This window comes from Mycolicibacterium novocastrense (assembly GCF_001570485.1).
Taxonomy (GTDB): Bacteria; Actinomycetota; Actinomycetes; order Mycobacteriales; family Mycobacteriaceae; genus Mycobacterium; species Mycobacterium novocastrense.
On record NZ_BCTA01000004.1, the window covers coordinates 1 to 50,329 of the forward strand.

Annotated in this window: 46 protein-coding genes; 24 read left to right on the forward strand and 22 right to left on the reverse strand. The window is 67.7% G+C overall.

What is annotated here, in order from left to right:
- The first annotated feature begins 233 nt into the window (after positions 1–233).
- From RMCN_RS02355 to RMCN_RS02365, 3 genes are all read left to right on the forward strand, one after another.
- Entirely contained in the window at positions 234–593 is a 360-nt protein-coding gene (locus RMCN_RS02355) for a DivIVA domain-containing protein (protein ID WP_064411862.1), read from the forward strand.
- Complete coding sequence (locus tag RMCN_RS02360; protein ID WP_067387004.1) at positions 590–1,225, forward strand: DNA-3-methyladenine glycosylase I; 636 nt, start codon at positions 590–592, stop codon at positions 1,223–1,225. The genes RMCN_RS02355 and RMCN_RS02360 overlap by 4 nt, the downstream gene beginning before the upstream one ends.
- Positions 1,226–1,370: 145 nt before the next feature.
- A complete protein-coding gene (locus RMCN_RS02365) occupies positions 1,371–1,538 on the forward strand; it encodes a DUF3117 domain-containing protein (protein WP_005059648.1) in 168 nt (55 codons plus the stop codon).
- 18 nt (positions 1,539–1,556) lie between these two features.
- Here the strand turns inward: RMCN_RS02365 and glgA are convergent, their stop codons facing one another.
- Positions 1,557–2,726, reverse strand: coding sequence for a glycogen synthase (glgA, locus tag RMCN_RS02370; protein WP_067387006.1), 1,170 nt, complete (start codon positions 2,724–2,726; stop codon positions 1,557–1,559).
- Between the two features lie 133 nt (positions 2,727–2,859).
- Between glgA and glgC the strand changes: the two genes are divergently transcribed.
- A complete protein-coding gene (glgC, locus tag RMCN_RS02375; protein WP_064411859.1) occupies positions 2,860–4,074 on the forward strand; it encodes a glucose-1-phosphate adenylyltransferase in 1,215 nt (404 codons plus the stop codon).
- 148 nt (positions 4,075–4,222) lie between these two features.
- Positions 4,223–4,471, forward strand: coding sequence for a hypothetical protein (locus RMCN_RS02380; protein ID WP_064411858.1), 249 nt, complete (start codon positions 4,223–4,225; stop codon positions 4,469–4,471).
- 11 nt (positions 4,472–4,482) lie between these two features.
- Here RMCN_RS02380 and RMCN_RS02385 read toward each other — a convergent pair whose 3' ends face one another.
- From RMCN_RS02385 to RMCN_RS02410, 6 genes are all read right to left on the reverse strand, one after another.
- Positions 4,483–5,067: a DUF4126 domain-containing protein gene (locus tag RMCN_RS02385; protein WP_067387008.1), complete on the reverse strand. Its 585-nt coding sequence runs from the start codon at positions 5,065–5,067 to the stop codon at positions 4,483–4,485.
- 41 nt (positions 5,068–5,108) lie between these two features.
- The gene (locus tag RMCN_RS02390) at positions 5,109–5,783 is read right to left on the reverse strand and encodes a methyltransferase family protein (RefSeq protein ID WP_067387010.1); all 675 of its coding nucleotides are present in this window, start codon (positions 5,781–5,783) and stop codon (positions 5,109–5,111) included.
- Between the two features lie 9 nt (positions 5,784–5,792).
- On the reverse strand, positions 5,793–7,409 hold the full coding sequence (locus RMCN_RS02395) for an ABC transporter permease (RefSeq protein ID WP_067387012.1): 1,617 nt from the start codon (positions 7,407–7,409) through the stop codon (positions 5,793–5,795).
- Complete coding sequence (locus RMCN_RS02400) at positions 7,406–8,341, reverse strand: ABC transporter ATP-binding protein (RefSeq protein ID WP_067387053.1); 936 nt, start codon at positions 8,339–8,341, stop codon at positions 7,406–7,408. The genes RMCN_RS02395 and RMCN_RS02400 overlap by 4 nt, the downstream gene beginning before the upstream one ends.
- Positions 8,304–8,999, reverse strand: a complete 696-nt coding sequence (locus tag RMCN_RS02405) for a TetR/AcrR family transcriptional regulator (protein ID WP_064411854.1) — start codon at positions 8,997–8,999, stop codon at positions 8,304–8,306. Before RMCN_RS02405 ends, RMCN_RS02400 begins: the two co-directional genes overlap by 38 nt.
- 105 nt (positions 9,000–9,104) lie before the next feature.
- Positions 9,105–9,764 (reverse strand): O-methyltransferase, encoded by a 660-nt coding sequence (locus RMCN_RS02410; RefSeq protein WP_064411853.1) that lies wholly within the window; start codon positions 9,762–9,764, stop codon positions 9,105–9,107.
- Between the two features lie 176 nt (positions 9,765–9,940).
- Here RMCN_RS02410 and sigE point away from each other — a divergent pair, with 176 nt between their 5' ends.
- The 4 genes from sigE to tatB all read left to right on the forward strand — a co-directional run bounded on the left by sigE (position 9,941) and on the right by tatB (position 13,159).
- Positions 9,941–10,726 (forward strand): RNA polymerase sigma factor SigE, encoded by a 786-nt coding sequence (sigE, locus tag RMCN_RS02415; RefSeq protein ID WP_067387014.1) that lies wholly within the window; start codon positions 9,941–9,943, stop codon positions 10,724–10,726.
- A 75-nt stretch (positions 10,727–10,801) separates the two neighbouring features.
- Positions 10,802–11,197: an anti-sigma E factor RseA gene (gene rseA, locus RMCN_RS02420; RefSeq protein WP_067387055.1), complete on the forward strand. Its 396-nt coding sequence runs from the start codon at positions 10,802–10,804 to the stop codon at positions 11,195–11,197.
- A 69-nt stretch (positions 11,198–11,266) separates the two neighbouring features.
- Positions 11,267–12,751, forward strand: a complete 1,485-nt coding sequence (gene htrA, locus RMCN_RS02425; RefSeq protein WP_067387016.1) for a serine protease HtrA — start codon at positions 11,267–11,269, stop codon at positions 12,749–12,751.
- Positions 12,752–12,754: 3 nt separating this feature from the next.
- A complete protein-coding gene (gene tatB / locus RMCN_RS02430; protein ID WP_064411850.1) occupies positions 12,755–13,159 on the forward strand; it encodes a Sec-independent protein translocase protein TatB in 405 nt (134 codons plus the stop codon).
- 11 nt (positions 13,160–13,170) lie between these two features.
- Here the strand turns inward: tatB and RMCN_RS02435 are convergent, their stop codons facing one another.
- From RMCN_RS02435 to RMCN_RS02455, 5 genes are all read right to left on the reverse strand, one after another.
- Positions 13,171–13,815, reverse strand: a complete 645-nt coding sequence (locus RMCN_RS02435) for a VldE C-terminal domain-containing protein (RefSeq protein WP_067387018.1) — start codon at positions 13,813–13,815, stop codon at positions 13,171–13,173.
- 54 nt (positions 13,816–13,869) lie between these two features.
- Positions 13,870–15,012, reverse strand: a complete 1,143-nt coding sequence (locus RMCN_RS02440) for an Mrp/NBP35 family ATP-binding protein (protein WP_067387020.1) — start codon at positions 15,010–15,012, stop codon at positions 13,870–13,872.
- A gap of 34 nt (positions 15,013–15,046) precedes the next feature.
- Positions 15,047–16,429: a lytic transglycosylase domain-containing protein gene (locus RMCN_RS02445; RefSeq protein WP_165604397.1), complete on the reverse strand. Its 1,383-nt coding sequence runs from the start codon at positions 16,427–16,429 to the stop codon at positions 15,047–15,049.
- A gap of 186 nt (positions 16,430–16,615) precedes the next feature.
- Positions 16,616–17,167, reverse strand: a complete 552-nt coding sequence (locus RMCN_RS02450) for a DUF1003 domain-containing protein (RefSeq protein WP_064411848.1) — start codon at positions 17,165–17,167, stop codon at positions 16,616–16,618.
- Positions 17,164–18,456 (reverse strand): magnesium transporter MgtE N-terminal domain-containing protein, encoded by a 1,293-nt coding sequence (locus RMCN_RS02455; RefSeq protein ID WP_064411847.1) that lies wholly within the window; start codon positions 18,454–18,456, stop codon positions 17,164–17,166. The genes RMCN_RS02450 and RMCN_RS02455 overlap by 4 nt, the downstream gene beginning before the upstream one ends.
- 25 nt (positions 18,457–18,481) lie before the next feature.
- Between RMCN_RS02455 and RMCN_RS02460 the strand changes: the two genes are divergently transcribed.
- Positions 18,482–19,438, forward strand: a complete 957-nt coding sequence (locus RMCN_RS02460; protein ID WP_110765731.1) for an HpcH/HpaI aldolase/citrate lyase family protein — start codon at positions 18,482–18,484, stop codon at positions 19,436–19,438.
- 3 nt (positions 19,439–19,441) lie between these two features.
- On the opposite strand, the gene RMCN_RS02465 is transcribed toward RMCN_RS02460, so the two are convergent.
- Positions 19,442–19,915 (reverse strand): DUF4190 domain-containing protein, encoded by a 474-nt coding sequence (locus tag RMCN_RS02465; RefSeq protein ID WP_110765732.1) that lies wholly within the window; start codon positions 19,913–19,915, stop codon positions 19,442–19,444.
- Positions 19,916–19,919: 4 nt separating this feature from the next.
- Complete coding sequence (locus RMCN_RS02470) at positions 19,920–20,636, reverse strand: DUF4190 domain-containing protein (protein WP_067387024.1); 717 nt, start codon at positions 20,634–20,636, stop codon at positions 19,920–19,922.
- A gap of 106 nt (positions 20,637–20,742) precedes the next feature.
- On the opposite strand from RMCN_RS02470, the gene RMCN_RS02475 reads away from it, so the two are divergent.
- From RMCN_RS02475 to RMCN_RS02500, 6 genes are all read left to right on the forward strand, one after another.
- Positions 20,743–21,267 carry a general stress protein gene (locus tag RMCN_RS02475; protein ID WP_064413503.1) on the forward strand — a complete coding sequence of 175 codons (525 nt, stop codon included), beginning with the start codon at positions 20,743–20,745 and terminating at the stop codon, positions 21,265–21,267.
- 204 nt (positions 21,268–21,471) lie between these two features.
- Positions 21,472–22,872: an ABC transporter substrate-binding protein gene (locus RMCN_RS02480; protein WP_067387061.1), complete on the forward strand. Its 1,401-nt coding sequence runs from the start codon at positions 21,472–21,474 to the stop codon at positions 22,870–22,872.
- Positions 22,869–23,798 (forward strand): carbohydrate ABC transporter permease, encoded by a 930-nt coding sequence (locus tag RMCN_RS02485; protein ID WP_064413504.1) that lies wholly within the window; start codon positions 22,869–22,871, stop codon positions 23,796–23,798. Before RMCN_RS02480 ends, RMCN_RS02485 begins: the two co-directional genes overlap by 4 nt.
- Positions 23,798–24,634: a carbohydrate ABC transporter permease gene (locus tag RMCN_RS02490; protein ID WP_067387026.1), complete on the forward strand. Its 837-nt coding sequence runs from the start codon at positions 23,798–23,800 to the stop codon at positions 24,632–24,634. The genes RMCN_RS02485 and RMCN_RS02490 overlap by 1 nt, the downstream gene beginning before the upstream one ends.
- A gap of 4 nt (positions 24,635–24,638) precedes the next feature.
- A complete protein-coding gene (locus RMCN_RS02495) occupies positions 24,639–25,841 on the forward strand; it encodes an ABC transporter ATP-binding protein (RefSeq protein ID WP_067387028.1) in 1,203 nt (400 codons plus the stop codon).
- Positions 25,838–26,431 (forward strand): suppressor of fused domain protein, encoded by a 594-nt coding sequence (locus RMCN_RS02500; protein WP_067387030.1) that lies wholly within the window; start codon positions 25,838–25,840, stop codon positions 26,429–26,431. The genes RMCN_RS02495 and RMCN_RS02500 overlap by 4 nt, the downstream gene beginning before the upstream one ends.
- Before the next feature lie 70 nt (positions 26,432–26,501).
- Here the strand turns inward: RMCN_RS02500 and corA are convergent, their stop codons facing one another.
- Complete coding sequence (corA, locus tag RMCN_RS02505; RefSeq protein ID WP_067387032.1) at positions 26,502–27,605, reverse strand: magnesium/cobalt transporter CorA; 1,104 nt, start codon at positions 27,603–27,605, stop codon at positions 26,502–26,504.
- Between the two features lie 147 nt (positions 27,606–27,752).
- Between corA and RMCN_RS02510 the strand changes: the two genes are divergently transcribed.
- From RMCN_RS02510 to RMCN_RS02520, 3 genes are read left to right on the forward strand one after another with little or no spacing between them, the layout of a single operon-like run.
- Positions 27,753–28,742 carry a malate dehydrogenase gene (locus RMCN_RS02510; protein ID WP_064413509.1) on the forward strand — a complete coding sequence of 330 codons (990 nt, stop codon included), beginning with the start codon at positions 27,753–27,755 and terminating at the stop codon, positions 28,740–28,742.
- A gap of 49 nt (positions 28,743–28,791) precedes the next feature.
- A complete protein-coding gene (locus RMCN_RS02515) occupies positions 28,792–29,988 on the forward strand; it encodes an NAD(P)-dependent malic enzyme (RefSeq protein WP_084377049.1) in 1,197 nt (398 codons plus the stop codon).
- 6 nt (positions 29,989–29,994) lie between these two features.
- Entirely contained in the window at positions 29,995–30,837 is an 843-nt protein-coding gene (locus tag RMCN_RS02520; RefSeq protein ID WP_067387036.1) for a glycine betaine ABC transporter substrate-binding protein, read from the forward strand.
- Between the two features lie 76 nt (positions 30,838–30,913).
- On the opposite strand, the gene RMCN_RS02525 is transcribed toward RMCN_RS02520, so the two are convergent.
- The 3 genes from RMCN_RS02525 to RMCN_RS02535 all read right to left on the reverse strand — a co-directional run bounded on the left by RMCN_RS02525 (position 30,914) and on the right by RMCN_RS02535 (position 36,672).
- On the reverse strand, positions 30,914–31,744 hold the full coding sequence (locus tag RMCN_RS02525) for an SDR family NAD(P)-dependent oxidoreductase (RefSeq protein WP_067387038.1): 831 nt from the start codon (positions 31,742–31,744) through the stop codon (positions 30,914–30,916).
- Positions 31,745–31,944: 200 nt separating this feature from the next.
- Positions 31,945–35,724, reverse strand: a complete 3,780-nt coding sequence (locus tag RMCN_RS02530) for a multifunctional oxoglutarate decarboxylase/oxoglutarate dehydrogenase thiamine pyrophosphate-binding subunit/dihydrolipoyllysine-residue succinyltransferase subunit (protein ID WP_234787539.1) — start codon at positions 35,722–35,724, stop codon at positions 31,945–31,947.
- A 195-nt stretch (positions 35,725–35,919) separates the two neighbouring features.
- Complete coding sequence (locus RMCN_RS02535; RefSeq protein WP_064413514.1) at positions 35,920–36,672, reverse strand: hypothetical protein; 753 nt, start codon at positions 36,670–36,672, stop codon at positions 35,920–35,922.
- Positions 36,673–36,813: 141 nt separating this feature from the next.
- On the opposite strand from RMCN_RS02535, the gene RMCN_RS02540 reads away from it, so the two are divergent.
- Together RMCN_RS02540 and RMCN_RS02545 are read left to right on the forward strand one after the other, a co-directional pair.
- On the forward strand, positions 36,814–38,103 hold the full coding sequence (locus RMCN_RS02540) for a multidrug effflux MFS transporter (protein ID WP_067387042.1): 1,290 nt from the start codon (positions 36,814–36,816) through the stop codon (positions 38,101–38,103).
- Positions 38,104–38,188: 85 nt separating this feature from the next.
- Positions 38,189–40,111, forward strand: coding sequence for an MFS transporter (locus tag RMCN_RS02545; RefSeq protein ID WP_084377051.1), 1,923 nt, complete (start codon positions 38,189–38,191; stop codon positions 40,109–40,111).
- A 9-nt stretch (positions 40,112–40,120) separates the two neighbouring features.
- Here RMCN_RS02545 and RMCN_RS02550 read toward each other — a convergent pair whose 3' ends face one another.
- Positions 40,121–41,467, reverse strand: a complete 1,347-nt coding sequence (locus tag RMCN_RS02550) for an FAD-binding oxidoreductase (protein ID WP_201028786.1) — start codon at positions 41,465–41,467, stop codon at positions 40,121–40,123.
- A 5-nt stretch (positions 41,468–41,472) separates the two neighbouring features.
- Entirely contained in the window at positions 41,473–44,895 is a 3,423-nt protein-coding gene (locus tag RMCN_RS02555; RefSeq protein ID WP_067387046.1) for a TM0106 family RecB-like putative nuclease, read from the reverse strand.
- A gap of 246 nt (positions 44,896–45,141) precedes the next feature.
- On the opposite strand from RMCN_RS02555, the gene RMCN_RS02560 reads away from it, so the two are divergent.
- Positions 45,142–46,047, forward strand: coding sequence for a type IV toxin-antitoxin system AbiEi family antitoxin (locus RMCN_RS02560; protein ID WP_067387048.1), 906 nt, complete (start codon positions 45,142–45,144; stop codon positions 46,045–46,047).
- 72 nt (positions 46,048–46,119) lie between these two features.
- Here RMCN_RS02560 and RMCN_RS02565 read toward each other — a convergent pair whose 3' ends face one another.
- Positions 46,120–46,695: an LppP/LprE family lipoprotein gene (locus tag RMCN_RS02565; protein WP_067387063.1), complete on the reverse strand. Its 576-nt coding sequence runs from the start codon at positions 46,693–46,695 to the stop codon at positions 46,120–46,122.
- Between the two features lie 93 nt (positions 46,696–46,788).
- On the opposite strand from RMCN_RS02565, the gene RMCN_RS02570 reads away from it, so the two are divergent.
- A complete protein-coding gene (locus RMCN_RS02570) occupies positions 46,789–48,474 on the forward strand; it encodes a DEAD/DEAH box helicase (protein ID WP_064413520.1) in 1,686 nt (561 codons plus the stop codon).
- Positions 48,471–49,610, forward strand: a complete 1,140-nt coding sequence (locus tag RMCN_RS02575) for an acyltransferase family protein (protein WP_067387049.1) — start codon at positions 48,471–48,473, stop codon at positions 49,608–49,610. Before RMCN_RS02570 ends, RMCN_RS02575 begins: the two co-directional genes overlap by 4 nt.
- 112 nt (positions 49,611–49,722) lie before the next feature.
- On the opposite strand, the gene RMCN_RS02580 is transcribed toward RMCN_RS02575, so the two are convergent.
- Complete coding sequence (locus RMCN_RS02580) at positions 49,723–50,247, reverse strand: transposase (RefSeq protein WP_067387051.1); 525 nt, start codon at positions 50,245–50,247, stop codon at positions 49,723–49,725.
- Positions 50,248–50,329 lie beyond the last annotated feature (82 nt).

The following is a 50,329-nucleotide window of genomic DNA, read 5'->3' on the forward strand; positions in this document are numbered from 1 at the left end:
TTGACACACCCATCTCCTGGGCTGCTCGCTCGACTCCCACGCCCTGACACACCCGATCAAACAACTCCCGACGCGTCGACCGCGGATGCGGATAACCACTTGGCATGTGCAACCTCCAAATCCAGGGATGTTGCACTGACCGTATGAATCTGCGCCGAGGAAGGCGTGTCGGTAACCCACGTTCGGCGCGAACTACGAAGCGACCTGTCGGCGCGTTGAGGCAGTATCGAACCGTGACCCTTGTCCTGTTGTATCTGGTGGTTCTGGTCCTGATCGCGGTGGTGCTGTTCGCCGTAGGCAGCGTGGTGTTCGGCCGCGGTGAACCGCTGCCCCCGCTACCTCGGGAGACCACCGCGACGGTCCTACCCGCCTCCGGTGTGACGAGCGCCGACGTCGACGCCGTCAAGTTCGCCCAGACGCTGCGCGGTTACAAGACCAGCGAGGTCGACTGGGTGCTCGACCGGCTGGGCCAGGAACTCGACCAGTTGCGTGGTCAGCTGGCCACCCTGCGGGCAACGCACGGCATCGAGGACGACGAGCCCGTCGAGGGTGGCGCGCATGCACTGCAGTCGGAGGGCGGTGACGAGTCATGACCGCCACCGTCGAAGAACCCTCCGTCGAATCCGACGGCCGTGTCCGCTGCGCCTGGATCGACGAATCACGTTTGGCTCCAGCTGATTTCGTTCTCTACCGCGACTATCACGACACCGAGTGGGGGCGGCCGCTGCGCGATTCGGTCGCGCTGTTCGAGCGGGTGAGCCTCGAAGCGTTCCAGAGCGGGCTGTCGTGGCTGGTGATCCTGCGCAAACGGGAGAACTTCCGCCGCGCGTTCCACGGTTTCGACATCGATCGGATCGCGCGCTACACCGAACGCGACGTCACGCGGTTGATGGGCGATGCCGGAATCGTGCGCAACCGCGCCAAGATCGAGGCCACCATCGCCAACGCGCGAGCGGCGGCCGACCTGCGCGACACGGGGGCCGACCTCGCCGAGCTGCTGTGGTCGTTCGCACCCCCGCCCCGGCCGCGGCCGGCCAGCTTCGCCGACGTTCCGGCCGTCACCCCGGAGTCGACCGCGATGGCCAAGGAACTGAAACGTCGGGGCTTCCGCTTCGTGGGGCCAACCACCGCCTACGCATTGATGCAGGCAACCGGAATGGTCGACGATCACACCGCCGACTGCTGGGTCCCGGCGACGTGCGCGGCCTCCGAGAAGCGTTCTTAGCCGGGTCTTTGCACACCGAACGGCGCCGATAGGGAACAATAGAGGCGTTCAGTAGCAGTTTCAGTGCCGGGAATGTCAAACGAGTGGGCAGTCTCGGCCCCGACCGAGCCCGCGGGCGGGCCGGCTCATCTGGAGGGAGCACTCGATGGCGGCGATGAAGCCCCGGACCGGCGACGGTCCTCTGGAAGCAACCAAGGAGGGGCGCGGCATCGTGATGCGGGTACCACTGGAAGGCGGCGGGAGACTCGTCGTCGAGCTGACCCCTGATGAGGCCGCCGCACTCGGGGACGAACTGAAGAACGTCACGAGCTGACGGTTCAGGAGTGACCGGCTACGCCGGATTGCCCACTTTCTGGTAGATCTCCAGGGTCTGCTCGGCGATATGGGCCCAGGAGAACTCCTGAATGCACCGCTGCCGCCCGGCCTCGCCGTATCGGCGGGCGGTCTCGGGGTCGGCGATCAACTCGTTGACCGTCGCGGCCAACCGGCTCTCGTAAGCCGCCGCATTCTGCGGGTCGTAATGCACCAACCGCCCGGTGTGCCCGTCGGCCACGACCTCCGGAATGCCGCCGACGTCGGAGCCCACGACCGCTGTCGCACACGCCATTGCCTCCAGGTTCACTATTCCCAGTGGTTCGTACACCGACGGACATACGAATACCGTTGCAGCGGATAGGATTTCGCGAATTTTGACGATGGGTAGCATCTCGCGCACCCAGAAGACCCCGGCGCGCGCATGCGACAGACGCTGAACCGCCTCGGTCACTTCGGCAGCGATCTCGGGCGTGTCGGGTGCCCCAGCGCACAGCACGATCTGCACATCGGGGGCGAAGTCGTGCGCCGCGGCGATCAGATGTGCGACGCCCTTCTGCCGGGTGATCCGGCCGACGAAGGCCACCATGGGCCGCGACAAGTCGACGCCGAGTTCGGCCAGCACCGATTCGCCCGGCTCCGGTTCTGCCGGATACCAGACCTCGGTGTCGATCCCGTTGCGCACCACGTGCACCCGATTCGGGTCCAACGCGGGATAGGTGCGCAGGACGTCCTCGCGCATACCGGAGCTGACCGCGATCACCGCGTCGGCCCCTTCCACCGCCGTCTTCTCCACCCATGACGACACCCGGTAACCCCCGCCGAGCTGTTCGGCCTTCCACGGGCGCATCGGCTCCAGCGAATGCGCGGTCAGCACGTGCGGAACCCCGTAGAGCAGCGCGGCGAGGTGGCCGGCCAGCCCGGTGTACCAGGTGTGCGAGTGCACCACGTCGGCATGTGCTGCGGCGTTGACCATGTTGAGGTCGGCCGAGAGCATCGAGAGCGCGGCGTTGGCGCCCCGCAGCGCCGGGTCGGGTTGCGCGACGATCGCGTCCGCGCGCGGGGAGCCCATGCAGTGCACGTCGACCTCGCAGAGGCGGCGCAGCTGAGCGACCAACTCGGTGACGTGCACCCCCGCCCCGCCGTAAACCTCGGGTGGATATTCCCGAGTCATCATCGCCACCCGCATGGTTTCGACCCTAGTTACGGGTGCAAGCCACCGCAGGAGGGCCGTGGCGTCGGGGGTCGCCGGATCGCGTCGGACACGTTGACTCGAAGTGGAATGGGTAGCCCAGGACAGAAGCGGCCGATAGGTTTGAGGCATGAGGGAACTGCCACACGTGCTGGGCATCGTCCTGGCCGGCGGGGAGGGCAAGCGGCTCTACCCGTTGACCGCGGATCGAGCCAAGCCCGCCGTTCCCTTCGGCGGCGCCTACCGCCTGATCGACTTCGTGCTGTCGAATCTGGTCAACGCGCGGTATCTGCGCATTTGCGTGCTGACGCAATACAAGTCGCACTCGCTTGACCGTCACATCTCTCAGAACTGGCGGTTGTCGGGTCTGGCGGGCGAGTACATCACGCCCGTCCCGGCCCAGCAGCGGCTCGGCCCACGGTGGTACACGGGCTCTGCGGATGCGATCTACCAGTCGCTGAACCTCATCTACGACGAGGACCCGGACTACATCGTCGTGTTCGGCGCCGACCACGTCTATCGCATGGACCCCGAGCAGATGGTCCAGTTCCACATCGAGAGCGGCGCGGGCGCGACGGTTGCGGGTATCCGGGTGCCGCGCGCGGAGGCCACCGCGTTCGGGGTCATCGACGCCGACGAGTCCGGCCGCATCCGCAGCTTCGTCGAGAAGCCCGCCGATCCGCCGGGCACGCCGGACAATCCCGACGAGGCGTTCGTGTCGATGGGCAACTACATCTTCACCACCAAGGTGCTGATCGACGCGATCCGTGCCGACGCCGACGACGACCACTCCGACCACGACATGGGCGGCGACATCATCCCGCGTCTGGTCGACGACGGCATGGCTGCGGTCTACGACTTCAGCAACAACGAAGTGCCGGGTGCGACCGAACGCGATCACGGCTACTGGCGCGACGTGGGAACCCTCGACGCGTTCTACGACGCGCACATGGACCTGGTGTCGGTGCACCCGGTGTTCAACCTCTACAACAAGCGCTGGCCGATCCGCGGGGAGTCGGAGATGCTGGCGCCGGCGAAGTTCGTCAACGGCGGCTCGGCGCAGGAGTCGGTCGTCGGCGCCGGCAGCATCATCTCGGCTGCCTCCGTGCGGAATTCGGTGTTGTCGTCCAACGTCGTCGTCGACGACGGGGCGATCGTCGAGGGCAGCGTGATCATGCCCGGTGCCCGGATCGGCCGCGGCGCGGTGGTGCGCCACGCGATCCTGGACAAGAACGTGGTCGTCGGGCCGGGCGAGATGGTCGGGGTCGACCTCGACAAGGATCGCGAGCGGTTCGCGATCAGCGCCGGGGGAGTGGTCGCGGTCGGCAAGGGCGTCTGGATCTAACCCCCAACCCCCTAATCGCGAACCGCCCGCCGGTCCCGACCACGGTTCGAACGGTGTGGGTGGTCGCCCCGTTTTGCCGCAACCCCGTGTGTCTCATGGTGGTTCAACCAGCACCGGCCAGCGAGGCCACAACCACAGGAGGCACACGATGAGACGCAACAGCATCACCGCCGCCATCGCCGCGGGCGCCGTCGCGGTCGGCGCGCTGATAACCACGACCGCTCCGGCCGCACACGCGGAGAAGCTGTCGGACCAGACGATCAAGAGCGAATGCAAGGCCGCCGGAGGGACGTACAACAAGAAGGGAACGGTGTCCACCTGTGGCTACAAGGATGCCAGCGGCAAGCTGAACATCGACTACTACTCCGGCGGGCATTACGTCACCACCCTCACGTAACGCGCCCCGGGTCAGCCCGGTGCGGCGTTGCGGCGTCGTCGCCGCAGGATCCTGACCGTCAGCCACGCCAAGACGATGACGGCCACCAGCACCAGCACCGGAACCAGGATCGCGGCGAAGACCAGCCCGACGCTGACGCCGTCCTCGACCGTGCTCAGCACCGGTGCAGCGACCCCGGCGGTGGCGACGTTGGCCGCCGGCCGCACCGTCGACTTGGTCAGCGACACCACCAACGCGACGACGACACCCAGCACGACCGGGATCCACTGCCCGGACTGGGCGAAAGCACCGGGGTCGCTGACCGCCGACGTTTGCGCCGCGGTGCCCGAACCGAAGACGATGCCGCCCGCGGTCGGGCGGACGAAGGTCTGGACGGCGTCGTTGACACTGTCCAGAGCCGGGACCTTGTCGGCGATGATCTCGACGGCCAGAAGTATCGCGACGATAGCCATCACCCAGCCGTTCTCCAGCCAGGCCCAGCCGGCGGGCAGGGCAACCAGGTCGGTGAACCGCGACAGCAGGCCGAGCGCCAGCAGCGGGATGTATGCGTTGAGTCCTGCCGCCGTCGCCAGGCCGAGCCCGGTGAGCAGTTCCACCTCCGCATTATCGGCCGATCGGGCCGCCGTAGAGGCGACTCTCACCAGACGTGGGGCACCAACCGGAATCGGACTTGCTGCATGTACTCCCGATAGCCCGCCAGTTGCTGCCGCAGCATCTGTTCCTCGTCGGCGATGCGCACCGCGAGCAGCAGCACCGCGGGTGGAATCGCGACCAGCCCCCAGTAGGAACCCAGCGCGAGCGGGGTTCCGAGCATCATGACCAGCGTGCCGGCGTACATCGGGTGGCGGACCACGCCGTACAGACCCGTGGAGACCAGCGACTGACCCGACTCCACGGTGATGGTGGCTGCGGCATAGTCGTTTTGGATGATGACGAACTGCGACACCGTCAGACCGGTCCACACCAGCACATCGCCGAGCACCACCACCGCCGTCGGCACCGCCGACCATCCGAAGCGATGGTCGAGGGCGCTGATCACCAGCACCACGACCACCATCAGCACGGTCGCGGTGATCACGACCCTTTGCACCGGTCTCGTTTCGGCGAACGGTCCCGCTCTCATCCGGCGGCGCAGGGCGTCGGGGCGCTTGACCATGAGGTAAATGCTGGGCCCCATCGTGCCGATGATGAACACGCCGATGAAAACCCACGCCTGCCAATAGTCGAATGTCCCGGCCGGCCAGAACAGCGCTGTGGCGAAGAAGACGAATCCGAAGACGGCCGAAGCCAACGACTGCAGCGCGATTTTCACGACAACTCCTCAGACGGCGTCGCGCCTGCGGTACAGGAGGCCGGCCACCCAGGTCAGGGCGGCGGCGACGACAGCAAGGACGGCGATCGTGGTCACCGGGTAGTCGATCGGCGCCGTGGTGCGGCCGATCGGCGACAGGTCGATGAGCCACTGCGGCAACCGCAGCAGCGGCCCGAGATACAGCGCGGTGACGACGAACGCCACCGCCACCCAACCCAGCACGGGCCGCCGCACGGCGACGGCGAGCGCCGCGACACCCGCCATGACCGCCAGCGCGGGAACGAAGGCCACCCCGGCGAGCGTCAGACGAAGTACGGTCGCCGGTTCGCCGACGGTGACGCCCGCGCCCAACCCGTTTCCCAGACCGGCGAACAACATCAGCACCACCGAACCGAGCACCGCCGCCACCACGGCCGTCGTCAGCCAGCGCCACCGCGACACCGATCCGGCCAACACGGCTTCCCCGAGACCGTTGCCCTCGTCGGTGTGAACGCGCAGCACGGCGGCGACGACGTACGCACTCGCCGCGGCCGCGAGGAACTGCGTCATCGTGGTGTACACACCGTCGGCGCCCTGCTGGGCCATCATCAGCCGGATCACCTCGTTGGACTCCGCCGCGTCGAGCAGGGATTTGGTCATGGATCCGAAAGCCAGGCCGGCGAGGAACAATCCGATGGTCCAGCCGACGGTCTGACCCCGCTGCAGCATCAGGTGCAGACCCAGCACACCCCTGATCGGTCGGGCGTCGGGATGCTCACCGGTGGACGGGATGACGCCGTCGTCGTACTGACGCCTGCCCTCCAGCACCGCGGCCAGCGCGATGAGGGCGACGGTGAGCGAGATCAGCAGCGCCAACGGCCACCACCGCAGATCGACGAACGCGCGCATCTGCTGGGCCCACGCGATCGGGGAGAACCAACTCAGCGCACTGCCGGAGTTGTCGATCACATCGCCGATTCCACGGACCACCGCGGCGATTGCCAGCACGGCCATGGCCGCGCCCGATGCCGTGCGTGCTTGGCGCCACAACTGCGCGGTCACCGCGGCCACCGAGCCGAAAAGCATTGCCACGCCGGTCACGCCGAGACACATCGCCGCGGTGTCGATGAGTGAGAAGCCGCTCGCGGCCATCGCCAGCGTCATCGTCACAGCGAGGACGGCGTTGACCCCGCCGACCAGAATCAGTGCCGCTGCGGTCCGCGCATGGCGGCCGACGACCGACGACAGCACCAACTCGGCTGCGCCGCTCTCCTCTTCGGCCCGGGTATGACGAATCACGGTGAGAATGGCGAGAATCGACGCGGCGACGATCAGCGTCAGCATCATCTCGTTCGCGATCATCGCGCCGAGGTCGGTCTCGTTGCGGCCGAACATCGGCCCGCCCATCATCATTCCCGCGGGCGTCTTCAGTAGATCCACCCGTGTGAGCCGTTGCGCCTCTTGGGGATAGGCCAGTTCCATGGCGGCGGGCGCGTAGGCCATCAGCATCGTCAGGACGCCGACCCAGACGCCGAGCCGCACCCGGTCGCGGCGCAGAGCCAGCCACAGCAGGTCGGCGGTGCCTGTCCATGCGTGCGCAAGACGATGCCGCTGGCTGCGGGGCGCACGCGTCGTCACCGCCGTCATCGCTCGGCCCCCCGGTATTCGCGCAGGAACATGTCTTCCAGCGATGCCGGGGTGACGGTCAGGTCGAGAATCCCGAGCCCGGTCAGCAGGCCCATCGCGCGGTCGAGGTCGTTGCGGTCGACCGAGAAGACGTAGTGCCCGTCGGTGACCGCGAAATCGTGGACGAAGGGCTCATCCCGAAGGCGCTGCCCGTCGTTGCGGGTGCGCGCGGTCACGGTCGTGCGCATCAGGTGTCGCAGTTCGGCGAGGGTGCCGGCCCGCACAGTGCGACCGGCGCGGATGATGGTGACGCTGTCACACAGCTTTTCGACTTCGGCCAGGATATGGCTCGACAACAGCACCCCAGCGCCGCGCCCAACGACTTCGCCCACACACTCCTGAAACGCCTTCTCCATCAACGGATCCAGGCCGGACGTCGGCTCATCGAGGATGTAGAGCTCGGCGGCGGTGGAGAACGCGGCGATGATGGCGACCTTCTGCCTGTTGCCCTTGGAGTAGGTGCGGGCCTTCTTGTGTGGGTCGAGGTCGAACCGCTCGATCAGCTGATCGCGGCGGGTCGTGTCGACACCGTTGCCGCGCAGCCGGGCCAGAAAGTCGATTGCCTGCAGCCCGGTCAGGTTGGGCCACAACGCCACATCTCCCGGCACATAGGCGATCCGGCGGTGCAGTGCCACCGCGTCATGCCAGGGGTCGCCGCCGAGCAGTCGCACGGTGCCGCTGTCTGCCCGCAAAAGTCCGAGCAGCACGCGGATCGTCGTCGACTTACCCGCACCGTTCGGTCCGAGGAAGCCGGTGATCTGGCCCGGTGCGACCCTCAAGTCCAAGCCGTCGAGCGCCCGGGTGCGCCCGAAAGTCTTCGTCAGCCCGCGGATCTCGACAGCAGGCTTGTTGAAGTCAGCCTGCCGCGGACGCTGTGCTGTCTGAGCCGTCATCGCCATCTCCTTGTCGGGGCGTGCTGAACGGGATGCCCTTCTTGCGTTGCTCGAGGAACGCGTCGTACATCGCCGAGTCGGCCATCAGCCCCTCGGTGTACAACTCGAGCGCGGGCAGCACCATCTCCTCGCCGTAATCGCGAAGCGCCACACGAAGATCGGAGGAGGGATGCAATTGCAGATACAGCAGGAAGCCCCCGCCGCTGGCCATCGACAGGAACCGAGCCCTGGCCCGGGGATCGCGGCTCGGCTTGAGCAGGCCGGAGCGCACGCCCTCGTCGAGATACTGCTCGGCGTTGTCCATCATCTGCTGCCAGAACGCCTTGGCCAGTTCGCTGCCCGACTGCAAGCTGCGCACCAGATAGGCCATCAGCGGCGCGTACGACTCGATCTCGGCCATCTGTGCAAGCCACGTGGCGGGGTCGTGCGTCTGCAGCGATTCGGTCTTGCTCTCGCGGATCACGTCGGCGACGTGCGAGTCACACGCCTTGCGCAGCCCGTCCTTCGAGCCGAAGTGGTGGATGACCAGCGCCGCGGACACCCCTGCCGCCTCGGCGATGGTCCGCAGGCCGACGGCGAAGCCGTGCTGGCCCCACTGCTCGATCGCAGCGTCGCGGATCCGCGCGATAGCGGTGAGGTCGTTCGGGGCTGAACGCATGTTCAGTAGATTAAACGTGTGTTCAGCCAGCGGTCAAGAGGCCACCGCGAGCAGCCGCAAAAATGCACATGCCGCATTACGGCATGGGTCCGAGCTGGGGGAGATTCAGTCGCGCGCGGCGGCCAGTAGGCCGTCGCCCAGCGGGATCAACACCGGGGTGAGCCGTTCGTCCTCGGCGATCAGCCGTGCGGCTTCGCGCACCGCCGCCACCTCGGCGTCGTTGGCGCCGGCGTCGCCGGCACGGCCTCCCAGCGCCGCGCGGTGCAGGACGATCGCGCCGCCTGGACGCAGCAACCGGACACCTTCGGCGACGAACTGGGGCTGGTCCAACGGATCGGCGTCGACGAACACCAGGTCGTAGGACTCGTCGGCGAGGCGGGTCAGCACTTCTTGGGCGCGGCCGCTGATCAGCCGGCTTCGCCCCGGCCCGATCCCGGCCTCGCTGAACGCCTGCTTGGCGATGCGCTGGTGCTCGGGTTCGACGTCGATGGTGGTCAACACGCCGTCTTCGCGCATCCCTGAGAGCAGCCACAGGCCGCTGACCCCGGCGCCCGTGCCGACTTCGACGACGGCCTTGGCGGAGGTCAGCTTCGCGAACACGCACAGCAGCGCGCCCACCGCGGGAGTGACGGCGCCGGCGCCGATGTCAACGGCGCGTTCACGGGCCGCCGCGACGATCGCGTCCTCGGAGATGGACTGCTCGGCATGCGACACGATGGCTTCGGCACGGCTGTGCCCTCCGATGACGTCGTCGGTGCCGGCCATGCCCGCAGCGTAGCCAACCGGTGGGGGCCAGCATCGCGACACGCCCGTTCCCGATCGCCGGATCACACGAATCGTCGGCGGGTTCGCGCAGGTCATAAATGGGTAGAAGAGCTTTCTCAGGAAATGTTCAGTTTGCTCATATGCCAGGCACGGAACGGTCGGAGACGGTATGTCCCATGGAAAACGGCGGACGCTGGCATCCAGGGGACCAACCAGGGAATACCTACACGGATCTCCGCGTTGCGGGCAGTAGCGAACCGCCGCACCATGATGGCGGCTTGGACCAGGAGGATCTGACGACCATCAAGATGGCACCGACGTCGATGTCCCACCTCGAACAGTTCGTGGACACCGAATGGGTCGAGCCTTCCGACGAAATGACCGGCACCGCCGTGTTCGACGCCACGGGCGACAAGTCGACCATGCCTTCATGGGATGAGCTGGTACGCCAGCACGCCGACCGGGTGTACCGACTGGCCTACCGCCTGTCGGGTAATCAGCACGACGCCGAGGACCTCACCCAGGAGACGTTCATCCGGGTGTTCCGCTCGCTGCAGAACTACCAGCCCGGCACGTTCGAGGGCTGGCTGCACCGCATCACCACCAACTTGTTCCTCGACATGGTGCGCAGGCGCGGGCGCATCCGCATGGAGGCGCTGCCCGAGGACTACGACCGGGTTCCGGCCGACGACCCCAACCCCGAGCAGATCTACCACGACGCGCGGCTCGGCCCCGACCTGCAGGCCGCACTGGATTCGTTGCCTCCCGAGTTCCGCGCCGCCGTCGTGCTGTGCGACATCGAGGGGCTGTCCTATGAGGAGATCGGCGCGACGCTCGACGTCAAGCTGGGCACCGTGCGCAGCCGCATCCACCGCGGGCGGCAGGCCCTTCGCGACTACCTGGCCAACCACAGCGAGACCGCCACATCGGCTCGCCCCGGCGGCGCGGCCAAAACGGCCTGACGTTCGCGGGCTTGGCACGGCGCTCCGCGCTACATTCGAATGGACGCCGTGACACGCAGCGAGAGGAGCTGGGCGATGGTCGACCGGGGACACGTGTTCCGCCGGGCCTTCTCGTGGTTGCCCGCTCAGTTCGCATCCCAGAGCGACGCGCCCGTGGGGCCGCGCGAGTTCGGTTCCACCGAACACCTCTCGACGGAGGCCATCGCCGCCTTCGTCGACGGTGAACTGCGGCTGACCGCACATCTACGCGCCGCCCACCACTTATCGCTGTGTCCGCAGTGCGCCGCCGAGGTCGAAGCCCAGCGGCAGGCGCGCGCGGCGTTGCGGGAGTCCCGGCCAGTCGCCATGCCCAGCTCACTTCTGGGCCTGTTATCCGAGATCCCGCACCATGCTCCGCCGGAGCCGCCCGTCGATACGCAGCGGTCAGAGTTTGCTGACAGCACACAGCGCTCTCGGCGCAGGCGCCGGTAGGGTAAATGCGAAGACGAGCAGCGATCCGCCCCGGCATTCGAGGGCGCTTTCACAGAGGGTGATGACCGGGTGACCAATCTCGACCAGACCGGGCGCGAGCGCCTGGAACCCCGCCCTGTCTCGCGGCCGCCCGTCGATCCGGCGGCGCAGCGCGCGTTCGGCAGGCCCGACGGTGTCGAGGGTTCGTTCGTGGGACTCGACAAATATCGCGACCAAGGCGAGTTCACGCCGACCAACCAGCCGCCCGATCCGGTGCTGGCCGAGGCGTTCGGCAAGCCCTACCCCGGCGGCGACTCGCTACAGCGCCATCCCGCCGACGCGGGCGCGCTCGAAGCCGAGCGGGATCAGGACACCGACCTGGCCGCAGACCCGTGGCGCGATCCCTCGGCGCCGGCCGCCCTGGGCGCCCCCGCCGTCCACGAGCCGCCGCGAATCCCGGCCAATGTCCCGACCGGCAAGTTGGGTGTGCGCGACGTGCTGTTCGGCGGCCGGGTCTCCTACGTCGCGCTGGCGATGTTGGCCATCATCGCGTTGGTGATCGGGTTCGCAGGCGGGTGGGTAGGCCGCAAGACCGCCGAGGTGGTCGAGGCGTTCACCACGTCCAAGGTCACGCTGGACACCACCGACGCCGGCCCGCCGCCGGAGGGGCATATCGCCAAAGTCGCTGCCGCCGTTGCCGATTCGGTGGTGACGGTGGAGGCCACCAGTGATCAGGAGGGTTCGCAGGGCTCCGGCGTGGTCATCGACGGTCGCGGTTACATCGTGACGAACAACCACGTCATCTCCGAGGCCGCGAACAACCCCAGCAAGTACAAGATGAAGATCGTCTTCAACGACGGCAAAGAGGTGCCCGCCAACCTTGTGGGCCGTGACCCGAAGACCGATCTGGCCGTGCTGAAGGTCGACAACGTCGACAACCTGACCGTCGCGCAGATGGGCGACTCGGACAAGTTGCGGGTCGGCGACGAGGTGATCGCCGCGGGTGCTCCGCTGGGCCTGCGCAGCACCGTCACCGCCGGAATCATCAGCGCGCTGCACCGCCCGGTGCCGCTCTCGGGAGACGGCTCCGACACCGACACCGTCATCGACGGTCTGCAGACCGATGCGCCGATCAACCACGGCAACTCCGGCGGGCCCCTGATCGACATGGACGGCAACGTGATCGGCATCAACACCGCCGGTAAGTCGCTGTCCGACAGCGCCAGCGGGCTCGGATTCGCGATCCCGATCAACGAGGTCAAGACGGTGGTCGACTCGCTGATCCGCGACGGCAAGATCGCCCATCCGACGCTGGGCCTGACCGCCCGCTCGGTGAGCAACGACATCGCCTCGGGCGCCCAGGTGGCCAACGTCAAGGCCGGCAGCCCGGCGGAGAAGGCGGGAATTCTGGAGAACGACGTCGTGGTCAAGGTCGGGGACCGGACCGTGGCCGACGCCGACGAGTTCGTGGTCGCCGTCCGTCAGCTCAAGATCGGCCAAGACGCGCCGATCGAGGTGATGCGCGACGGACGGCGGGTGACGCTGACCGTCAACCCGGGTCCCGACACCACGTAGCCGATGTTCGCCAACGTCGGCTGGGGCGAGATGCTGATCCTGGTGATCGCCGGTCTGGTGATCCTGGGCCCCGAACGGCTGCCCGGTGCGATCCGGTGGACGACGGGCGCGCTGCGTCAGGCCCGTGACTACATCAGCGGGGCCACCAGCCAACTGCGTGAAGACCTCGGGCCGGAGTTCGACGACCTGCGCGAGCCGCTCAGCGAGCTCAACAAATTGCGCGGTATGACGCCGCGCGCCGCGCTCACCAAGCACCTGCTCGACGGCGACGACTCGATCTTCACCGGAAATTTCGACCGTAAGCAGCCCGACAAACCGGTCAGCTCACCCGAGCCCCCTGCGCAGTCGGCGCCGCCCGCATCCCCGCAAGCGCCTGCGACGACACCGTTCGACACCGACGCCACGTAGACCCCGCGGGCTCAGATGAAGTATTCCTCGTCCCCGGTCGGGTATCCGCCGCCGTTGGTGGCGATGTGCACATGGTCGAAGTGGTTGGCGGTTTCGTTGCCGTAGTCCGCGGTCCAACTGGGAGCGCCGACGCCGGGATAGAAGCCCTGCCGCCAGATCACATGGATCACACCCCAACGCTCCGCATTGGCCAGCGCGATCCCGGCGATCTGGTTGCCGAGCGCGATGCCCTCTTCGCTGCCGTGATTCGGGATCATCACGTCGATCGCCAAGCCGTTCGGATGCCACCTCAGCGGGTCTTGGCGGTATCCGCCGATCGTCTTGACTTCGGGGAACAACACGCTGATCGCGCGGGCCACCCGAATCGTGTTGACCTGTAACCCGTTTTCGGGCGTGATACCGGCGGGCAACGCGAACGGGGTGGCCGCCGTGGCAACGGGAGCACTGGCCGCGAGCAACTCCGCTTCGGTGGGTGTGTTGACCTTGGGGGCGGCCGCGGGGACATCCTGCTGCCCGACCGGTGGCGGGCCGGGATGCTGGGTGGGCGGTTCGGCGCTCTGGGCGTAGAACAGGGCGACGGACAGCGTGATGGACGCGACGAGCGCCAGCAACTTGCCGCGCCCGTTGGCTAACAAAGCCCTGCCCACGAACAGCACTGTAACGCCTTGTCGGACAGGGTGTGACGGAGTTCGGGCTCGAACACGAGACCGTTATCGACCGGCCGGGTCCAGGCCCAGCGACATGCCCGCCAGTCCGCGTTTGCGGCTCGAAAGGGCATCGGCGACGCTGCGCAACTCCTTACCGGCCGCCGAGTCGGGTGCGGAGAGCACCAGCGGGACACCGGAGTCGCCCGCCGACACGAGCTCGGGGTCGAGCGGCACCTGGCCCAGCAACGGCACGTCGGCACCGATCGCGCGCGACAACCGCTCGGCGACCTGTTTGCCGCCGCCTTCGCCGAAGATCTGCATGGTCGTACCGTCGGGCAACGTCAGCCCGGCCATGTTCTCCACCACACCGACGATGCGCTGACGGGTCTGCAGTGCGATCGCGCCCGCGCGCTCGGCCACCTCGGCGGCGGCCAGTTGGGGCGTGGTGACCACCAGGATCTCCGCGCCGGGGATCAGCTGGGCCACCGAGATCGCGACGTCGCCGGTGCCCGGCGGCAGGTCGAGCAGTAGCACGTCCAGGTCGCCCCAGTAGACGTCGGCGAGGAACTGCTGCAGCGCGCGGTGCAGCATCGGGCCGCGCCAGACCACCGGGGTGTTGCCTTGGGTGAACATCGCGATCGAGATGACCCGGACGTCGTGGGCGACCGGCGGGACGATCATCGACTCCACCTGGGTGGGCCGGTCCGTGATGCCCATCATGCGGGGAACGGAGTGCCCGTAGATGTCGGCGTCGAGCACTCCGACCGACACGCCACGCGCGGCCATGGCCGCGGCGAGGTTCACGGTGACGCTGGACTTGCCGACGCCGCCCTTACCGGAGGCCACCGCGTACACGCGGGTCAACGAACCGGGCTGGGCGAAGGGGATGACGGGCTCACGCGAATCGCCGCGCAGTTGCTTGCGCAGTTCGGTGCGTTGCTCGTCGTTCATCACGTCCAGGCTGACCCGAACGGCGCCGGTTCCGGGGACGTCGGCGACGGCACGGCTCACCTGATCGGAGATCTCGGTCTTCTTCGGGCACGCGGCGGTGGTCAGGTAGATCTCGACATGGACGGCCCCGGCGGGTTCGACGGTGACGTCCTTGACCATCCCGAGCTCGGTGATCGGCCGCCGCAGCTCGGGGTCGATCACCTTGGCCAGCGCGCGACGGATCTCAGATTCCAGGTCAGCGGGTGAATGAGACATCACCGTCGAGTCTAGGCCGACTCGACGGTGGCCCTTAACCGACGGGTCCGGGCGGCGGACCCGGCTGGGCCGCCGGTCCGGGTGCGGGCCCTGGCTGGGCGGCCGGACCGGGCGCTGGTGCTTGAGCCGGGCCGGGTGCTTGAGCTGGGACCGGTGCAGCGACCGGAGCCGGTGCGCCGACCGGCGCGGGTCCCGGCTGCGGAGCTCCCACCGGGGCGGGCGGCGCGAGCGGCGCCGGAGCGGGTGGAAGCATCGGGTTGGCGATCGGCGGCCCGCCGAGTGCGGGTTGCAGCGGTGGCGCCGGGTTGTCCTCGATGCAGAACACCGCGCACTCGGGCCGCTGCGGCTGCATCCACGGCGGTGTCCACGGCGGCGGGATCGCCGGCGCCTGGGGTGTCGCCGGGGCCTGCGGCGCCGGTCCTGGCAGGGGTCCGAGCCGCTGACCAGGGGCGAACCCAGGCATGTTGCCCATCTGGCTGGCCACCGCGTCGCGCTCCAGCAGCGGCATCAACGCCAACGGATCGCCCGCGGGCAGTCCCAATGCGTTGAGGGGCAGCCCCGGACCGAGCCCCTGGTACTCCTTGAGATCGGTGAGGTGCACGTTTGCGACGGTGTCTTCCAGGGTCGGGACCGATCCGGTGATCGGGGGCAGGTCCATCGGCACGACGCCCGTCGCGTAGGCCGCGGCCCAGCCCAGCACGTTGCGCGCGTAGGCCACCGAGTTGTTGTAACGCAGAATCGCCGACATGACGTGGTTCGGGTCGCGCAGGTTCAGGTTGCCGCTGCACAGGTAGCGGGCGGCGGCCAGCGACGAGTCGAACAGGTTCTGCACCTCGGCCTTCCCGTCGCCGTCACCGTCGGAGGCGTACCGCGACCAGGTGCCGGGCAAAAACTGCATGGGTCCCATGGCGCGCGCGTAGGTGACGCGGTCGGCCACGCGGCTCTGCACGATGATCTCGTTTCCGGGCAGCGTGCCGTCGAGCGCAGGCCCGAAGATGGGGCGGATGGCCGTGCCGCGGGCGTCGGTCGCGCCTCCGTTGGCGTGCATCGACTCGATGCGCCCGATACCGGCCAACAGGTTCCAGCTCAGGCCGCAGCCGGGGTAGGCGGACGCCATGATGCGCTCGGCATTACGGTACGCCGACAAGGCCATACCGGGAATGCCCAGTGTGCCAGGCGAATTCACCACCGCAGCGGGGGGCGGAGCCGACACCGTCGAGGCGGCGATGTGGAAGGCCATCGGCTCCTTGGCGACGGCGACCACCGATGCGCCCGCCCGCGTGCCCGGTGACGGCTCGACGGCGGCCAGCGGCGTCACCGCGGCATCCGAGGTCGTACGCGGAGTGGGCGCCGAGGCGCCGACGCTGCCGGCCAGAATGATCGGGGTGATGATGGCCACGCCGAGGCCGGCGCGCATGCGGTTGGCGGATGCCAGCTTCTGCACTCGAGGGCCCGGGATTCGCCGCAGACGCCCCGTTTGGCGCCGCACGGCCTTGAGGGCGGCGGCTCCTCCCCTTATGTGCACTCAACCGTCCTATGTTTGCGATCGCTTGTGAACCAAGTCACCATACCTACTAGATAACCGCCGCGTTACAGCAATTCGTTAGCCACCTGCACTCGACTTTTTGGGCCGGCGCTCACCCGGGTCGCCGTGGCCGGGGTCGTCGTCGCTCGATTCGCCCGGGGCGTGCTGCAGGGCGGCCAGCATTTCGCGCATCTCGTCGAGCTCTCTGCGCAGGTAATCACGGGTGACCACCTCGCCGATCGCCAACCGCAGCGCGGCCAGTTCGCGAGCCAGGTATTCGGTGTCGGCCTTCGTCTGCAGCGCGCGGCGGCGGTCTTCGTCCAGCGACACGCGGTCGCGGTTCTCCTGGCGGTTCTGCGCCAGCAGGATCAGCGGCGCCGCGTAAGCCGCCTGGGTGGAGAACGCCAGGTTGAGCAGGATGAACGGGTAGGGGTCCCAGCGCAGCCCGACCGCGAACAGGTTCAGCGTGATCCAGACGACCACGAGGATGGTCTGCCACGCCAGGTAGCGACCGGTGCCCAGGAACCGGGCGATCTTCTCGCTGAAGTTCCCGACCGCCTCGGGGTCGACGTTCAACGAGAACCGCCGCCGGGTGGCCAGCGGCACATCGAGCCGGCTGCGGTCGGTCATGAGGTGCCTTCGGCGCCGGTGAGCTCGGGTTCTTCGGTCTCGCGCCAGTCGTGGGGCAGCAGATGGTCGAGCACGTCGTCGACCGACACGGCGCCCAGCAGGTGGTTCTCCTCGTCGACGACCGGTCCGCACACCAGGTTGTAGGCCGCGAAGTAGCGCGTCACCGCACCCAGCGAGTCATCAGGGGACAGGTTGGGCAGATCGGTGTCCACGATTCCGCTGACCAGATCCGCCGGTGGCTCGCGCAGCAGCCGCTGCAGGTGCACACAACCCAGGTAGTGGCCGGTCGGCGTGGCGGTCGGGGGGCGGGTGACGAACACCAACGAGGCCAACGCCGGGGTGAGGTCCGGGTCGCGGACCCGCGCGAGCGCCTCGGCCACGGTGGTGTCGGGGGCCAGCACCACGGGCTCGGACGTCATCAGCCCGCCCGCGGTGTCGGGGGAGTGCGCCAGCAGGCGGCGGACATCCTCGGAATCCTCGGGATCCATGCGGCGCAGGAACTGCTCGGCGTCGGTGGGCGTCATCGACCCGAGCAGATCGGCCGCGTCGTCGGGGTCCATCGCCTCGAGAACATCGGCGGCCCGGTCGGCGGGCAGCCGCCTGAGCACATCGAGCTGGTCGTCTTCGGGCAACTCCTGCAGCACGTCGGCCAACCGCTCGTCGTCGAGGGCGTTGACCAGTTCGTAGCGCCGCTTGGCCGGCAGCTCCCGGATCGCCTCGGCCACCTCGACGGCGCGCTGGCCCTCGAACTGATCGAGCAGCTGCGCCACGCCCTGGCCGGGCATCGCCAGACCCGACGGTGTCAGGCCCTGAACGTGCTGCCAGTCCACCACGTGCACGTTGGCGCGCCTGCCCAGGCGCCGGTGCGGGCGGACGGCGACCTTGGTGACCATCCAGTCCCGGGTGCGCGTCTGCTCGATGCCGAGGTCGACGACGATCACGTCGACGTTGGCCAGTTGTGGCAGATCGGGATCGTCGACGCGCACCCGGGTTTCGATCACCTGACCGAGCACGAGCACTTCACCGGGGCGCTGGACGAACCGGCGCAGCGACACACTGCCGGTGGCCAGCGTCACGGCGCCGGGATCGATCGACGTCACCCGCAGAATCGGTACGAAAATTCTTCGCCGCGTGAGCATTTCGACAACCAAGCCGAGGACGCGGGGTTGCTGGCGCACCAGGCTGATGCTGACCACCACATCACGGACACGGCCGATGGACTCCCCGTCGGGGCCCAAGACCACCATCCCCGCGAGACGGGCCGCATAGACCCTGTTGACCGCCGCCATGCATCAAAGGGTAGAGAGTGTGGTTGTGGAAAACCGGTATCGACCCCGCCGAACGGTCCTTTCCGTTCCCGGGAGCAGCGCGAAGATGGTCGAGAAGGCGAAAACCCTGACCGCTGACGAGGTGTTCCTCGATCTCGAGGACGCCGTCGCGCCGGAGGCCAAGGCCGAGGCCCGGACGCGGGTGGCCACGGCTCTGGCGGAGCCGGGTTGGGCCGGTCAGCTGCGCGGTGTGCGCGTCAACGACTGGACGACGCCGTGGACCTACGCCGACATCATCGAGGTGATCTCGACCGCTGGTGCCGCACTGGACATCGTGGTTCTGCCCAAGGTCAGCGACGCCTCCCACATCCAGGCGCTGCACATGCTGTTGAGCCAGCTCGAGGCCACCCACGACCTTCCCGTGGGCCGCATCGGCATCGAGGCGCAGATCGAGAATGCGAAGGGCCTCACCAACATTGACGCGATCGCGGCCGCTCCGCGGGTGCAGGCGTTGGTGCTCGGGCCCGCCGACATGGCGGCCAGTTTGAACATGCGCACGCTCGAGGTCGGTGAACAGCCGGAGGGGTACGACGTCGGCGACGCGCACCACCACGTGCTGATGCGCATCCTCGTGGCGGCGCGCACGCACGGGGTGCTCGCGATCGACGGGCCCTATCTCAAGATTCGCGACGTCGACGGCTTCCGCCGCGTCGCCGGCCGTTCCGCGGCCCTCGGGTACGACGGCAAATGGGTGCTGCATCCGGATCAGATCGCAGCGGGCAACGAGATTTTCAGTCCACGGCAGAGCGATTACGACCACGCCGAGCTGATTCTCGAGGCCTACGAATGGCACACCTCGCGGGCCGGCGGGGCCAGGGGCGCGGTCATGTTGGGCGACGAGATGATCGACGAGGCGAGCCGGAAGATGGCCCTGGTGATCGCCGGAAAGGGCCGCGCCGCAGGCATGCAGCGCCAGGGCGAGCCGTTCCGTCCGCCGCAGTGAGGCTCAGATCCACTGCCATCCGCTGGCGAGCAGGCTCATGTACAGCAGGATGTAGACGAGAAAGCCTGCCACCGCGAGCCCGCCGATGATGGTGCCCGCCAACGCAATTCCGTAGCCGTCCTGTCCGGTGCGTTTGGTTTCGCGCATCGCCATGACGCCGAGGATGACCCCGACGATGCACGTCACGCCGCAGCAGAACACGCCGACCAGCGAGCTCACCAGCGAGCCGATCGCCATCCCGTTCGTGCCCGCAGGACGGATCGGCCGGTAGGGGTCGTATCCGTAGCTGTATCCGTAGCCGACGGGCGGTTGGTAGCCCGAATACGGGTTCACCGAAGCCGGATACGGCGGCGGATAACCCGACGGTGGCGGCGCGCTGAGCGGTGGCGGCAATCCCGCATCGGTGGGGTAATCCACCGGTGCGAACGGATCGGGTCTGCCGCTGTTGCCGACGCCGTCCTGATCGCCGCCGCTCACGGTGTCAGGTGCTCAGCATCGCGAGGGTGAAGACGATGTTGAGCAGAAGCGTCGCCGCGCCGACGGCGATGCCGGCGATCGCCAACCCGCGGCCGCCCTCGCCGTTGGTCTTGATCTGGTTGAGCGCCACGATGCCCAACACGATGCCGATGAGCGAGCCGACACCGCACAGCACGCCGACGGCCGATGCCACCAGCGAGCCGATGGCCAATCCGTTGGTCTTGTGCTGCGGCATGCCGTAACCGTCGGCATAGCCGGGTGCGCCGTATCCGGGCGCTCCGTAGGGGGCCGGACCGCCGTACGGGGAGGGTGCGCCGTAGGGCGGCGGCGGGTATCCCTGGCCGGCGGTGGCCGGATCAGGGTAAGGCGGGGGATAGGCCCCGGGCGGCGGAGGCGGGTAAGCGCCGGGCGGCGGGTAGGCGCCGGGCGGCGGAGGCGGATAGGCGCCCTGGGGCGGCGGGGGGTAGGCGGGAGGCGGCGAATACCCCGACGGCGGGTCGTATGCCGGCGGAGTCTGGTATGGCGAGCCGTACGCGGGCGGTTGGTCGGCCGACGGCTCGGATCTCGAATCGTCGCCCGACGGCGGCGTGGTCGGGTCGGGCGGCCAAGTCTGCGACTGCTCGATCGACGGCGCCTCGTAACCGGCGGACGTCGGCTCGGAGGCACCCCCGTCGGATTCGGATGGTGCGTTTCGTGCTGCGTCCTCCCCGGGATTTGTCATGCTTGTCAACCTAGCGCAATTCTCGGGCACGATTGCGGCCATCGCGGCGTTGTCCCTTACGAGACAGCAACTTAACGATTCGCGGCACAGAGGAGATAGAGGACCGATGACCAGCCCGTTTCAACCTGGAGCAAATCCCGGCGCAACGCCGGGTGGCCCAAATATGGGCCGCGGCCCCGCTGGTCTGCCCACGCCCCCGAAGGGGTGGCCCATCGGTTCGTACCCGACGTACGCCGAGGCGCAGCGCGCCGTGGACTACCTCTCAGACCAAGAATTTCCCGTCCAGCAGGTGACGATCGTCGGTGTCGACCTGATGCAGGTGGAGCGGGTCACCGGCCGGCTGTCGTGGCCCAAGGTGCTCGGCGGTGGTGTTCTGACGGGTGCATGGCTGGGCCTGTTCATCGGCTTGATTCTCGGGTTCTTCAGCCCCAACCCGTGGGCAGCACTGGCCACCGGCCTGATCGCCGGTGTGTTCTTCGGCCTCATCACGTCCGCGATCCCATATGCGATGGCACGCGGCACAAGAGATTTCAGTTCTACGCTGCAACTCGTGGCGGGACGCTACGACGTGCTGTGCGATCCGCAGAACGCCGAACGCGGACGGGATCTGCTGGCGCGCTTGACCATCTGACGCCCACCCCTTTTCGGCGAGGGTGCGGGTCTGCAGACGACACACCGCGCACAAAGCGGATGTTGCGCACGCTCGCGATTGCGTAACGGTGCGCGCCGCGCGCCGCCGAGGTGTTGCAAACCATACACTTGTGGCAATACGGTTTGCGCGCGGGAGATTCCCGACATTCGGCGCGGACGGAGGCGGGTGGTGCGCTTCGCCAGCATGCGCGGCCCACGGCGGATGGGCGCCGCGGCGATCGCTGCGCTGACGGCGGCGTCAACGCTGACGGCGTGTGGTTCCGACAGCGGCGGCATCGTCATCAACTACTACACGCCTGCCAACGAGGCGCAGACGTTCACGGCCGTCGCCGAGCGGTGTAACGAACAACTCGGCGGCCGCTTCACCATTCAGCAGATCAGCTTGCCGAAGAGCGCTGACGACCAACGGCTCCAGCTCGCGCGGCGGCTCACCGGAAACGACAGAAGCCTCGACGTCATGGCGCTCGACGTGGTGTGGACCGCCGAGTTCGCCGAAGCCGGTTGGGCGTTGCCGCTCTCCGATGATCCGGCGGGTCAAGCCGAGGCCGACGCGAGGGCCAACACGCTGCCGGGCCCACTGGAAACCGCTACGTGGCAGGGCCAGCTCTACGCCGCGCCGATCACCACCAACACCCAATTGCTCTGGTACCGAGCCGATCTGATACCGGAGCCACCATCGACTTGGGATGACATGGTGGCCGAGGCGACCCGGCTGCACGCCGCCGGTGAGCCGAGCTGGATTGCGGTACAAGGAAAGCAGTACGAAGGCTTGGTCGTCTGGTTCAACACCCTGCTGGAAAGCGCGGGCGGTCAGGTGCTTTCCGACGACGGCCAAACCGTCACGCTGACCGACACACCCGAACATCGCGCCGCCACCGTCAAGGCGCTGCAGATCATCAAGAGCGTCGCCACCGCACCTGGTGCGGACCCGTCGGTGACTCAGACCGACGAGACCACCGCACGGCTGGCGCTCGAACAGGGCAAAGCGGCGCTCGAGGTGAACTGGCCTTACGTGCTGCCGTCGCTGCTCGAGAACGCGATCAAGGGCGGGGTGTCGTTCCTGCCGCTGAACGAAGACCCGTCGCTGGCCGGCAGCATCAGCGACGTCGGAACGTTCTCGCCCAGCGATGAACAGTTCGAGACGGCCTTCGAGGCGAGCAGGAAGGTCCTGGGATTCGCCTCGTATCCGGGCGTTCGGCCGGGTGAGGCGGCGAGGGTCACCATCGGCGGCCTCAACCTCGCCGTGGCGAAGACGACGCAACACAAGGCCGAGGCGTTCGAAGCCATTCGATGCCTGCGCGACGTGGAGAACCAGCGGTACACCTCCGTCGAAGGTGGACTGCCCGCGGTGCGCACCTCGCTGTACAGCGATCCGGCATTCCAGGCGAAATACCCCCAGCACGAGCTCATCCGCCAACAACTCACCAACGCCGCGGTGCGTCCCGCCACGCCGCAGTACCAAGCGGTTTCCACCCGCATCTCCACGACGCTGGCTCCGATCACCGACATCGATCCCGAGCGCACCGCAGACGAACTCACCGAACAGGTGCAGAAGGCTATCGACGGTAAGGGGCTGATCCCGTGACGGCGCCACCGGCGGCCGCGACCGCGCCGGCACCGAGCGCGACCGGCAGCGACGACACCCGCTCGGAACGCAAGTTGGCCTTCCTGCTCATCGCGCCCGCGGTCGTATTGATGCTCGCGGTGACGGGCTACCCGATCGCCTACGCGGTGTGGCTGAGCCTGCAGCGCAACAACATGGCCGCGCCCGACGACACCGAGTTCATCGGGCTGGAGAACTACGTCACCATCCTCACCGACCAGTACTGGTGGACAGCCTTTTTCGTCACGCTCGGCATCACCGTCGTCTCGGTGGCCATCGAATTCGTCCTCGGCATGGCGCTGGCGCTGGTGATGCACCGCACCATCTTCGGCAAGGGCGTCGTACGAACGGCGATCCTCATCCCGTACGGAATCGTCACGGTCGCTGCGTCATACAGCTGGTACTACGCGTGGACGCCGGGCACGGGGTACCTGGCGAACCTGCTGCCCGAGGGCAGTGCCCCGCTGACCGAACAGCTTCCCTCTCTGGCGATCGTGGTGCTGGCCGAGGTGTGGAAGACGACGCCGTTCATGGCGCTGCTGCTGTTGGCCGGATTGGCGCTGGTGCCACAGGATCTGCTCAACGCCGCCCAGGTCGACGGTGCGGGCGCCTGGAAACGGCTGACCAGGGTGATCCTGCCGCTGATCAAGCCGGCGATCCTGGTGGCATTGCTGTTCCGCACCCTCGACGCGTTCCGGATCTTCGACAACATCTACATCCTCACCGGCGGGGCCAACAACACCGGTTCCGTGTCGATCCTGGGATACGACAACCTGTTCAAGGCATTCAACGTGGGTCTCGGCTCGGCGATCAGCGTGCTGATCTTCCTGTGCGTGGCGATCATCGCGTTCATCTACATCAAGATCTTCGGTGCCGCGGCGCCGGGGTCCGCCGAGGAGAATCGCTGATGGCTGAGCGCGTCGGTGCGTCACGGGTCACCGGTTGGACGGTCGTCAACGTGCTGGTCATCATCTACGCGCTCTTCCCGGTGCTGTGGATCCTGTCCCTGTCGCTCAAGCCGACGTCAAGTGTCAAGGACGGCAGGCTGATTCCCGCCGAGATCACCTTCGACAACTACAAGGCGATATTCCAGGGCAACATCTTCACCTCGGCGCTGATCAACTCGATCGGTATCGGCCTGATCACGACAGCGATCGCGGTGGTGATCGGTGGGATGGCCGCGTACGCGGTCGCGCGGCTGGACTTCCCGGGCAAGCGGCTGCTGATCGGAGTCGCCCTGCTGATCGCGATGTTCCCTCACATCTCGCTCGTCACACCGCTTTTCAACATCGAGCGCGCGGTCGGGCTGTTCGACACCTGGCCCGGCCTCATCATCCCGTACATCACCTTCGCGCTGCCGCTGGCGATCTACACGCTCTCGGCGTTCTTCCGCGAGATCCCCTGGGATCTGGAGAAGGCGGCCAAGATGGACGGTGCGACGCCTGCGCAGGCGTTCCGCAAGGTGATCGCCCCGCTCGCCGCGCCAGGCATCGTCACCGCCGCGATCCTGGTGTTCATCTTCGCGTGGAACGACCTGTTGTTGGCGTTGTCGCTGACCGCAACCGAACGCGCCATCACCGCGCCGGTGGCGATCGCGAACTTCACCGGCAGTTCACAATTCGAGGAACCGACCGGATCGATCGCGGCCGGCGCAATGGTCATCACCATCCCGATCATCATCTTTGTCCTCATCTTCCAACGACGGATCGTGGCCGGACTGACATCCGGTGCGGTGAAGGGGTAGTTCCATGGCCGAAATTGTGTTGGACCGGGTGACCAAGAGTTACCCCAACGGCGCGACGGCCGTCCACGAGTTGTCGATGACGATCGCCGACGGCGAGTTCATCATCCTCGTCGGCCCGTCGGGATGCGGAAAGTCGACCACGCTCAACATGATCGCGGGCCTGGAGGACATCACCTCGGGCGAACTGCGCATCGGTGGCGAGCGCGTCAACGAGAAGGCGCCCAAGGACCGCGACATCGCGATGGTCTTCCAGTCGTATGCGCTCTACCCGCACATGAGCGTTCGGCAGAACATCGCCTTCCCGCTCACGCTGGCCAAGCGGAAGAAGGACGAGATCGCCCGCAAGGTCGACGAAGCCGCGAGAATCCTTGATCTGAGCGAACTTCTGGACCGCAAACCGGGACAGTTGTCGGGCGGTCAGCGGCAACGCGTGGCGATGGGCCGCGCGATCGTACGTGATCCCAAGGCCTTCCTGATGGACGAGCCGCTGTCGAACCTCGACGCCAAGCTGCGTGTGCAGATGCGCGCCGAGATCGCCCGCCTGCAGGACAGACTCGGCACGACCACCGTCTACGTCACCCACGACCAGACCGAGGCCATGACGCTGGGTGACCGCGTGGTGGTGCTGCGCGCGGGGGTGGCCCAGCAGATCGGAACTCCCGAGGACCTCTACAACCGCCCGGCGAACCTGTTCGTCGCCGGCTTCATCGGCTCGCCGGCCATGAACTTCTTCTCCGCGACCATCACCGACGTCGGTGTGCGGTTACCGTTCGGCGAGGTGACCCTCACCCAGGAGAATTACGACCTGCTGGCCCGACGCAACGCACCGAAGAACGTGATCGTCGGAATCCGGCCCGAGCATTTCGAGGACGCCGCCGTGCTCGACGGGTATGCGCGCATTCGCGCACTGACCTTCGATGTGAAGGTGGACATGGTCGAGTCGCTGGGCGCCGACAAGTACCTCCACTTCAAAACCGAAGGCGCCGGCGCGCATTCAGCGCAGCTTGCCGAGCTGGCCGCGGAGTCAGGCGTCGGCGAAAACGAGTTCGTGGCAAGGGTTTCGGTCGATTCGACCGCCAAACAAGGCGACACGGTTCAGTTGGCGTTCGACACGTCGAAGCTGGTGGTGTTCGATCCCGAGACGGGCAACAACCTCAGCCTGCCCGACGCCGATTCACCCGCGCCACCGGCGCCAGCGGCCGAGTGATCGACGTCCCCGCGAAGGTCCGCACCCACCTGCGCGAGCACTTCGCCGCGCAGGGCATCGATTCCGAGCCCGACGAGGCCAGCGTCACCTTCCTGGGCACCGAGACCATCGACGTGCTGCGGTTCGGGCCCGACGCCGACGGGATTATGCACCATGTGTCGCTGGGCTGTTCGCGTCATCCGATGTTCGATCCGACCGAGATGGTGACCGACGTCGTACACGGTCCGCGTGCGGAGGTGATCGTCGCCTTGCGTGGGCCATCGCCGCGGGGGTTGCACCGGTCGATCGCGATCGTGGCCGCCGCGCCCGCGGTGGAAGGGCTCGTCCTGGCGCCCGATGCGTTGATCGACCTGGAGACACCGCTGTGGGAGTCCACACCGTTCACCGCGTTCCTGTTGAGCGACAGCGCGATCGGCGATGTGCCGTTGGCCGGCCCGCTGGAACCGGTGAAGGTCTTGGCCGCCACACCGATCACCGCCACCGAAGCCGCATGGGTGCGCCTCAAGGGCGCCGACGCGATGCGCGAGGCGTGGCAACAGGACGGCGTCGACGTGCTCGACCCGGCGCGCCCGGCGGCCAAACCGAGCTGAACTCCGCGCGAAATTCGGTTCCGGCAGCGAAATGTCGAGAAGGCGCCTGCGGAAATGCAATTTCGGGAGTTCAGAGCCAGTGGTTGCGCCGGAAGGCGCGAAACAGCAGACCGCAGACGACCACCATGAACAGCAGCACCGCGGGATAGCCCCATGTCACCGACAGCTCGGGCATGTGCTCGAAGTTCATACCGTAGATGCCGGCGATCGCCGTGGGCACCGCGGCGATCGCCACATAGGCCGAGATCTTGCGCATGTCGGTGTTCTGCTGCATGGCCACCTTGCCGACGGCCGCCTGCACGAGCGAGCTGAGCACCTCGTCGAAGCTGGCGATGCGATCGGACGCCTTGATGGCGTGGTCGAGCACATCGCCCATGTACCGCAGGATCTCGACGGAGATCAGGTCGCTGTGTTCGGAACCGAGACGTTGCAGGTCGGTGGCCAACGGGCCGACCGCACGGCGGAGTTCGACGATCTCGCGCTTGAGCAGATAGATGCACTCGATGTCGGTCCGGTTGGTCGGGGAGAAGACGTCCTCCTCCATCGCGTCGATGTCGGTTTCGATCGACTCGGTGACCTCGAGGTAGCCGTCGACGACGTGATCGGCGATCGCGTGCATCACCGCGTAGGGGCCGAGCTCCAGCAGGTGCGGCGAGGCCTCGAGGTGTTTGCGGACCCCGGCCAGCCCGCCGTGTTCACCGTGCCGGACGGTCACCACGAAGTCGGGTCCGACGAAGATCATGATCTCGCCGGTCTCGACGATCTCGCGCGCCTTCGCGATCGACTCGTGTTCGACGTAGGTGACAGTCTTGAGGACGAGGAACAAGGTGTCGTCGTAGCGTTCCAGCTTCGGCCGCTGGTGTGCGTGCACGGCGTCCTCGACGGCGAGCGCGTGCAGACCGAAAACATTCGCGACTGTCTGCATCTGGCGTTCGTCGGGTCCATGGAAGCCGATCCAGACGAAGGCGTTCCGGCCTTCGCGGCGCAGCTCTTCGACCTTGTTCTGGGCCGCGTCGTGGGTGAAGCTTCCGGGCAGTCGAGTGCCGTCGCAATAGACGCCGCAATCCACCGTCGCGTGTGCCACGGGCACGCGGACGGGGTCGGCGGCCACACCATCACGGCTGTTCTTCACGGTCGCACGTCCGGGTTGTCGGCCCGGACTGAACGACGGCATCGGCGCAGCCTTCCTGAACGACGTACGCCCGGTTTCGGGCCGTGGTCGATGCTACGCGGCTGGGCGCGTCGGCTGCCTGCTAGTTTCGTTCCCGACGCAATCCGCCCGCGGTGCGGGCCACGTACATCTGTCCAAGGAGCATCTGACGTGAGCACAACTCCCCTCAAGGTCGCAGTCACCGGTGCCGCCGGCCAGATCGGCTACAGCTTGCTGTTCCGCCTCGCGAGCGGATCACTGCTCGGCCCCGACCGGCCGGTCGAGCTGCGGCTCCTCGAGATCGAGCCGGCGCTCAAGGCCCTCGAGGGTGTGGTGATGGAGCTCGACGACTGCGCGTTCCCGCTTCTTGCCGGCGTGGAGATCGGCGCCGACGCGAACAAGATCTTCGACGGCGCCAACCTGGCGCTGCTCGTCGGCGCCCGCCCCCGCGGCCCGGGCATGGAGCGCAGCGACCTGCTCGAGGCCAACGGCGCGATCTTCACCGCCCAGGGCAAGGCGCTCAACGAGGTGGCCGCCGACGACGTGCGCATCGGGGTGACCGGCAACCCAGCCAACACCAACGCGCTGATCGCGATGTCCAACGCTCCCGACATCCCGCGCGAGCGGTTCTCGGCGCTGACCCGCCTCGACCACAACCGGGCGATCAGCCAGCTGGCCCGCAAGACCGGCGCCAAGGTCACCGACATCAAGAAGATGACGATCTGGGGCAACCACTCGGCCACCCAGTACCCGGACATCTTCCACGCCGAGGTCGGCGGCAAGAACGCCGCCGAGGTGGTCAACGACCAGAACTGGATCGAGAACGACTTCATCCCGACCGTCGCCAAGCGTGGTGCGGCCATCATCGACGCCCGCGGTGCCTCCTCGGCGGCGTCGGCCGCCTCGGCGACCGTCGACGCCGCCCGGGACTGGCTGCTGGGCACCCCGGCGAACGACTGGGTGTCGATGGCGGTGTACTCCGACGGTTCCTACGGTGTGCCCGAGGGCCTGATCTCGTCGTTCCCGGTGACGACGAAGGACGGCAACTGGTCGATCGTGCAGGGGCTGGACATCGACGACTTCTCCCGCAGCCGCATCGACAAGACGACGGCCGAGCTCGCCGACGAGCGCAAAGCGGTCACGGACCTCGGCCTGATTTGAGCCGGCCGGCGATTAGGTTACCTACCAGTTCGTCGTTAACCTGGGCGCCGTGTCGCAAGCGGTAAGAGACCTTCCATTGACCGGATCCAATATCGTCCTCAGCGATGAGGAGATCTTCGCGGCCCACGTGGGCGGCAAGCTCTCGGTAGCGCTGAACGCGGCCCTCGACACCGAGCGGGCGTTGTCCGTCGCCTACACCCCGGGCGTGGCCCAGGTCAGCCGTGCCATCGCCGCCGACCACACGCTGGCCGCCCGCTACACGTGGGCGAGCCGCATGGTCGCGGTGGTCAGCGACGGCAGCGCGGTGCTGGGGCTGGGAGACATCGGGCCGGCGGCATCGCTGCCGGTGATGGAGGGCAAGAGCGCGCTGTTCAAGGCGTTCGCCGACCTGGACTCGATCCCGATCGTGCTCGACACCAAGGACACCGACGAGATCGTCGAGACCCTGGTGCGGCTGCGCCCGACATTCGGGGCCGTCAACCTCGAGGACATCTCGGCACCGCGGTGCTTCGAGATCGAGCGGCGCCTGGTCGAGGCGCTGGACTGCCCGGTCATGCACGACGATCAGCACGGCACCGCGATCGTCGTGCTGGCCGCCCTGCTGGGCGCGGCCAAGGTCGTCGACCGCGAGATCGGATCGCTGCGGGTCGTCGTCTCCGGCTGCGGTGCGGCCGGCATCGCGTGCGCGAAGATCCTGATGGCAGCCGGTGTCAGCGACATCACGCTGCTCGACTCGCAGGGCATCGTGCACAAGGGCCGGGAGAACCTCAACTCCTACAAGGCCGATATGGCCGAGTCGACCAATCCGCGCGGGCTGACCGGCGGCATAGCCGAGGCGCTCGACGGTGCCGACGTGTTCCTCGGGCTGTCCGCGGGCGTCGTGCCCGCCGACCTGATCGCCTCGATGGCGCCCGGCTCGATCGTGTTCGCGCTGTCGAACCCGGATCCGGAGATCCATCCCGACGACGCCAGCAGGTACGCGGCTGTCGTCGCCACCGGGCGCAGCGACTTCCCGAACCAGATCAACAACGTGCTCGCGTTCCCGGGCGTGTTCCGCGGCGCGCTCGACGCGGGCGCGCGCCGCATCACCGAGCGGATGAAGGTGGCGGCCGCCGAGGCAATCTTCTCGGTGGTCGGGGACGACCTGGCAGCCGACCGCATCGTGCCCAGCGTGCTGGACCCCCGCGTCGCACCCGCCGTCGCGCAGGCGGTCGCCAGTGCCTCCCGCGACACGTCGGGCGGCTAGTCACCAGTGAGCCGGCGGCTGGCGCTGGCGCTCGTCGCGGTGATCGTGGCGGGCACCGCGGCGTGCGGCGGGGACACCGAACGGCCGTCGATAGCCGTCGGCGCCACAGCCGATCCCGAGTCGACGTTGATCGCCCACCTCTACGCCGCGGCGCTGCGCTCGTACGGCAGCCCCGCCCACGTCAAGATCGAGGACGACCCGCTGACCGGGCTGGACTCCGGCGTCGTCCGCGTCGTCCCGGGATTCACCGGACGGTTGCTGCACAGGTTCAATCCCGAGTCGGCGGCACGCGCGCCGACGCAGGTGTATCGGGAGATGGTCTCCGCACTGCCCGAGGGTGTCGCCGCGGGGGACTACACCACGTCGGCGGAGGACAAACCGGCGCTCGCGGTGACCGAGACGACCGCCGAGAAGTGGGGCGGGCGCGACGTCACCGCCGCGGTGCGCAACTGCGACCGGCTGGCCATCGCCGCGGTCACCGATGCACCGCGACCGGCGACGATCGGCACGTGCGAACCCAAGGTGAGCGAATTCCCCGACAGCCAAGCGGCTTTCGACGCCGTGCGCGCCGGCCGGTTTCCCGCCGCGTGGACGACGACCGCGGCCCCAGACGTCCCGCCCGAACTGCTGATGCTGTCGGACCGAACCTCGCTGATCCGCGCCGAGAACGTGGTGCCGCTGTCTCGCCGCAACGAGCTCAACGAGTCACAGGTGCTCGCGCTCAACGAGGTCGCCGGTGTGCTGGACACCGCGGCGCTGGCCGAGATGCGCGCCGAGGTCGCCGACGGCGCTGATCCAGGTCACGTGGCCGACGCGTTCCTGGCCGAACACCCCCTGGGCGACTCCTAGCGTCATCGCCGAAACTGAAGATACTCGTCACGAAATCGCAGAACTTCGCACAAAGCTTCAGTTTCGGCGCGGGCGATCAGTGCGCGTTGGGCACCATGCGCTTCATCACCGTCAAGAACAGTCGCTGATAGCCCGAACCGGTGAGCCGCACGATCGCGTCGAGGATCTTCGCGTCGGCCCCGACGAGCACCCGCGCCCGGTTCTTGCGGACGCCGTCGAGGATGATCTTCGCGGCCTCCTCGGGCGTGGTCCGCGTCAGCCTGGTGTCGAACGTCTTGGTCAGGCCTTCGCGGTCGACGCCCTCGGCGGCCGTCGAATTGCGCATGATCGCCGTCTTGATCCCGCCGGGGTGGATGGTGGTGACCTTGACCGGGTGGCCGGCGGCCTGCATCTCCTGGCGCAGCGCCTCGGTGAACCCGCGGACCGCGAACTTGGCCGAGTTGTATGCCGACTGGCCGGGAACCGAGAAGATGCCGAACAGGCTCGACACGTTGACGACGTGCCCGTCGCCCGAGGCGATCAGGTGCGGCAGGAACGCTTTCGTGCCGTTGACGACGCCCCAGAAGTCGACGTCCATCACCCGCTCGATGTCCTTGTACGGGGTCACCTCGACATCGCCGACATACGCGATGCCGGCGTTGTTGTAAATCTGGTTGACCTTGCCGAAGTGCTCGACGACCGCGTCGGCGTACAGCTCGAAGGCCTCACGCTCGGTGACGTCGAGGCGGTCGGTCTTCACCGGCGCACCGATCGCCTTCAGCCGCTCCTCGGTGGCCGCCAGGCCCTCGGCGTCGACGTCGCTGATCGCCACACTCGCACCCGACTTGGCCAGCTCGATCGCCAGCGCCTGTCCGATACCCGACCCGGCACCGGTCACCACGGCGACTTTTCCGGCGAAGCCCTGCATAACCACTCCCTCGTGTTGTAGCCGTCAAGAGGTTAGCCGGAACCGCCGGTCCGTCCACTAACGGGTTGATCTCACTTACCCGGTGCGGGCAATCAACCGCTTAAGGCCCCGCCGAGCGAACTGCTCAGGCCTCGCCGAGCGAACTGCTCAGGCGAACGCCTCGCGCCGGTTGTCGTCTCCTCGGCGTCCGCCTTCGTGCCTCAGGCGAACGCCTCGTCGATGATCTCCTGCTGCTCGACGGCGTGCACCTTCGACGAGCCCGACGACGGCGCCGACATGGCCCGCCGCGAGACCCGCGTGATCCCCGTCAGCTTCTCCGGCAGGACCTCGGGCAACGTCAGCCCGAACGTCGGCCACGGACCCTGGTTCGCCGGTTCCTCCTGCACCCAGAAGTACTGCTCGACGTTGGGATAGCGGTCCAGTGTCTCGGCCAGCCGGCGCCGCGGCAGCGGAGCGAGCTGCTCGACGCGCACGATCGCCACGTCGTCGCGCTGATCCTTGTTCTTGCGGGCGGCCAGCTCGTAGTAGAGCTTGCCGCTGCACAACAGCATCCGCTTGGCCTGGCTGCGATCCCCGTCGCCGTCGGTGTAGGTCGGCTCCTCGAGCACCGAGCGGAACTTCTGCTCGGTGAAGTCGCGAATGTCGCTGACGGCGGCCTTGTTTCGCAGCATCGACTTCGGCGTGAACACGATGAGCGGCCGGTGAATGCCGTCCAGGGCGTGACGCCGCAGCAGGTGGAAGTAGTTCGCCGGCGTGGACGGCATCGCGATCGTCATCGACCCCTCGGCCCACAACAGCAGGAACCGTTCGATGCGTCCGGACGTGTGGTCGGGGCCCTGACCCTCATGCCCGTGCGGCAGCAGCAGCACGACGTCCGAGCGCTGGCCCCACTTGGCCTCACCGGAGCTGATGAACTCGTCGATGATCGACTGTGCACCGTTGATGAAGTCGCCGAACTGCGCCTCCCACAACACCAGCGCATCGGGGTTGCCGACGGAGTAGCCGTACTCGAAGCCGACGGCCGCGAACTCCGACAGCGGGGAGTCGTAGACCATGAACCTGCCGCCGGTCGGGTTGCCGTCCTTGTCGACGGTCAACAGATCCAGCGGGGTGAACTCCTGACCCGTCTTGCGGTCGATGATCACCGAATGGCGCTGGGTGAACGTGCCGCGGCGGGTGTCCTGCCCGGACAGCCGCACTGTCTTGCCCTCGGCGATCAGCGAGCCGAGCGCGAGCAGCTCGGCGAACGCCCAGTCCACCTTGCCCTCGTAGGCCATCTCGCGGCGCTTCTCCAGCACCGGCTTGACCCGCGGGTGCACGTTGAAGCCCTCGGGCACCGACAGATGCGCATCGCCGATCCGCGCCAGCAGCGACTTGTCGACCGCGGTGTTCGTGCCGGCGGGCACCATCTGATCGGCTTCCACCGAGGCGCTCGGTTCGATCTCGTGTTTCTCGAGTTCGCGCACCTCGTTGAAGACCCGTTCCAGCTGGCCCTGGTAGTCACGCAGCGCGTCCTCGGCCTCTTTCATCGAGATGTCGCCGCGGCCGATCAGCGCTTCGGTGTAGCTCTTGCGCACACCGCGTTTGACGTCGATCGCGTCGTACATGCTCGGCTGCGTCATCGACGGGTCGTCACCTTCGTTGTGCCCGCGGCGGCGATAGCACAGCATGTCGATGACGACGTCCTTGTGGAACTTCTGCCGGAAGTCGACCGCGAGCCGGGCCACCCAGGCCGCGGCCTCGGGGTCGTCGCCGTTGACGTGGAAGATCGGCGCACCGACCATCTTGGCGACATCGGTGCAGTACTCCGAGGACTTGGCATCCGAAGGCGATGTGGTGAAACCGATCTGGTTGTTGACGATGATGTGGATCGTCCCGCCGACGCGATATCCCCGCAGTAGCGCCAGGTTCAGCGTCTCGGCGACCACGCCCTGGCCGGCGAACGCCGCGTCACCGTGCAGCATCAGTGGCACGACGCTGAACGCCCCGGCGCCCTCACCGTCGCCGTCACCCTTGTCGATGATGTCCTGCTTGGCGCGCACCAGGCCCTCCAGGACCGGGTCGACGGCCTCGAGGTGCGACGGGTTGGCCACCAGCGAGACGTCGATGTCGTTGTCGCCGAACATCTGGATGAACTTGCCCGACGCGCCCAGGTGGTACTTCACATCGCCGGAGCCGTGCGCCTGAGACGGATTCAGATTCCCCTCGAACTCGGAGAAGATCTGCGAGTACGGCTTGCCGACGATGTTGGCCAGCACGTTGAGCCGGCCGCGGTGCGGCATGGCGATGACGACCTCGTCGAGGGCATGCTCGGCGCACTGGTCGATCACCGCATCCATGGTCGGGATGACCGTCTCCGCGCCCTCCAGCGAAAAACGTTTCTGGCCAACGTATTTCGTCTGCAGGAACGTCTCGAACGCCTCGGCCGCGTTGAGCTTGCTCAGGATGTACTTCTGTTCGGCGACCGTCGGCTTCTCGTGCTTCTTCTCGATGCGCTCCTGCAGCCACTGCTGCTGCTCGGGCTCGAGGATGTGGGTGTACTCGACGCCGATGTGGCGGCAGTAGGAGTCGCGCAGCAGTCCGAGCACATCGCGCAGCTTCTTCTCGTCCGCGCCGGCGAACCCGTTGACCTTGAACTCGCGGTCGAGGTCCCACAGCGTCAGCCCGTGGGTGAGGATGTCCAGGTCGGGGTGGCTGCGGAAGCGGTTCTTGTCCAGCCGCAGCGGATCGATGTCGGCCATCAGGTGGCCGCGGTTGCGGTAGTCCGAGATCAGCTCGATGACGCGGGCGTTCTTGTCCTCGACCGGGTCGGGGTTGTCGGTCCGCCAGCGCACCGGCTCGTACGGGATGTGCAGTTCGCGGAAGATCTCGTCGAAGAAGTCGTCGTCGAGCAGCAGTTCGTGAATGGTGCGCAGGAAGTCGCCGGATTCGGCGCCCTGGATGATGCGGTGGTCGTAGGTCGACGTCAGCGTGACCAGCTTCCCGATGCCCAGTTGCGCGATGCGTTCCTCGCTGGCGCCCTGGAACTCGGCGGGGTACTCCATCGCGCCGACGCCGAGGATCGTGCCCTGGCCGCGCATCAGCCGCGGCACCGAGTGCACGGTGCCGATGGTGCCCGGATTGGTCAGCGAGATCGTCACACCGGAGAAGTCGTCCATGGTCAGCTTGCCGTCGCGGGCCCGCCGCACGATGTCCTCGTAGGCGGCCACGAACTGGCCGAAGCCCATCGTGTCGGCCTTCTTGATCGCGGCCACCACCAGTTGCCGGTCGCCGTCCTTGCGTTGCAGGTCGATGGCCAGGCCCAGGTTGGTGTGCGGCGGGGTGACCACGTTGGGTTTGCCGTCGATCTCGTCGAAGTACCGGTTCATACCCGGGAACTTCTTGACCGCCTGCACGAGCGCATACCCGATGAGGTGGGTGAACGAGATCTTCCCGCCGCGGGTCCGTTTGAGGTGGTTGTTGATGACGATCCGGTTGTCGATCATCAACTTGGCCGGGACCGCGCGAACACTGGTCGCGGTCGGCACCTCCAGCGACGCCGCCATGTTCTTCACGACGGCCGCGGCCGCGCCGCGCAGCACCTGAGTCTCGTCGTCGCCGCCAGAGTCCTTGTCCTCGGCGTCCTTGTCCTTGGTCTTGGCCTTGGCGGACTCCTTGGTCTCCGATTTCTTGGCCGACTCCTTCGCGGGCTCCTTGGGCTTGGCGGGAGCCTTGGCCGGAGCCTTGGCCGGCGCCGACGACTTCGACGCCTTGCTCTCCTTGGCTGAGGTCTCCTTGGCGGGCCGGGCGGCACCGTTGCTGTCGGACCGCTCGGGCGCGGGCGCGGGGGCGGGCTCCGGCGGGCTCACCGGCCCGGCGGTGCGCTGGCCGTTCCCGCTGCGGCCCTGACTCTCTGAGGTCGGCTCAGGGGAGTAGTCGACAAGGAATTCATGCCAACTGGAATCTACCGACGAGGGATCCTCGCGGAACTTGCGATACATCTCCTCGACCAACCACTCGTTCTGTCCGAATGGTGAAGGTGAGCTCACGGTAGCTACTCGCCTCGATTCTTCGCTTCACGCGAGCGCATCTGAACGCTCGCCAGGTTCTGTACGGATTACCCGCATTCCGCCGACTAAAGGCTAGCGCCGAAGCATCGGCCAGACCACGACAACGACCTTCCCGGGCACGCGCCGTCAGTCCTTGGGCGCGGGCAGCACGTGCAGCACGGTCGGCCACCGCGGTGGCGGGGTGCCGAACGCGCTGCGCGCGTTGCTGATGATTCGCTTGCCCATCAGGCGGTTCCCGACACCGCCGACGACCGCGCCGACGCCGACCGGCAACGTCTTGCCGAACGCGAGCGCGCCCCGCTTGAGGGTGTAGCGCTTCACGAAATACCTCAGCAGCCGCGAATTCAGTTGCGACAGCGCGGGCAGCGGCAGGGTGGCCGCCCCGTCGGCGACCCAGGCGCCCCGAGTGCGGCCCCTGCCCATCAGGTCGGCGATCGCACGCTTACTGTCCTCGCCGACCAACACGGCCAGCACCAGCGCGCGACGCCGCTCCTGATGCTCGGCCGGAATTCCGTGCACCTCGGCCACGGCCAACACGTACAACGCCGTCGCCTCCAGGAAGACGACCGTCTCACCGGCCACCGACGCCATCGCGGTCAGCGTCCCGATACCGGGAAACGCCGCGGCCGATCCGACGGCGGCGCCGCTGGCCATCACCGCGCTCAGGTAGCGCTTCTCGAGTTTGGTGATCACATCGGCCGGCGTCGCGTGCGGGTCCTGTTCGCGCAGCCGGTCGACGTAGGCCTTGACCGCGGGAGCCTGCACGCGCGACCCGCGCTCGATGATGCGGGAGAGCGCCTTGGCGGCGACGCTCGGATCCTCGGCGGAGCCTTCGCTGACCGCCGGTGACTGGCTCTTGGCCTTCGACCGGGCACTCATGGGGCCTCCTGTCCGAACGACTCGTTTCAGGCTATCGCTTCGGCCAACGAACGACGGCGGCGGTGAGTGCCCCGGCCGTGATCGCGCTCACCTTCGGCCGGACCGGGAAGAAAATAATGAGAAGCGACGCTAACCATTCCCATGGCACCATCAACCGCTGTGGATCCGACGACTGCCCCGACCCCGTTCCAGGAGGGCACGACTCCGAGCCGCATCCGGATGATCGTCGTACTGGGTGTCATGGTGGCCTTGGGCCCGCTGACCATCGACATGTACCTGCCCGCGTTGCCGAGGATCGCCGAGGAGCTCGGGGTGTCCTCGTCGATCGCGCAGCTGACGTTGACCGGGACACTGGCCGGGCTGGCGCTCGGTCAGCTGGTCGTCGGGCCGCTCTCCGATTCACTGGGCCGCCGCCGGCCGCTGATCGCCGGAATCGTGCTGCACATGGTCGCCTCGCTGATGTGCATGTTCGCCTCCAACATCGAGGTGCTCGGGTTGGCTCGGGCGCTACAGGGGATGGGTGCCGCAGCGGCCTCGGTGGTGGCGGTCGCCGTCGTCGGCGATCTGTTCACCGGGTCGGTGGCCGCCACGGTGATGTCACGGCTGATGCTGGTGCTCGGCGTCGCGCCCGTGCTGGCTCCGTCGCTGGGCGCAGCGGTGCTGCTGAAGGCCTCCTGGCACTGGGTGTTCGCCGCGCTGGTGCTGATGGCGGGGGTGTTGCTGGTGGTTGCGGCGACGGCCCTGCCCGAGACGCTGCCCGTCGCACATCGCCGCCCGCTGAAGGTGCGCGGCATCGCCGCGACGTACCTGGAGTTGCTGCGCGATACCAGGTTCGTGGTGTTGGTTCTGGTCGCGGCGCTGGGCATGTCGGGGCTGTTCGCCTACATCTCGGCCGCGCCGTTCGTCCTGCAGGGTCGCTACGGTCTGGATCAGCAGGCCTTCGCGCTGGTCTTCGCCGCCGGTGCGATCGCACTGATCGGGGCCACGCAGTTCAACGTCGTGCTACTGCGCCGGTTGCGGCCGCAGACCATCGTGTTGTGGGCCCTGACCGTGGCCTCGCTCGGCGGTGCGGTCTTCGTCGGGATCACGGTCGCCGACGTCGGCGGGGTGGCCGGATTCGTCGTCCCGGTATGGATCGTCCTGGCGGCCGTCGGCTTCGTCATACCGAACGCGCCGGCGCTGGCGCTGACCCGGCACCCCGACGCCGCGGGCACCGCGGCGGCTCTGCTCGGTGCCGCGCAGTTCGGTCTGGGTGCCGCGATCGCCCCGCTGGTCGGTGCGCTCGGCAACGACGAGTTCGCTCTGGCCGCGGTGATGACGGTGGGTATGGTGATCGCGTTGCTCGCGCTCATGGCCGTCGGTGTGGCGGCCGAACGCGCGGACGACTCCGAACGCGATGTCACCGCCGACGTCGTGCCCGAGCCGGCCTGACGCTTCGCAGCGCGTGGTCCCGCCTTGTCGGGATCGACCACGCTCCGTAGCGTCGGCAGCATCGCCGAGTGCTAGTCGACCCAGAATGTTGTCAACCCTCTTCACCAGGCAGAACGCCTCAACGAACCCGTGGCATGCGCTGTGGGCGATGATGGTCGGCTTCTTCATGATCTTGGTGGACGCGACGATCGTCGCCGTCGCCAACCCGTCGATCATGGCCAGGTTCGGCGCCAGCTACGACGCCGTCCTGTGGGTCACCAGCGCCTACCTGCTCGCATACGCGGTGCCGTTGCTGGTCGCGGGCCGCCTCGGCGACCGGTTCGGCCCGAAGAACCTCTACCTTCTGGGCCTGACGGTGTTCACCGTCGCCTCGCTGTGGTGCGGGCTGTCCGACACGATCGGGATGCTGATCGCCGCGCGGGTCGTGCAGGGCGTGGGCGCGGCGCTGCTGACGCCGCAGACGCTGTCCACGGTCACCCGCATCTTCCCCGCCGAGCGGCGCGGCATGGCGATGAGCGTCTGGGGCGCGACGGCCGGCGTCGCGACGCTGGTCGGTCCGTTGGCCGGCGGGATCCTGGTCGACGCCCTCGGGTGGCAGTGGATCTTCTTCGTCAACGTGCCGATCGGCGTGGTGGGCGTGGCGTTGGCGCTGCGGCTGGTGCCCGAACTGCCGAGGCAGCGGCAGCGGCTCGATGTGCCGGGGGTGATCCTGTCCGCGGTCGGGCTGTTCCTCATCGTGTTCGCCCTGCAGGAGGGGCAGGCCAACCGGTGGACCCACTGGGTCTGGGGTCTGATGGCGCTGGGCACCGGGGTGGTGGCCGCGTTCCTGTTCTGGCAGGCGGCCAACCGCAACGACCCGCTGCTGCCGCTGGAGATCTTCCGCGACCGCGACTTCTCGCTGTCGACGTTCGGTGTCGCGACGATCGGATTCGTCGTGACCGGAATGATCGTGCCGGTCATGTTCTACGCACAGGCGGTGTGCGGGTTGTCGCCGACGCAGTCGGCACTGCTGACCGCGCCGATGGCAATCGCCACCGGTGTGCTCGCGCCCGTCGTCGGACGGATCGTCGACCGGTGGCACCCGCGCCCGGTGGTCGGGTTCGGGTTCTCCGTCCTGGCGATCGCGATGACCTGGCTGTCACTGGAGATGACGCCCGCCACTCCGATCTGGCGGCTGGTGTTGCCGCTGACCGCTACGGGGATCGGCATGGCGTTCATCTGGTCCCCGCTGGCCGCGACCGCGACCCGCAACCTGCCGCCGCGGTTGGCGGGGGCGGGTTCGGGTGTCTACAACACCACCCGCCAGGTCGGGGCGGTGCTGGGCAGCGCCAGCATGGCGGCGTTCATGGCGTGGCAGGTCAACTCCGAGATGCCGTCGTGGGCTTCCGATCCGGCCCAGGGGGGTGATGCGGGTGCGACGCAGTTGCCGTCGTTCCTGCACACGCCGTTCGCGGCCGCCATGTCGCAAGCGTTGCTGTTGCCGGCATTCGTCGCACTGTTCGGTGTCCTGGCCGCGATGTTCCTGCTCGGCTACCCGCGTCGCCCGCTCGAGCACGCCGCCACCGTCGCACCCGACGACGACGAGCCGTTCGTCGACGACGATGACGACTACGTCGAGTACACCATCGACTGGAACGACGGCGCCGCGTCGTGGGTGCGTGCCGAGCGCGAGCCGGCGACCGAGCCGCTGTCCGCGCGTGAGGAGCGCCCCACCGAGCAGGCCGACGACTCGTGGCGCGCCATACTCGACCAACTGCTCGCCGACATTCCGCCGGCACCACCGGCCAAACCCGCCAACGATCCGATCGGATTGTCGCACAACGGATTACACGTCGACACCGAGCAGCGGCTCACGTGGCTGGACTCACCGCGGCCCGATGACGGGGCCTATCCGCACAATGGGGACCGCGACCACCCCGACCACCCCGACCACCCCGACCGCCACGAGCGGTCGAACCCGGGGCGGTTCGGTTCCAGTGGCAGGCATGCGCGCGACGACCACGACTGACGACGGAAGCTAGTCGAACAGCACCGCGGGATTGAGGTAGCCGGCCGGGTCGAAGGCCGCCTTCACTGTTCGCATGGCCGCGATGTCGGCGTCGGTGCGCGACATTCCGAGGTACGGGCGTTTGCGGGTGCCGACGCCGTGCTCGCTGCTGACGTTGCCGCCCAGGCGGGCGATGAGGTCCATCATCGCTTCGTACAGGGCGCGTTCGGCGTGGCTGTCCAGCGTGCACCGCACGAGGTTCAGGTGCAGGTTGCCCTCGCCCACATGACCGAACAGCACCGGGATTGCCTCGGGCGCATGGTCGGCGACGAGTTGGGCGGCATCTGCGGCGAACTGTGCAATGGCCGAAAGCGGGAGCGAGACATCGAATTTCAGCGGCGGGCCGTACACGCCGAGCACTTCGGCGACGGCCTCGCGCACCTGCCAGAGTCGCTGCTGTGCGGCGGTGTCGACGCCGACGGCGGGTTCGCCGCACAGGTCCGCGCCCTCGATTGCCTCGGCCAGCCGGTCGGTCTGGTCGGTGTCGCCCGCCAGTTCGATCAGCAGTTGCCAGGCGCCGTCGACGGGCGCGGGCACCCCGGCGTGCTCGGCGGTCAACGCGCTGGCACGCGCGTCGATCAACTCCAGCGCGGCGATACCGTCCAGGTCGCGGAAGGTCCGCCCGGCGGTCACGAGCGCATCGAGGTCGGCGAACCCGCAGATCGCGGTCACCCGGTGAGGCGGTGTGGGGTGCAGCCTGAGATCGAGCGCGGTGATGACGCCCAAAGTGCCTTCCGCGCCGACGAACAGCGACGCCAGGTCGTAGCCGGTGTTGTCCATCCGCACCCGGCTGTGCCGGTGCACGACCGAACCGTCGGGCAGCGCGACGTTCAAGCCGATCACCTGCTCGCCCATGTTGCCGTAGCGGACGGTGCGCAGTCCGCCGGCGTTCGTCGACGCCATGCCCCCGACGGTCGCGGTGTCGCGCGCGGCGAGGTCGACGCCGAACACCAGCCCCGCCCCGCCGGCCGCCCGCTGCACTTCGGCCAGAGTGACCCCGGCGCCCACCGAGATTCGGCGTTCGGTGACGTCGACGTCGCCGATGTCGCGCAGCCGCTCGGTGGACAGCAGCACGTCGTCGTGTTCGGGAACGGTGCCGGCCACCAGCGATGTCCGTCCACCCTGCACGGTGACGTACGCCTCGGCGTCGCGGCATGCCCGCAGCACCGAAGCGACCTCGTCGGCCGACCGCGGTCGCACCAGGGCGCTGGCCCGGCCTCGGTACCGCCCGGTGTGGTCGACGGCCCGGGCGGCGAGCACGTCGGGATCGGTGCTGACGTAGCCGTTCCCGACGATCTCGGTCAGCCGGTCGGTCAAGCTCGTCACGCGGGTTCCCCCAGCGACAGGAAGGCGCCCAACTCGATCAAGCGGTCCGGTGTGCCCGGCAGATACTCGGTCAGCGCCTGCGAACGGACGATCACGCTGAGGTATTTCGCGCGGCTGACCGCGACGTTGAGTCGATTCCTGTTGAGCAGAAACGATATTCCCCGGGGCACATCGTCGATGGAGGATGCCGTCATCGATATGAACACCACCGGCGCCTGCCTGCCCTGGAACTTGTCCACGGTGCCGACCGCGACGTCGGACAGCCCGGCCGCCTCGAAGTAGTCGCGCACCAGCAGAACCTGCGCGTTGTAGGGGGCGACGACCAGGACGTCATTCTGGGTCAATGCGCGGGTGCCGTGCTCGTCGGTCCAGTCGCTGCCGAGCAGCGTCAGCGTCGCCGCGACGATGGCTTGGGCCTCCTCGGGGCTGCTCGTGGAGTTGCCGTCGTGGGGGATGGACACCACGCGCACACCGGGATCCTGGCCGGCGAGGCGCCGCGCGGCGGGTCGGCCCTCCGCGGACTTCAGCTTGCCCTCGTAGGACAGCCGGGACACCGGGGCGCACACCGCGGGGTGCATCCGATGGGAGCGGTCGAGAAAGTAGCCGAATTCTTCGGGCAGCGTGCGGTTTTCCTGCACCAGCCAGCCCAGCGCCGATGCGTCGACCGGCTCGGGATGGTGGCCCTGACTGACCTGCGGCAGCTGCTGCGGGTCGCCGAGCAGCATCAGGTTGTCGGCGGCCCTGGCCACGGCGATGGTGTTGGCCAGGCAGTACTGGCCCGCCTCCTCGATCACCAGCAGGTTCAGGCTGCGGGCCTCAACGCGCGTGTCGTTGGCGAAATCCCATGCGGTGCCGCCGATGACACACCCGGCGTGGTCGGCGATGAACGCCGCGTACTCGTCCTTGTCGATCGCCTGACAGCCGACGTCGTCGGGGCAGTCCTTCTTGGCGATGCGCTCTGCGTCCACCCCGGCCTTGATCAGGTCGCGAAAGAGGTTCTCCACCACCGCATGTGACTGCGCTACGACACCCACGCGCCACTGATGGTCGTTGACCAGGGTGGCGATGATCCGGGCGGCCGTGTACGTCTTACCGGTCCCGGGCGGGCCGTGCACCGCGAGATACGACGAGTCCAGGTCGAGCACCGCGGCGGTGATGTCGGCGGTGACATCGCCGGTGTGGGGCAGGGGCGAACCGCCGCGGGTGCGCGGCGGCCGGCGCAGCAGGATGTCGACCACCGCGGTGCGCGGCAGATCCGGTAACGCGGCGCTGACGTCGGCGGCCGCGGCGTCGATCGATTCGCGTAATTTCTTGGTCGGCACGATGTTTCGCGGCGTGAGCGCGAACGGCGTCTGCGTGAACGTCCCGGAAGAGGTTTCGCGTTCGCAGATCACCACCCGGGTGGGGACATTCGGGTCGTCGACCTCGATGACGTCGGCGTTACCCGCGGCACGCCGGTCCGCATTGTCGGCCATTCCCGCGGGTGAAGGCGGCTCATACAGTGCGAACACCTCTTTGCTGATGCCGCCGCCCTCCAGCGCCCCGGTCAGTTCCAGCCAGCGCTGCTGTTTGCGGGCGCGCGTCGACGGTAGATGCCAGTCCTTGACGACCACCACGCCGTCGGTGTCGACCAGGAACACGTCGCTGGTGTCGCCCCACTCGTCGACGGGGCTGTTGAGCCGGTCGAAATGCGCCCACCAGAACGGTTTGTCCTCGCGGCGGTGATATCCGCGCGCGGCGGCCATCAACGCCACGGCCGTCTGTTCCGGACTACGTTGCGCCACACCGTCTCCGGCGAAGTCCATCAGCGTGCGCGCCAGGTGATCGGTGTCCTCGACCGCGATGCTCTGGGTGACGGGCTGGGGTCCGAGCGGCGGAACGCTGGACTCGATCGCGATCTTGATCAGCCAGTCGCGCAGACGATGTGTCGATCGGCAGTCGTAGCGGTTGTAGTCCTCGATCTTCTTGAGCATGTTGTCGGCTTCGTCGTGGCGACCTTCGGCCCGCAGTTCGCAGAACCGCGCGTACATCGTGATCGACTCCGTAGCGGTGGTGACGTCGCCGGTACGCAGCTCGGAGCCCATGTACAGCGGCTCGAGGGACTTCAGGCTGTAGTTCTCCGTGCCTACCCGAATGCTCTTGCGCACCAACGGATACAGGTCGACAAGTACGCCGCTGCGCAGCAGATCGTCGACCTCGTCCTCGCCGACACCGTAGCGGCCGGCCAGCCGGAGAAGCGCCGACTTCTCGTACGCCGCGTAGTGGTAGATGTGCATCTTCGGGTACTTCTTGCGGCGCTGGCGCACCAGCTTGAGGAAGTCGACGAGGGCCCTGCGCTCGCTCGCGCGGTCATGCGCCCACAGCGGGCGGAAACCGCCGCCGACTTCGAGCACGCCCCACATGTACTCCAGGCCCCACTCGTGCCCGTCGGCCGTCCACAGGGGGTCGCCTTCGAAGTCGAAGAACAGGTCACCCTTGTCGGGATCGGGCAGCAGCGTCAACGGCTGGGGGTCGACGATCTGGTACGGCGGCTTGCCATCGACCCGCGGGGCCAGTTGCAACCGGGCCTGGTCCCGCAGCGCGGTGAACGCCCGCGTCGAAAGCTCGGCCACCGGACCGTCATGTCGCGCGAGTTCGGCGACCGTGGTGATGCCCGCGTCGAGCAGACGTGCCCGCTGGCTCACCCGCATGTTCGCGACCAGCAGCAGGTCGTCGCCGGCCCGAACCTGGGCTTCGCATTCGGGACAGCGGAAACAGGCCCGCACGGTCTCGTCGGCCCAGTCGACCGGTGCGCCCGAGGCGAAGTGGTCGTCGAGCAACCGCTGCAGGTCGTCGCGCCGGGGCCGGTAGACCGGGAGCAGCTCGTCGATGCGGTAGCTCGCGGTGGCGCCGTCGCCGAGGATGAGCTCGACCTCATCGGCAACCGGAACGCCCGCGGCGGTGAGCGTTTCGGCGTAGGCCGCCAACTGCAGCAGCGCCTCGACTTTCACCGAGCGCGCGAGCTTGGTGTCGCGCAATCGATATCGCTCACCTTCGGCGTCGCGCTCCAAGATCAGGAAGTCGGCGAAGCCGACGAACCGGCCGTCGAACATCGCGGCCTGGTAGATCACTTCTGCGCGACGCTCGACAGCGCGGCGCGTCTGCTCGGCGGCGGCGGTCAGCCCGTCGATCGTGTACGGGGGCCTGCCGATGATCGCGACGTCGGTGCGGTCGCGCAGCAGATCGAGGTGCCGCTTCTCATGCTCGTCGCCGAGCTGGGCCGTCCTGGCCAACAGCTCGTCTTCGCTCGCGACCGCGGGGCCCCGCCCGAGCTTGGCGTCGAAGGCGCGCAGCAACGCGTACTCGCAACGGGCGGCCGCTGCAAGATCGGATGCGCTGTATACGACGCGGGTTTCGGCGCCGTCGGAGGCCACGAACACGCTGCCACTGTATGTGACCCGGGCGACACCTCCCCGCTCCGCCGAACGTGGGTTACCCGCACACTCGACGCGGCCGGCGCGTGACACGAGCCCACACTCGACGCAGCCCGCGCGTGACACGAGCCCACACTCGACGCGGCCCCGACGCCACACTCCTTCGTCCCCAACGCCCCGCGTATCCACAGGACCGCCGTTCGCCGGCCCGCATCGACCGTTTGCGAGAGACCGCGTACCGACAGTGACCGCATGGATACGAATGCATCGCCGTTCATCGGCACTGAAGCGCTGGCCGCTGGAGTGGTGACAAGGCGGACGTTGGTCAGCCGCCACGACATGATCTATCGGAATGTCTACCTGCCGAAGGGTGCGACGTTGACACCCGACAGACGAGCGGCGGCCGCCTGGTTGTGGTCCGGGCGAAACGCCACCCTCGCCGGATCATCCGCAGCGGCCTTACATGGGTCTCGCTGGATCGACGAGGACCTGCCCGCCGAACTGATTCGCGTCGAGGCATGTGATGTCGACGGAATCGTCATCCATAGGGCGAAGCTGCGTGATGACGAAGTCGGCATCGTGCGCGGAATGCCGGTCACCACTCCGGCGCGGACAGCATTCGACCTCGGGCGGAGGAAAGGGCTCGAGAGGGCGATCATCGCGGTCGATGCGTTGGCGAACGTCACTGGTCTCAAGCCGGTCGACGTCGCCCGTCTCGCCGAAAACCATCGCGGCGCACGCAGTGTGGTGCAGTTGCGGCGGGTTGTGGAGCTGATGGACGGCGGCGCCGAGTCACCGCAGGAAACCCGCACACGCCTACTCCTGATCGCAGCCGGGTTTCCGAGGCCGCAGACACAGATTGTCGTCGCTGACGAGTATGGCTCCTTCGTCGGCCGCGTCGACATGGGCTGGGAGGAATACAAGGTCGGCGTCGAATACGACGGTCCGCAACACTGGGACGATCCGATACAGCATGCACGCGACATCGACCGGCTGGCCGAACTGGCGGGTCAAGGCTGGCTGATCATCCGGATCAGTCGCGATCACTTGCGCTATCGCTCGCATATCTTTCTCGCTCGCGTACGGGACGCGATGCAGGAGAGAGGTTGGCCGCATTCGGACACGGTTCGGCTCAACGCGCAAATTGCTCGGCTATAGCCCGCCGAGTGTGGGCTCGATACACGTCGCCGCCGCGAAAGGTGTGCGGGTAACCCACGTTCGGCGGATCCGTCAGCCGGTGTTGCCGATCAGCTCGACGCCGTTTCCGTTCCAGCGGAACCTCACCACGCTGTCGAGGCCGGGCACGCCGTTCGAGTAGCGCAGCGCGACCGTGTCGCCCGTGCTCTCCGACGTGTCCACGCCGTTGAACCCGTAGGTGTCGGGCGCCCCGCTCGGAATGAACTTGCCGAGGTGGAACATCACCGCCCGCGTGTTGGGGTTGGTGGCGTTGGTGTTGGCCTTGACGATGACGACCGACAACTGCGCGCACTCGTTGTAGTTGCCTGCGATCGGCTCCGGATTCCAGCCCTGGTCGCTGCGGGGGTCGCGCGGCAGCTCGGCCACCGCCCTGGTGATCTCCGGGGCGGCGAGGTTGACCGCGCAGGGGTCGGCCGCCGGTGCACCGGACGCGGCGGCGGGGGGAGCGGCCGAGGGCGGCGGTGCGGCCGGCGCCGGTGCCGAAGCGGGCATGGCGTCGGGCGTCTTGGAGACGGTGGAGTCGCTGGCTCCGCACCCGACGGCGACCACCAGCACCGCCGAGAGCGCCGCCACCGAGCCGAAGGGGCCGTTGAGTCGAACCGTGCACATCACCTGAGCCACCCTTGCAAATCGCGTCGACCAGGTCGCGCCGACACACCGCGTGGCGAATCGGGCCGCTCGCTGGCACTAGACTCGACGCCGATGACCTCCGCCGAGTCGGATGCGAGCCCCGACGGCTCGACCGGCGACCTGACCTTCGACGACCTGCAGATTCACCCTTCGGTGCTGCGGGCCGTCGTCGACGTCGGCTACGAGACGCCCTCGGCGATCCAGGCCGCCACCATCCCGGCCATGATGGCGGGTTCCGACGTGGTGGGCCTGGCCCAGACCGGCACCGGCAAGACCGCCGCGTTCGCGATCCCGATCCTGTCGAAGATCGACACCGCCAGCCGGGCGACCCAGGCGCTGGTCCTGGCGCCGACGCGCGAACTGGCGCTGCAGGTGGCCGAGGCGTTCGGCCGCTACGGCGCCCACTTGCCGGAGGTCAACGTGCTGCCGATCTACGGCGGCTCGTCCTACGGTCCGCAGTTGGCCGGACTCAAACGCGGGGCCCAGGTCGTCGTCGGCACACCGGGTCGGGTGATCGACCACCTCGAGAAGGGCCGCCTGGACCTGTCGCGGCTCGACTACCTCGTACTCGACGAGGCCGACGAGATGTTGCAGATGGGCTTCGCCGAGGACGTCGAGCGCATCCTGGCCGACACCCCCGAGTTCAAGCAGGTCGCGTTGTTCTCGGCGACCATGCCGCCGGCGATCCGCAAGATCACCAAGAAATACCTGCACGATCCGGTCGAGGTCACGGTCAAGGCGAAAACCGCCACCGCCGAGAACATTTCGCAGCGCTACATCCAGGTGTCGGGCCACCGCAAGATGGATGCGCTGACGCGTGTGCTCGAGGTGGAGGAGGGCGACGCGATGATCGTGTTCGTCCGCACCAAACAAGCCACCGAAGAGGTCGCCGAGCGGCTCAAGGCCAGAGGCTTCGCCGCGGCGGCGATCAACGGAGACATCCCGCAGGCGCAGCGCGAGCGCACCATTGCCGCATTGAAGGACGGCAGAATCGACATCCTGATCGCGACGGATGTCGCCGCACGCGGACTGGACGTCGAACGCATCTCCCACGTCCTGAACTACGACATCCCCAACGACACCGAGTCCTATGTGCACCGCATCGGTCGCACGGGCCGGGCGGGCCGGTCCGGGTCGGCGTTGCTGTTCGTCACCCCGCGCGAGCGCCACCTGCTCAAGGCCATCGAGAAGGCCACCCGGTCCAAGCTGGTCGAGGCGGAACTGCCCACGGTCGAGGACGTCAACGCCCAGCGGGTGGCGAAGTTCCGCGACTCGATCACCGAAGCGCTCAGCGCTCCGGGCGTCGACGTCTTCCGCAACATCATCGAGGACTACGAACGCGAGCACGACGTGCCGATCGCCGACATCGCGGCGGCGCTGGCCACCCAGGCGCACGGCGGTGACGAGTTCTTCATGGTCGAACCGCCACCGGAGAAACGGCGCGAACGTGACGAGCGTCCCCGCCGCGACAAGCCCGACCGCAAACCACGCGAAGGCCTGGCCACCTACCGCATCTCGGTGGGCAAGCGGCACAAGGTCGGGCCCGGTCACATTGTCGGCGCCATCGCCAACGAAGGTGGTCTGCACCGCAGCGACTTCGGCCACATCACCATCCGCCCGGATTTCTCGTTGGTGGAGCTGCCCGCCGATCTGCCCAGGAAAACACTCAAAGCCCTCGAGAACACCCGTATCTCGGGGGTGAAGATCAACCTGCAGCCCGACCGACGGCCGGACAAGGGCCGGCACAAGCAGAGATGACGCTGTCGCGCGGCTTGGACGCGCAGGGCGGATTGGAATCCGTCAGCAGGGCCGAACGAGTCTCCTCGCTCACCGGTATCCGCGCCGTCGCCGCCCTGTTGGTGATGTTGACCCACGCCGCGTACACGACGGGCAAGTACCCGCAGGGCTATGTCGGTCTGGTGTACTCCCGCGCCGAGATCGGCGTGCCGATCTTCTTCGTGCTCAGCGGATTTCTGTTGTTCTCGCCGTGGGTGAAGGCCGCGTACGCGGGGACGCCCCCGCCGTCGACGCGCCGGTACGCCTGGCGCCGGGTGCGACGGATCATGCCGGCTTACGTGGTCACCGTGCTGGCGGCGTACGTCGTTTACCACTTCCGCACCGCGGGCCCGAACCCCGGGCACACCTGGGAGGGGTTGCTGCGCAACCTGACTCACACTCAGATCTACACCGACAACTACCTGTACTCGTATCTGCATCAAGGCCTCACCCAGATGTGGAGCCTGGCGGTGGAGGTTGCGTTCTACGCAGTGCTGCCGCTGCTCGCGTGGTTGCTGCTGGTGGTTTTGTGTCGACGACGGTGGCGTCCGGGCCTGCTGATCGGCGGACTGTCCGCCCTGGCGCTGATCACACCCGCATGGCTGGTCCTCGTGCACACCACCGATTTCCTGCCCGACGGCGCGCGGCTGTGGCTGCCGTCGTACCTCGCCTGGTTCATCGGCGGGATGCTGCTGGCGGCGCTGCAACCGCTGGGGGTCCGGGCCTACGGCCTGGCGTGCATACCGCTGGCGGTGGCGTGCTATTTCATCGCATCCACGCCCATCGCCGGGGAACCGACCACCTCGCCCGCCGAGTTGCGCGAGGCGTTGGTGAAGGCGTTCTTCTACGCGGTGATCGCGACGCTGGCGGTGGCGCCGCTGGCGCTGGGGGATCGCGGCATCTACGCGCGTGTGCTGTCGAGCCGGCCGATGGTGTTCCTCGGCGAGATCTCCTACGAAATCTTTCTGATCCACCTGATCACGATGGAACTGGCGATGGTCGAGGTGCTGCACTATCCGATCTACACCGGTTCGATCGTCATGCTGTTCCTCGTCACCTTCGTGATGACGGTCCCGCTGGCGTGGCTGCTGCACCGGTTCACCCGCGTGCGATCGTGACGCGATCGCGCACGCGCACTAACGGGTAGATCGCACGCGTCCGGTGGCTGTTGCGATTTGTGAGTGGTGACCGGTGGGATCGGGTGAGTGCTGTGTCGGGCCATCGGGGTGTTCACCCCAGGGCGACGGCTTTGTGGTGCAAGCGGTTGAGGTTGAGTACCGCGGAGGCCAGGTGCAGTTCGGCGGTGACGGCTTGCAGGCCTCGGCGGGCAAAGCGGCGTAAGCCGATTTGGTCTTTGAGATGTCCGATGACTGGTTCGACGGTGGCTGAGCGGCGTTTGTAGGCTTTCGCGTTCTCGGGTTGGCGCATCTTGTGGCGCATTGCATCCAGTGGCGACAGATCCGGTGGGGGCGGCCCATCGGTCGGGTGGCGGTTGGTTTTGTCGTGGACCTCGCGGCCTTTGCCGGGGGCGATCAGCCGGGGCGGGTCCTCGCTGGTGAGGTTGTCTTCACTGAAGTAGCCGGCATCGGCCAAGGCCAGTCCGATTGTCTTGCCCAGCGTCTGGGTCTGAGTGCTGGCTGCGGCCAACGCCGGTGTGAAGCAGTTCGTGTCGTTGGCGTCTTGGGACACATGCACGCCGATTACGAGATGGTCATTGGAGCACACGATCTGGCTGTTGTAGCCCGGGCGTGTCATTCCATCTGTGTAAGTCCGGGGTGGTCCAAGATCGGACCGCCGTTCGGGCGGACAGAAGGAGTGATTTGTGACCAAGGCCATA

Bases quoted from the DNA above. Each gene is read 5' to 3' on its own strand.
- RMCN_RS02530 (WP_234787539.1), bottom strand. From the start codon at position 35,724: ATGTATCGCAAGTTCCGCGAGGATCCCTCGTCGGTAGATTCCAGTTGG.
- RMCN_RS02445 (WP_165604397.1), bottom strand. From the start codon at position 16,429: ATGCGCGCCGGCCTCGGCGTGGCCATCATCACCCCGATCATTCTGGCC.
- RMCN_RS02410 (WP_064411853.1), bottom strand. From the start codon at position 9,764: ATGGCCGGCACCGACGACGTCATCGGAGGGCACAGCCGTGCCGAAGCC.
- RMCN_RS02570 (WP_064413520.1), top strand. From the start codon at position 46,789: ATGACCTCCGCCGAGTCGGATGCGAGCCCCGACGGCTCGACCGGCGAC.
- RMCN_RS02525 (WP_067387038.1), bottom strand. From the start codon at position 31,744: ATGCAGGGCTTCGCCGGAAAAGTCGCCGTGGTGACCGGTGCCGGGTCG.
- glgC (WP_064411859.1), top strand. From the start codon at position 2,860: ATGAGGGAACTGCCACACGTGCTGGGCATCGTCCTGGCCGGCGGGGAG.
- RMCN_RS02405 (WP_064411854.1), bottom strand. From the start codon at position 8,999: ATGCGTTCAGCCCCGAACGACCTCACCGCTATCGCGCGGATCCGCGAC.
- corA (WP_067387032.1), bottom strand. From the start codon at position 27,605: ATGCCGTCGTTCAGTCCGGGCCGACAACCCGGACGTGCGACCGTGAAG.
- RMCN_RS02540 (WP_067387042.1), top strand. From the start codon at position 36,814: ATGGCACCATCAACCGCTGTGGATCCGACGACTGCCCCGACCCCGTTC.
- RMCN_RS02565 (WP_067387063.1), bottom strand. From the start codon at position 46,695: ATGTGCACGGTTCGACTCAACGGCCCCTTCGGCTCGGTGGCGGCGCTC.
- RMCN_RS02380 (WP_064411858.1), top strand. From the start codon at position 4,223: ATGAGACGCAACAGCATCACCGCCGCCATCGCCGCGGGCGCCGTCGCG.
- sigE (WP_067387014.1), top strand. From the start codon at position 9,941: ATGGAAAACGGCGGACGCTGGCATCCAGGGGACCAACCAGGGAATACC.
- RMCN_RS02455 (WP_064411847.1), bottom strand. From the start codon at position 18,456: ATGGCGGCGGTCAACAGGGTCTATGCGGCCCGTCTCGCGGGGATGGTG.
- RMCN_RS02535 (WP_064413514.1), bottom strand. From the start codon at position 36,672: ATGAGTGCCCGGTCGAAGGCCAAGAGCCAGTCACCGGCGGTCAGCGAA.
- RMCN_RS02575 (WP_067387049.1), top strand. From the start codon at position 48,471: ATGACGCTGTCGCGCGGCTTGGACGCGCAGGGCGGATTGGAATCCGTC.
- RMCN_RS02360 (WP_067387004.1), top strand. From the start codon at position 590: ATGACCGCCACCGTCGAAGAACCCTCCGTCGAATCCGACGGCCGTGTC.
- RMCN_RS02495 (WP_067387028.1), top strand. From the start codon at position 24,639: ATGGCCGAAATTGTGTTGGACCGGGTGACCAAGAGTTACCCCAACGGC.
- tatB (WP_064411850.1), top strand. From the start codon at position 12,755: ATGTTCGCCAACGTCGGCTGGGGCGAGATGCTGATCCTGGTGATCGCC.
- RMCN_RS02440 (WP_067387020.1), bottom strand. From the start codon at position 15,012: ATGTCTCATTCACCCGCTGACCTGGAATCTGAGATCCGTCGCGCGCTG.
- RMCN_RS02450 (WP_064411848.1), bottom strand. From the start codon at position 17,167: ATGACCGACCGCAGCCGGCTCGATGTGCCGCTGGCCACCCGGCGGCGG.
- RMCN_RS02475 (WP_064413503.1), top strand. From the start codon at position 20,743: ATGACCAGCCCGTTTCAACCTGGAGCAAATCCCGGCGCAACGCCGGGT.
- RMCN_RS02560 (WP_067387048.1), top strand. From the start codon at position 45,142: ATGGATACGAATGCATCGCCGTTCATCGGCACTGAAGCGCTGGCCGCT.
- RMCN_RS02490 (WP_067387026.1), top strand. From the start codon at position 23,798: ATGGCTGAGCGCGTCGGTGCGTCACGGGTCACCGGTTGGACGGTCGTC.
- RMCN_RS02470 (WP_067387024.1), bottom strand. From the start codon at position 20,636: ATGACAAATCCCGGGGAGGACGCAGCACGAAACGCACCATCCGAATCC.
- RMCN_RS02365 (WP_005059648.1), top strand. From the start codon at position 1,371: ATGGCGGCGATGAAGCCCCGGACCGGCGACGGTCCTCTGGAAGCAACC.
- glgA (WP_067387006.1), bottom strand. From the start codon at position 2,726: ATGCGGGTGGCGATGATGACTCGGGAATATCCACCCGAGGTTTACGGC.
- RMCN_RS02395 (WP_067387012.1), bottom strand. From the start codon at position 7,409: ATGACGGCGGTGACGACGCGTGCGCCCCGCAGCCAGCGGCATCGTCTT.
- RMCN_RS02545 (WP_084377051.1), top strand. From the start codon at position 38,189: ATGTTGTCAACCCTCTTCACCAGGCAGAACGCCTCAACGAACCCGTGG.
- RMCN_RS02580 (WP_067387051.1), bottom strand. From the start codon at position 50,247: ATGACACGCCCGGGCTACAACAGCCAGATCGTGTGCTCCAATGACCAT.
- RMCN_RS02400 (WP_067387053.1), bottom strand. From the start codon at position 8,341: ATGACGGCTCAGACAGCACAGCGTCCGCGGCAGGCTGACTTCAACAAG.
- rseA (WP_067387055.1), top strand. From the start codon at position 10,802: ATGGTCGACCGGGGACACGTGTTCCGCCGGGCCTTCTCGTGGTTGCCC.
- RMCN_RS02480 (WP_067387061.1), top strand. From the start codon at position 21,472: ATGCGCGGCCCACGGCGGATGGGCGCCGCGGCGATCGCTGCGCTGACG.